The sequence below is a fragment of the Promicromonospora umidemergens genome (assembly GCF_024171995.1).
GTDB lineage: Bacteria > Actinomycetota > Actinomycetes > Actinomycetales > Cellulomonadaceae > Promicromonospora > Promicromonospora umidemergens.
This window is the reverse complement of record NZ_JAMTCT010000033.1, coordinates 1-49256: the sequence shown is the minus strand read 5'-3', so window position 1 is coordinate 49256 and position 49256 is coordinate 1. Positions and strand designations below refer to the sequence as shown.

Genomic DNA, 49256 nt, shown 5'->3' with positions numbered 1-49256 from the left:
ACATGCTCAGAAGCTGGGCATCACCCGGTCCGTGGGACGCACCGGGATCTGCTACGACAATGCGTGGGCCGAGTCGTTCAACGGCACCTTGAAGAACGAGCGTGTTTACCGCACTGAGTATCCAACTCGCGATCACGCGTGTTTTGACATTACCCGCTACATCGAACTACGCTACAACACCAGAAGGCTCCACTCCACGCTCGGTTACCGTACACCGAACGAAGTCGAAGAGGCCTGGCATACGGCGAATATCGCGGCGTAAGAATCATCGGAATCAACTGTCCGAAATTCTTAGGGCCCCTCAAGCTGAGGTTCTCGTACGGAGCCGGCCTCGCGCCCGCGCGGCGTGACGACCTGGTCGATGCCTTTTACGTCTCAGTCGTCTGCTTGTACATGACCTGCACCGCCGTCGCGCACGACGCCGTGGGGACCTTCCGGATGAACGACGCCACCGAAGGACGCTACGACGAGACCGGCCGTTACTCACCACGAAGAGCCCATCCCGAGACCATCACCCCGGGCCACGGCCCGCCGATAACGCAACACCGAGATGTGGCACGAGTCGGTATGACGTGTGCGGGTGTCACCACGGTTGAGGTCTGAAAAGCGTTGAGTTAGCCTCGAAATCCAGAGCGCGATCGATGATGAAGCGAGGTGGAACGACCGATGGCGGAAGCGAACGAGCCCGCAATGCTGGTAAAGCTCAGTGAAGCTGCGGAAACGGTGGCGAGCACGGATGAGGACATCAGGGGCTACCACGTCAAGGATCGGAACGGCGAAGACCTCGGCACGGTCGATGATTTGCTCATCGACCCGGACGCGAGGAAGGTCCGGTTCCTGGTGATTGCCTCGGGTGGATTCCTCGGCATAGGCAAGGACAAATCCTTCCTCCCCGTCGATGCGATCACCGGAATCGACGACGACGAAGTGCGCATCGACCAGACCCGCGAACACGTGGCCGGTGCACCCGCGTACGACCCCGACCTGGTCTACGACAACACCTACTACGGCGACGTCTACGGGTACTACGGATTCGGACCGTTCTGGGGATACGGATACTCCTACCCTCCATACCCGTACTATCGGTGAACCCGCTCCGGCTTGGTGACGATCGGCCATGAAAGGAAGGCCAATCATGGGCGCGATCGAACAGGTACATGAAGGTATGGACGGCCCTCTCCGCAGATGGTGAAAAACTGGGGACGGTCCAGTCATTCAAGATGGGTGACCCCCAGGCGGTCACGGCCGAAGATGGTCGGTCGGGAGCAGGGCCCGACCATCGAGATCTTCTCGGATCTGTTCGACTTTGGTCCGGGCGTGCCTCAGGAACGGGCCGAACGGCTGCTGCGTCTGGGCTACATCAGGATCGACCAGGTCCGGGTGTTCAGCCCCACCGGCGCCGGTCCATTGGATCGTCCTGGTCCTCTTTCGTCCGGGTGCGGCCCGAGGCGTGCCTGGAGGTTGGGCGTCGGCAGTGCGGGATGCGGCAAGCGTCATGAAAGACCTTCGTGGATGTCCGCCCTGATGGTGAAGTCCTCATCCAGAGTCACGCGCGGGGCCGCCGCGAACCAGGCAGCCAGTTTCCTGGCAGTGGCACTGAGATGATCGGCGCCCACATGACCGACAGAGGCACCCTCGGAGTGGCTGGGCGCCACCGCTCACCGCACACGGACCAGCCCTTGCTGATACGCGGCGACGATCAGTTGGGCGCGGTCACGCGCGCCGACCTTCATCATGGCCCGGTGAATGTGCGTTCGAACCGTCAGAGGACTCACGAACAGCCGCTCGGCGATCTCCTGGTTCGACAGGCCGTGAGCGGCGAGCGCGGTCAGCTCGCGTTCCCGGTCGGTCAGGCTCCCGAGCGATCCGGTGGGGGACTTGCCCGTGGTGCCGGTTCCGGAAAGGTACCGGTCGATCAGCGCGCGTGTGGCCGCCGGCGACAGGAGGGCCTCGCCGCCGACCACGGTACGGATTCCGGCGAGGAGCGCATCCGCCGTGACGTCCTTGCCGAGGAACCCGCTCGCCCCCGCTTCCAGGGCGCGGGCCACGTACTCGTCCGTCTCGAACGTCGTGAGGATCAGAACCCGCGTGTGGGCGAGCTCGGGCGTTGCGCAGATGCGCTGCGTCGCCACCAGCCCGTCCAGCAGCGGCATCCGGATGTCCATCAGGACCAGGTCGGGTCGGTGCGCCTGGGTGAGCTCGGCTGCTTCCTCGCCGTTGGCGGCCTCAGCCACGACAGTCATGTCGTCGCAGGAGTCGATGAGCATGCGGAAGGTCGAACGCAGCAGAGCCTGGTCGTCGGCGAGGAGAATGCGGATCATCAGGACACTGGGCCTTCCTGCCAGCGGGTCAGCGGGATCGAGAGCACGACCGCGTACTGGTCTCCGTCGCCGGGACCGGCAGCGACAGAGCCGCCTACGGCGAGCGCGCGTTCACGCATGCCGATCAGGCCGTACCCGCCCGGTTCGGCTCGAGCCGAACCGGTGGACGGGTTGACCACGTGCGCCGAGAAAGTGTCGTCGTCGTAGGTCAGGGTGACCGTGACCGCGGGGCGGTCGCCGTGTTTCGTCGCGTTGGTCAGGGCTTCCTGTATGACACGGAATGCGGTGAGCTCCACCAGCGCCGGCAGAGGCCGCGGCGTCCCGATCCTGACGACGCGGACATCCATTCCTGCCACCCGGCACGCCTCGATGAGATCGGGCAGCTGGTCGAGCCCGGGTGCCGGAAGTGCCGCCTCGGAGGAGTCGTCGCCAGGACGGCGCAGCAGCCCGACGGTCGCCTTGAGCTCCCGGAGAGCGGCCGACGTGGACTCGCTGAGCCCCGCCAGGAGCTCGGATACCTGCTCGGGTTGCTTCTTCCCCAGCAGGTGGGCGGCCGTCCCGGCCTGTGCGTTGGCCACGGCGAGATGATGTGCGACGACATCATGGAGGTCACGAGCGATGCGCAGGCGCTCCTCGTCCAACCGACGTCCCACCTCCTCGTCCCGGCTGCGTTCGGCGTCCTCGGCACGCGCCTGGACGATCTGCAGGTACGCCCGCTGCGCGTGGGCGAGCCGTCCGGCGAAGAACGCCGGCAGCAGCCACAGGGCTACGCCGACCGTGCGCAGGAGGACTGCCCCTGCCGTCGGCTGCACGTCGGCCACGACCGCGGCCAGGGACACGGCCACCACCGCGACTCCCGTCCACCAGCCGGCGGCAACGGCGGCGCGATGGACCGTGAGGCGATACAGGCATCCGATCAGCGGCGCCAGCAGCAACGGCGTCGGTAGGTACCCGAGCGCGCAGGCGGCGACCCCGCTGAAGATCGCAACGACGGTCGCCGCCCTCGGATAGCGTTCGGATACGAGCAGAGCCGCGCTCGCCACCAGGCTCAGCATTGCCCCCGGGAGCAGGGCGGCCGGCCGGAAGATGCCCTCGGTGCTCACGCTCGCACCGAGGGCAGCGAAGACGAACGCCACCAGCGCCGCCAACACGTTCATGCCGTGGACACTACCCGGATGGTCACCGTGTGATTGCCGCATCGGTGAGTTCCCGCTGCTCGTGCGGCGCGTCCGCCGGTTCCTGCAGCGACTCGCCCTCGACGTCGACCCGCGGCAGCACGCGATCGAGCCATCGGGGCAGCCACCAGGCCCGCTCGCCGAGCAGCTGCAGGATGGCGGGCACCAGCGTAAGGCGCACGACGAAGGCGTCGAAGAACACCGCGCACGCCAGCCCGAGTCCCACCATCTTGATCAACGGTTCGTGCGCGGTGGCGAATCCGCCGAACACCGCGATCATGATCACAGCTGCGGCGACGACCACCTTCGAGCTCCGCTCGAACCCGGTGACGATCGCCTCCCGCGCGGGCAGGCCGTGCACGTGCGCCTCGCGCATCCGCGACACCAGGAACACCTGGTAGTCCATCGCCAGCCCGAACACGATGCCCACGAGAAGGATCGGCATCAGGCTCATGACCGGGCCGGTCTGCTCGATGCCGAGCAGGTCGGCTGCCCAGCCCCACTGGAACACCGCGACGATCACGCCCAGTGCGGCGAAGAGGGAGAGCAGGAAGCCGAGTGCCGCTGTGATGGGAATCCAGAGGGAGCGGAACACGATCATCAGGAGCAGCACGGCGAGGCCGATCACGATCGCCACATAGGGCACGAGCGCGGACTGCGTCTTCTGTGCCATGTCGATGTTCAGCGCGGTGGTACCGGTGATCTCGTAGGTCACGTGTTCGGCGGCCTCGAGATCCGGCCGGGCGGCGCGCAGCTCATCGACGAGATCCTCGGTGCGCTCGTCGGTCGGGCTCGTCGAGGGCACCGCGCTGAGGATCGCCGTGTCGCCCCGTTCGTTGAAGCTGGCCTTGGAGACCGACACGATGCCGCCCGTCGAGCTGATGCTGTCGGCGACCTCTGCCACCGCGGCCTCCGGATCGGCTGCGTCCCGCGCGTCGACGACGACGGTCAGCGGACCGTTAAACCCGGGACCGAATGCCTCGGACCGGAGGTCGTACGCGCGGCGCTGGGTCTCCGTGATCGGCAACGACGCGTCTCCGGGGGTGCCGAGCTGGAGCGACAGCGCCGGAACGGCGACCGCGGCGACGAGGCTCACACCCGCCACGGTGATCAGGAGCGGACGACGCAGCACGGTCCGCATCCACGACCGCGCCACCGGATGGCGAGACGGCAGGTGGAAGTCGCCGCGACGCTGGGCACGTGACAGTACCCGGTTCGGTGCGAACGCCAGCAGCGCGGGAACAAGTGTCAGCGCCACCAGGACCGCGATCACCACCGCACCCGCGGCGGCCAGGCCCATCTTCATCAGTGACGGGATGCCCACCACCGACAGTCCGGCCAGGGCGATCACCACGGTCGCCCCGGCGAAGGCCACGGCCGAGCCCGCCGTTCCCACCGCGCGGCCCGCCGCCTCGAAGCCGTCGTCAGGTCCATGGCGTTCCTCCCGGAATCGCGACACGACGAACATCGCGTAGTCGATTCCAACCGCCAGCCCCAGCATGAGTGCGAGCATGCCGGTCGTGATGGCCATCCCCAGGGGGCCGGCCACGGCCCAGACGCCGAGGAAGGAGATGGCGACGCCGATGAGCGCCGTGAGGAGGGGAAGACCCGCTGCCAGCAGTGAGCCGAAGGTCATCATGAGCACGACGGCGGCGATCCCGACGCCGGCGAGCTCCATGACGCTCATCTTGGTGCCCGTCTTGAGCGCCGATCCTGACATCTCCGCCGTCAACCCGGCGTCGCGTGCCTCCTCGACCGCGTCGGCCAGTGCCGTGCGCGATGCGTCCGTCACCTCGGACGACGGCACCTCGTACGACACCGATGCAAATCCTGTCGTGCCGTCGGCGCTGATGCTTCCGCCTGCGGAGGGAGGGGTCACTCGCAAGACCTGCGGGTTGTCGGCCAACGAAGCCAGCGTCTCGTCCACGACCTGCGCGTTCTCCGCGGACGCGAGGTCCTCACCGGCGGGTGCGACGAACACGATCGTCGCCGACGCGCCGTCGGTCGCGGCGTCGGGGAAGCGCTCCTCGATGAGGTCGAACGCCTGCTGCGACTCGATCCCCGGGATCGTTGCCCGGGTGTTGACCGGGCCCTCCGAGGTGACGGCGAACGTCACCGCCCCGCCGAGCGCCAGCAGCCACGTCACCACGACCAGCCACCTGCGGCGATAAGAAAAACGACCAAGACGACTCAGCATGCCTGCCATGGGAGACCACTCCACCTTCTCGATTCGGATGATGCCCCAGCCTCTCGACGTCCTGCGTCTGGGTCGTCGTGCAGATGCAGGCCCCGGGTACGGAGATTGCCGTACGGCGGTGTCCCGCCGTGGCCGACGCGGAAGGGCGTGATCGACTGCGCCCCGGACACCCGGCAGCGCTTCCTGGGCTTCATGGAGTGGGTGGGAGCCTGGGCACCAACGCCGAGAGCGTCGTCGCATCCGTCCTTGACGCGTCTATGAGCGCCGTTCTAACGGTCGTCTCAGGTTCGCTCGGTAGGAAGTAGGCATCGCTGGGCGACGCGTCTCGGCCTCGCCGGCATGGCCGAACGCGCCCGCTCTACGGCGGCACGGTGAGCGCCGCCCCCGCACCGGACGGCGGCTGGACCGTCTACGCGACCATGAAAGGCAGCTGGGCGGCCACCACGAGCACTGAGATCATGAATGGCGGCCGGGGCCTCAACAACGGCGCAGCGCCGCCCAACCCGGGGGACCATTAGTGTTTAGGCCTTCAACGGCCTGCGTAGTCGGCGAGGTCGTCGGCCATGCGCTGCATCACGCGGGGCAGGACGAAGGGCATGGTCCAGCCGATACCGGGCCGCATCCGCCAGGTGCCGCGCCAGCCGATGGTGGTGCCGCCGGTGCTGGTCGGTCCCAGCTCGATGACTGCCTGGTAGTCCTTGAGCGCGAAGTTGAAGGCGTCCTCGTATCTCATGCGCTGGTGGGGGACCAGCTCTGTCAGCCGCTCACCGGTGACGACCCGGCCGGTGCGGAACGCGCGGATCGCCCCGACGTCATCGCGGCCGTGCGGGTCGAGCCCGCTGGAACGCTCCTCGACCAGCTCATCGAGTCCGGAGGACCAGCGAGGCCAGCTACGACCGTCGATCAGCAGACTCCACACGGTGTGAGGCGGAGCCGAGGTCGTCGCGCTTGCTTGGTAGTGCGGCACGCAGGTCCTCTTACAGTTTTCGGGAAGCGAGGCAATGGTCGTACGACGTTCCAGCCGCTTCAGCTACCCAGTGTGGCCGCAGCCGGGGCAGCGGCCGGGGTGGCGGGCGCTGCTTGCGCCGGAGCAGGGGCTGGAGGGTGCGCTGGACGATGAAGTACTCGGCCACCATGACGTTGACCACGATGGATGCCCACCCGCTGGCGTGGTAGACCTGCTCGAACTCCAGTGAGGGGAAGGCCGGCATCAGCACGCTGTGCCGGTGATCAGGAAGACGCGCGATGTCGGCGCGACTACGACGACTCGTCCTGACCGGACCGGTCTCGGCCGCCCGTCGCACCTCCATTCAACCGAGCTCGGCCGGTCCCGTGCTAACGGTCACCAGGCTCCCGAGCTCCCGGCGTCGGCGCGCTGCCGAACACCCTCTCTCCCTCGGTGGCGAAGCGCGGCAGCAGCAGCCCGAACATCGCTCGCTCTTCGCGCGTCCAGTCGGCGCAGATACGCCGGATCAACGCACGGTTGCGCAACCGCATGTCGTCGAGGAATTCCTGGGCCACGGTGGTCAGGCTCACCACCATGGCGCGCCGGTCTTGCGCGTCGGCCTGCCGGGCGACCAGACCGCGGGACTCCAGGTCGTCGAGATGACGCGTCACCGTCGTCCGGTCCAGGCCGAGCTCCCCGGCGAGCTGCGACACCCGCAGCGGTCCGGTCCGATGCAGTGCGAACAGCGCCGCGGCGGTGCCGCGGCGCAGCCCGGGCGAGATGTCGCTGGCGACTCGCTCGAAAAAGCCTTCCGTCGTCCGCGTAAGCGATGACATCGCGTCGAAGACCCGGTTCTCGAATGTCTGTCGCGCCATCTGACGTCACCGCGTCCAATCGTCGAGCTGATGAGTAAGGGGCATGCGGTCCACGTTCCGCCGTTCTGATGCGAACTTACGTGTACACCGCTTCCTAAGCAAGGTACGCAAGCCCTCTCTCCTGGCGCTCGGCCGACTTGGGTCGCGGCATCGGACCGCAGCAAATATACGTGTAGACGGCCTCATAGTTTATATGTACCGTGCCTCGTATCACGTCTGTGGGCGGAGCCCTTGACGACCGTGCCAGGGCACATCGCCACCCACACCACCACGAAGGGGAGCGCACATGGAACCGCACTATCCGCTACACCTGCCGGACTTTTACATCGGCGATCCCGCGCCGGCCTACCGGGACCTGCGCCACAACGCTCCGGTGCACTGGACCAGCGCCCACGGCGGATTTTGGGGCATCACGCGGTACGCGGACATCAAGTTCCATCGGCTCGCGGCCGCACCTGTTCTCGTCGGCGAAGGGGGTATTGATGCCCGACGGCAAGCCTCGGACGGTCAGCCCGCGCCCGATGCTGATCACGACCGATCCACCGCGGCACAAGGCACTGCGCCAGCTGATCTCGAAGGGCTTCACGCCGAAACACATCAGCGCGATGGAGCCCGACGTCCGCGCGATCGTGCGCAGTGTGCTGGACTCCGCGAAGCCGGGCATTGAGCTGGAGTACGCCGAGGGGATCGTCGCCAAGATCCCGGTCCGAATCATCGCGGACCTGCTCGGGGCACCGGCCGAGGACTGGGAACAGTTCCGCGCCTGGTCCGATGCCTCTGTCGGCTCGGCCGACCCCGACGTCAAGTTGTCCTCGCAGGAGGCGTTCGGGGCTCTGACCGCCTACTTCCGCCAGTTGATCGACCTGCGCGAGCAGAACCGCACCAACGACCTGATCTCGATCCTGATGGACGCCGAGGTCGAGGGCGAGAGCCTGTCGCACGACGAGCTCATGTCGTTCCTGCACCTGCTGCTCGTCGCCGGCAACGAGACCACACGCAACCTGATCGCGCTAGGCACCGTCGCCCTCATCAATCACCCTGAGCAGCTGCGGATGCTCGTTCACGACCCGAGCCTGATCCCCACCGCGATCGAGGAGATGCTGCGTTACGTCTCCCCGGTCACGCACATGACCCGCTGGGCCACCGAGGACGTCGACCTTCGCGGCAAGACCATCAAGAAGGGGCAAGCGGTCGTGCTGCTCTACGGCGCAGCCAACCGTGACGAGGAGGTCTTCGGCGACACCGCCGAGCAGTTCGACATCACCCGCCGGCCCAACCCGCACCTGGCGTTCGGTACCGGCGAGCACGCCTGCCTGGGCCTGTCGCTGGCCCGGCTCGAGGCTCGGGTGTTCTTCGAGGAGTTCCTCGCCCGCTTCGACCGTGTCGAGCTCACCGGCGAGGTGCTGCGGATGCGCTCGACCATGGTGCCCGGCGTCCGGACCATGCATGTCCGCCTGGGTTCCGCGAACGAGGGAGCCGCCGTCCGATGAAAATCGTCATGGACCGGGCCAAGTGCACGGGTATCGGAATCTGCGAGGCCCTCGCACCCACCATCTTCGAGGTGGACGACAACGGTGAGCTGGTCGTGCTGTCGGCCGAGGTACCCGAAGACGCCCAGAACGAAGTGACCGAGGCCGTCGAGGGCTGCCCCACCATGGCCCTGAGGCTGCAGTCGTGAGCGCAGCGACGGTCCGCACCGGGCCCAGCTCGCTCGTCGTCGTCGGCGCCTCACTTGCCGGTCTGCGGGCGGTCGAAGCCGCCCGCAAGGTCGGATTCGCAGGCCGTATCACCCTGATCGGCGACGAGCCCCACCTCCCCTACGACCGGCCGCCGCTGTCCAAGGATCTGCTGGCCCCTGGAGCGCCGACCGACCCGGTGACATTTCGCAGCCGCACCGAGCTCGTTGACGACCTAGGAGTGCAGCTCCTGCTCCACACCCCGGCCACCGGACTCGATCCGCACGCCCAGGTCGTGCACATCGGCGGTGAAGAGGTGGCCTACGACGCGCTGGTTGTCGCCACCGGCGCCGTGGCCCGCGGTCTGCCGGGCACCGAGGGCTTGGCGGGTGTGCACGTCCTGCGCACGCTCGACGATGCGCGCTCGGTTCGCCGCGCCCTGGACGAAGGCGCTCGCACCGTCGTTGTGGGGGCCGGGTTCATCGGGTCCGAGGTCGCCTCTGCCGCGCGCAAGCGCGGCTTGCCGACCACGGTCGTGGAGGCGCTGCCGACCCCCCTGACCCGATCCGTCGGGCCCGACCTCGGTACCGCGCTGGCGTTGCTGCACACCCGTAACGGCACTGCCCTGCGCTGCGGACAGACCGTAGCCGCCGTGCAGGGCACCGACCGGGTCGAGGGCGTCCGTCTCACCGACGGCACCGTGATCGACGCCGACCTGGTCGTCGTCGGGATCGGAGCAGTGCCCCGCACCGATTGGCTCGCCGACAGCGGACTGCCCGTCGACGACGGCGTGGTCTGCGACGCGTTCCTCCGTGCCGGTGCCCCCGGTATCTACGCCGCGGGGGACGTCGCCCGCTGGCACAACGTCCTGTTCGACCGCTCGATGCGGGTGGAGCACTGGTCCGCCGCTGCCGAGCAGGGGGCGCAGGCCGCGCGCAACGCAGTGTCACCAGCAGCTGCCCAGTTCTACGCGACGGTTCCGTACTTCTGGTCGGACTGGTACGGCTCGCGCATCCAGTTCGCCGGTGTCGCCGGCAACGACGGCTGCGAGATCGTCTCAGGCGACCCGGCCGATGACCATTTCGTCGCGCTGTATCGCGAGGGTGACCGGCTGACCGGGGTGCTGACCCTGAACGGGCAGCGCTACGTCATGAAGTACCGCCGACTCATCGCCCAACGCGCCCGCTTCGACGAAGCCATCGCGTTCGCCCGGACGTCGGCGCCCACGCGCTCCGCCGCCACCACTTCCTGACCTTCTGCCCTGCCAACGCCGGCACACCGCCGGAAAGGACGAATCGACCATGGCCAAGCTGCAGCAACAGGACCCGACGGGCGACGACCACATGACTGTCCCGGCGTCACCCTCTGACGCGGGTCCCGCCCGGGCCGATGCGATGGTCGCCCGCATGGGTGGGCGAAAGGGCTTCGTCTACTCCGCTGTCCCCGTCGTCGTGTTCGTCACCGCGAACCTCTTCCTCTCGTTGGCGATGACGATCACCGTTGCCCTGCTGGCGGGGGCGGTGTTGATGGTGTTCCGACTCCTGCGCGGTGAACGCTGGACCTCGGCTGTCGGCAGCCTGGTCGGCGTCGTGATTGCCGCGGGGATCGTGGCACTGACCGGGTCGGCGAAGAACTACTTCGCGCTGGGGATCGGTGCCTACCTGGCGGGCTTCGTGATCACCCTTGGCTCAGTGCTGGTCCGCCGGCCAGCCACCGGGGTCATCTGGAACTTCGTGCACGGCCGCAAGTACAGGTGGTGGACCGATCGTAGGGTCCTTCGTGCCCACGCCGTCGCCACCCTTGCCGCCGCTTGCGTGCTCGGCGCCCGGTTTGCCGTCCAGCTGTCGCTGTACATCGCCGACAACACCAGCGCACTCGGTGTCGCCCGCATCGCGATGGGTACACCGCTGTCGGCACTCGTCGTGCTCGTCATCGTGTGGGCCTTCCGGCGCAGCAGCAAGCAGCTTGCCCCGAAGGAGGCGGACACCGACGAGGGCATCGGGGACACCGGTCACAAGCCGGCGGAGTGACCCATGAACCAGCCGGAGCCTGTGACATCTCCCTCGAGGATGCTCATCGCCGTCCTCGCCCTCGCAGGGATCACGGTGTCGTTGCAACAGGCCTTCGTCATCCCCTTGCTGCCGCGTCTGCCGGCGCTGCTGCACACCACCCCTGGCAACGCGTCGTGGGCCGTGACGGCCACGTTGATCGCGGGGGCGGTGTCGATCCCGATCGTCGGTCGGCTCGCCGACCTGTGGGGCAAGCGGCGCCTTCTGCTGGCCTGTCTCGCGTTGCTGGTCGCGGGTTCCGCGGTGACGGCGCTCAGCGCCTCGCTGGGCTGGTTCGTCGCCGGTCGCGCCCTGCAGGGCACCGCCGCGGGTGTGGTGTCGCTGGGCATCAGCCTGCTTCGCGAACACCTGCCCCCGCACCGGCTGGCCTCCGCGACAGCGGTGATGAGCACGTCGCTCGGCCTCGGGGCCTCGCTGGGAATCCCGCTGTCGGCGTTGCTCGCGCAGTACACCGATTGGCGGGTTCTGTTCTGGACAGCCGGCGGGCTCGCCGCCGTGGCGGGTGTTCTCGTCCTGCTCGTCGTACCCGGTAGGTCGCGCCCACCGGGCGGGCGGTTCGATCCGCTGGGGGCGCTGCTGTTGTCCAGCGGGCTGGTCTGCCTGTTCTTCGCGGTCTCCATGGGCGGAACCTGGGGGTGGACCGGCGGCGTCACCCTCGGATCGTTCGCAGGCGCGGCCGCGCTGCTGGCGCTGTTCGGCGCGTGGGAACTGCGCACCGCGCAGCCGCTGATCGACCTGAGGGTGAGTCGTCGGCCGCAGGTTTTGCTCACTAACACCGCCTCGCTGTTCTTCGGCTTCTCCATGCTGATCAGCTCGTTGGTATTCACCTACCTCCTGCAGATGCCCACGGCGGCGGGGTACGGGTTCGGCGAGTCGATGCTCGTCGCCGGCCTCCTGCAAGCCCCGGGCGGAGTGTGCATGATCGCCATGTCGCCGGTGTCGGCCTTGATGACCGTCCGTTCCGGACCGCGGACGACGCTCATGGCTGGTGCCGCGGTTGTCGTGTGCAGCTACGTCTTCGCGACTCTGTGGCACACCGAACTCTGGCAGCTGCTCATCTGCTCCGCCCTCGTCGGATGCGGCATCGGGCTCGCCTACGGCGCGATGCCCTCGCTCATCATGAGCGCGGTCCCCGTCAGCCAGACCGCAGCGGCCAACAGCCTGAACAACCTCTGCCGGTCATTGGGCACATCAAGCGCCAGCGCGGTGACCGGGGTGCTCCTGTCCACCATGACCACGACGGTGAGCGGGCATGTCGTCCCAGACCGGACCGCATTCACCGTCATCCTGCTGATCGGCGCGTCGGCGGCGCTGCTCGCCCTGGTCATCGCCACTTTCATTCCTCGGCGTCGCCCGGCCACGACCCATCGGCGGCGCAGCGAGGCGAACAGCGAGGCAAATCTAGACGTCCAGCGACGTCTGGATACGGGAGTCGCGGAAATCCCCCCGAGGCTCTGACCACACGGGCTCGACCTGGCCGGACGGCCGTCACCACCATAAGTCACACGGAGAAGTACTTCGCATCCGGTTGGTGGAGCACGATCGCGTTGGTCAACTCTCCTCGAGGCAGCTGAGCTCTCGCATTGGCACGACTCGCCGGTCTGCTCGCAGCGGCTCTACCAGCCAGGGTCCGTCTCGGTTCTCGACATGCGAAACGCATCAGCGCTTACGCCGAGTTGCGGCCATCCTGCCTCAGTTGCGGTCGGGTAGCCGCTGAAGTGTCTGGCGAGCTTTTTTAAGGCGTGCATTGCCCCGTACGGTGCGCTCTGGGTCTGCTGAAACCTCCGGTGAGACTTCGACATCAAGCATTTTCGAGAGCTTGTCGTGCGTCCGTACCGACGGAAAGCGGCGCGCCTGGCCGGGAAAGCGCGAGCGCTACGGGGGCGCCGTGCGTCGACCTGGTGTTGCCGGGTCGCGGAACCACGCATGTACCGCGTGCCGGCTTTCGTCTCGCACGACTCCGTCGTGGCCACGGTCAGACGTCTCCGGCGGGATCCCCGCCCACAGATTGGATCCCGCTCACGAGCGAGTCCGGAAGCATCGGCACGGACATACCGGCCCCGCGCATTCCAGCCCGCGCATGACGCAGATCGCCGAGAGCGTTGTACCGGGCACGCGCGTACCGCGTGATGCTTACGACGGTGATGCCGAGCTGGGGGCCGGCCAGGAGCGCGGTCAGCTCGTTCGAGGAACGCAGTGCGGCACGGGCTGACCGGCTGCGCACCGCGGCAGCCGCCTTGAGGCGGGCTGCGAGCACGGCACCGGATGTGCCCTGCGTTTCACACGGCGTCGTCAAACCGGGGCGGGCGCGTTCGCGCGTGCCTTGCCGGCCGGGCCACAACACTGCCACCGTCGATATCTTGACTTGTTGTAGAGATATACGTGACCCTCGTAGAGGGCACAGCACGAGCCCGAGACCAGTCCGTTCCAGTCCAAGGAGACAGCTATGAGCGATAACCCTCAGCTACTTCATGTGGCGACGTTCTGCGGCCAGTGCGACTGCGGTTGCCCGGAACTGTTCGTCGACCCGACCGCGGAGCCCGAGAAGCAGATCGTGATCACTGACGACTTCGGGCAGCGGATCCAGATGAGCCACGACCAGCTCGCGGACCTCGTAGAGCAGGCCCGCAGCGGAGCGCTGGACGTGACGGCGCTCCAGCCGGCCTGACGACCGGGGCTGCTCCGTCCGGCATTCCGGACGACGGCGGAGGTGGCGGTCCATGAGCCAGTGGGCGGCCACCTCCGCGCTATGGTCCTGCCAGGAGGGCAACATGTCAGGCAGGACTCGCGCACGTGGACAGCTCGAGGCAGACGTCATGCGCATCCTCTGGGACCACGAGGACGCGACCGGAAGCGGACCTTCCTGGGGGTAGCGACCCGGTCTGCCGACGTGCTCGGACGGCGCTAGCACAGGCGCGGGGCGCGGACGGGTCGGCCGATCAGCCCGCGAGCATGGTGGCGCACATCGCGGCCATCCCGAGGCTCATGGCAGCGCCCGCCAGCAGGTCGGAGCCGACGCGGTCACAGACGAAGCCACGCACGCGCACGTGCCGTGAAAGGGCGAACAGGAAACTGATCCCGCCGGCGACGAGCGTCACGACCAGCAGAACGCCGCTGACCATGGCCCATAGTCCAGTCGGCGCGTGCGCGACGGCGTGAGGGCCCTGGTGTCCCACCGGTCCCAGGGCTGCGGCTGGGGAGGCAAGGGCAAGGCTCATGATCGCCACGGCCCACACCATCGCCAGCATCATCACCGCATGTACCGCCTGTGCCCATGCGCTCTCGTGATGGCCCGTGCGGGGGACGCTGGACGCGAGCCCGCGCGGTCGTGCGTCGGCCGCGCGCCACCCCGCGACGGCAGCGAAGAACGCCGCGGCCAGGACGAACAACGCAAGCTGCGGCAGTGTCGGCAGGTAGGCCCACCACGGCCACACCATGGCGACCATGATCGCGTTCATGCCCAGGTGCAGCAGATACCCCACCGCTGAGAAGATTCGCCGGGCGGTCGCGAGGCACCACAGGGAATGTGCGCTCAAGAGGCCGAAGAGGGTTGTCATCGCCCACTGGACCGCTGCGTCCGACGTCACCGGCGCCCCCGCGTTCTCGACAAGTTTTTGCCATATGCAGTGACAACACAGATCGAATCGCCGCCGACGCTACCACATCATGTAGAGATGCCGTACTGTTCTTGGGACGGAGGCGAGGTGGTCCGGTGGGCACGGTCGAGATCGATGTGAGCACCGGCGGTTGCGAGCACTGCCAGCGCGCGCTCTGTGCCGAGCTTTCCGCCGTACCGGGCGTCTGGCGGGTGCGACTCGACGCTCCGAGCGGGCGGGTCGCGTTCTGCGCCATAGCGCCGGTCGACCGCGTCCAGGTCGCCGAAGCCGTCGCCGTCGCCGGATACGTGTTGCGTGCCTGGCGCTGAGCCACGATCCAGCCAAGGTCGGCAGCTGGCACATCGCCCCGTGGAGGTCAACTGTGCCGGTCGGTGACCGCGCGGGTCTCGCGAACAAGAGCTGTACCGCCCTGCCGTGCTCGATCCGTTGGACGGTGATCCCATAGACCGGCTCGATGACCTGGGGCGCCAGCACGGAGGACGGCGGTCCGGTAACGGCGGCGTTCCCCGTGGTCGAGCAGCACGAGCCGGTCGCAGCAGCGCGCGGCGAGGTTCAGGTCGTGCAGCACGACGATCGCCGTCATCCCGAAGGCGTCGATGGATGCTGCTCTTCCGCCGGCGGTGGACGCGTTCTCGTCGCAGACGCACGCTGGCATAGAGAAAGGTCCGCAACGCAACCCCACGCCGCCTCAGGGCAGCCAGGTCGAGCTGCTGCACGACGCGCGTGACTTTCTACGCGCACTTCCCCTCCAACCAACGCCTTCTCGATGGGCCGACAAACGTCACATGCCCCGTCAGGCGGCTCGAAACGACTTGCTCCTCTACGTCGATTTCAGCTCGGTCCGGCCACGTCGACCTGCTCAGACCTGCACGCAGCACCGGCTAAGGATTCCACCCGTTTCTTTCGTTGTAGGCGATCCGGCCGGCCCGTACGGTCAAGGACGATCGCGAAAAAAGAGTCGTAGTGCGATTATCGTCGTAGTGCGATTATCCGGAATAGCGTGGGCCTTCCACGGTGGCGCAGCACGCCGTGCAGCGGGCGTCATCATGAAGCTCGGGCTGGCAACCGTGGGACTGAGCGGAGCCGCATCGGCCGCAGAGGGTGTCATCCTCGAGCCGCGCTCGGGTATTGCGCCGTCGGCCAGACAGGTGTCGTGCTCGTCCACGAGGCCGCCGAGGCAGGGCCCCCAAGTGCGACCTTGTACGCTACGAGTTTCACTTGGGCCAAGCAGAGGGAGGGCTTATCGTGCGTGCTACCACAACGGTTCCGACCCAACTGCGTGATCTGGTGGGTCTGAGCGACAGCGTCGAGCTGAAGGCGATTGTGCGAGGCAGGGACAGTCGCCGAACAGTGCAGGCTCTTGGTATCGACCTCGACGGCGCCCAACATGTCGAGGTGTACTACCTCGACACACCCGGTAGGGATCTCCAGAAGGCAGGGACGATCCTGCGCGTGCGCCGGAACCAGGGCGCCAGAGCAGACTCGGTGGTGAAGGTCCGCCCGGCTGTCCCGCGTGACTTAAGCGCGAGCATGCGCCGCCGCAAAGGGTTCAAGGTCGAGGTCGACGTCACACCGGCCGACTTTGTCTGCTCCGCGTCGTTCAAAGCACGGCCGGCCGACGCAGCGGTGAAGCGGGCGCTTGTCGGAAGCGTCCCGGTGAGCCAGGTGTTCACGGGGCGGCAGCGCCAGTTCTTCGCAGCGTACGCACCTGGTGGTGTCGCCCTGGACGACCTCATCATCCTCGGTCCGGTAACCGTGCTCAAGACCACTCCCAAGCCCACGGGGCGGGCAAAGGCCCAACTGATGCCGGCCGCGTTGATCGCGCAGCTGTGGACCTACCCCACGGGCCACAGCGCTCTGGAACTCTCAACCCGGGCCGCACCCGCTGACCTGGCCCAGGCGTTGGCCGATTGGCAGATTTTCCTCACCAGGCACCAGGTTCGTCTGCGCAAGCGACAACGGACCAAGACCGAGACAGCACTGGACCTGCTGTCCGCGTGCCCTTGACGCGTCCAACTTCTGCACGGCGGCGCACGGGACGCGGCCCGTCGGCCATAGCGTGGCAGCCATGGTCCTGATGTCGGCCGCCGCAGAGCTAGACCTCACGTCAGGGACACGAGCCTTCGGTGCGAACAAGGCAGCCGAGATCGCGGTCTACCCGCCGGACTGTGTGTGGCTGCTGCTCGTCTCGCTTGTGGTTCGTGATCGTGCCACGGCATAAGCTGCCGGATTCGGCAGACCCCGGTCGCTGACCGTGGAACATCCCAGGTGGAGGACCGGTTTTCACCCCTGGGGTGTCGGTAGAGCCGCTTCTCCGTTACGGTCGAAGTGAGTCAGGCCGCGGCTCATCAGCGCAGGTAGCGATGAGGGAGGCTGCACACGTGACCGCAGAACCGATGGAGATCGAGCGTGCTCTGACGCTCGGGTCTAATCATGTCGTTGGGCGTTATCGGTACGACATCGCCACGCAGCGGTGGTGGTGGTCGGACGAGACGTTCCAGATACACGGGTTCGAGCCCGGCGAGGTGGTGCCGACCACGACGCTTGTCCTGGCGCACAAGCACCCGGAGGACCGTGCCCGCATTTCACAGGTGCTGGAGGACGCGGCCGTGACGGGGGAGCCGTTCAGCAGTGTGCACCGCATCATGGACGCCCGGGGCCGCGAGCGGACACTGACCGTGGTCGGGCAAGGCCGACGAGATCCGAACACCCGGCAGGTCTGCGAGCTCGTGGGCTACTTCATCGACGTGACCTCCGCGGTCAAGGCCCGGGCAGGCGAGGCAGCGAACGCGTCGATCCGCGCGGCGGCCGTCTCGCGTGCCCCGATCGAGCAGGCCAAGGGCATCATCGCCTTCGTGATGGGCATCGACGCCGAGGCCGCGTTCGAGCGTCTGCGGAGCACCTCCAACGAGACGAATGTCGCCGTGCGCGACGTTGCCCGACAAGTCGTCGAGATGACAACGACCGGGAATTGCTCGGCGGCGGACGTGATCGCTGTCCTGGCCCCTTCGGTGCCGAGCGCAGCGCACTGATCTGGTCCAACGGTCGGGTCGCACCTCGCCGGGTGCGACCTGGCCGGGCGCGGCGGAGCGCTTGCTCAGCCGGAGACGTAATTGATGGTCTGGGCGCTGATACGCCCCTGGGTGACGACGAACGAGTCGACGCCACGTAGCCGTTCGTCGTGCGGCCCGGTGCCCAACCAGCGCAACAGACCATAGGCGTCGGCAACGATCAGGTCGTCATACTTGTAGTTGCCCTCGGGCAGGTAGGTCCGCAGCACGCCAGCGAGTAGACGCACCCCGTCCCGTCCGCGGTGCACACCTTCGCCCCAGGAGAGCAAGACCACGTCGTCTGCGTAGTTCTGGTGCAGGTCGCTCTCCAGGTCCAGGGCGCGACGACACTCGAGATGCTTGCGCAGGACCTCGTCAGTGGAGCGCATACTTCGTCTTCCCTTCTTGCTTGGCTGTCGTCCACCTCGGTTCCGGCACGCTGGGCGTCTTGCTGCTGGCGTCGGCTCGGCTTCGCTGGCGCTGCTGCCTGCGGGGCCGCATCAAACTTGCCGGTATTGGCACACTTCGTCTCGTCCGGGTGGTGCGGCGGTGACCGCGACGCGTTCGCGCTGCCGCAGGTCGACGCTATGGCGGCTGCGCCCTGCTCGCATTCAGAGGGCAGGTCCGCGCCGCTTGACGTCACCCGATCAGTGGACAGTTCGACGACCAGCTGGCGATCTCGGGGGAGACGGCCCAGCGGGCCTACTCGTGCGCGAACACCTGAGCTCGACATGTTCCAGGCAATGGCGACGGGTTAGGCGTGGAAGAGGTCGGTTCGATGGGCAACGCCGACGGCGGCCCGCCCCGCCTGGCCGCCAGCCTCGGGGTGCCCGTGGTGTTCTTTGGCGCCGGTCTGGTCGACGGCGACTGGCGCGACAGCGACGAGTGTGCGGGTCGACCTGCTGACCGCCGGTGCCGCCACCTTGGCATACCTCATGGTCGGGCTGGGCTGCGACGTGACGCGGTGGCGGCTGACCTGCGGATCTGGCGCGCTCCGAAGCGCGGGCGAGAGTGCCGCCGTCCTGCGAGTGCGGTCCTGCGGGCCAAAGATGGGGCCAACGGGGGAGGCGTTGCCGTGCGTACGTTCGGGGTGGAAGAAGAGCTGCTGGTGGTGGACGCCGACACATGGCGACCGCTCGCGTCAGGCGAGGGCGTGGTGGAGCAGGCCGCGTCGACAGGGCCGCACCGGCTGACGGTGGAGATGCAGCAGGAGCAGGTCGAGGTGATCGGACCGCCCTGCGCGACGCTGCCCGAGCAGCTGGCCACCATCCACCAAGGGCGGCTTCTGGCGGACGAGGCGGCTCGTGCGGTCGGTGGTAGAGCGGTCGCGTTGGCCACTCCGGTGTGGCCGGGTTCGCCCAGCCTCGTGCCGGACGAGCGCTACCGGCGGATCCGCCAGCATGTCGGCCTGCTCGCCGACGAGCAGCTCACGTGCGGCTTCCACGTGCACGTCCAGATCGAGGACCGCGAGGAAGGCGTCGCAGTGCTCGACCGTATCCGCGTGTGGCTGCCGGTGCTGCTCGCCCTCAGCGCCAACTCGCCGTCCTGGTACGGCGTCGATTCTGGTTTCGCAAGCTACCGCTACCAGGCCTGGAGCCGCTGGCCCACCGTCGGGCCGTGCGAGATCTTCGGCTCGCTCCAGGCCTACGAGCAGCAGTCGAACGCATTGCTGCGCTCGGGGGCGCCGTTGGACGATGCGATGCTGTACTTCGACGCACGCCTGTCGGCGACCTTCCCCACCGTAGAGGTCCGCGTCGCCGACGTCTGTATGGACCCCGTGCACGCCGCTGTACTCGCGGCGCTGGTGCGCGCTCTCGTGGAAACGGCCGCACGACAGTGGGGAGAGGGCAAGCCGCCTCGGCCGGTGAGCGTCGCAGAGTTGCGGGCGTGGACCTGGCAGGCAAGCAGGTTCGGTGTCGACGGGCTGCTTGTCAGCCCGACCAGGGGGAACCCCGTGCCGTCCGGGCTCGTCGTCGCAGAGCTGCTCCACCTGCTCCAGCCCGTCCTCGACGAGTACGGCGAGTTCGACCTCGTCCGGACCGTGACGGCCGCGATCGTCGAGCACGGCTCGGGCGCGCGCCACCAGCGCCAGGCCTACGCACGCAGCGAGGACCCCGCCGACGTGGTGGACATCGCCCTCAGCATCGGCACCCCACGCCTTCCCCAAGAGGTCCGCGCCAGGACGGGGACCGATCCGGCGGGGGCGCACGAGCAAGCCCAAGCAGGCTGAACAACATCAGCACCGACGGCAACGCACTCTGTCTCGCGCCAGGTTCGTGGAGCCTCAGACCTGGTGTTCCGACGGGATTCCGGCGCAGGGCCGCATCGTGGAGCTGACTCGTACCCATGGTTCGGCCGAGGACGTGGGCGCTGCACTGACGCCACCAGGCCACGGCTCAGATGGTCTTCATCCGGCCAGGCCAGGCGAGGCCGCGCCCCGACGGGCGGACTTGGTCGCAGGAGCGCTGAACCGCAATGTCGAGAACGGGGCCGGTGCGCCGTCGGGAACGAAGCCGGTGCGCCAGGCTCGATGTGCTGGTCGGGCAGCGTGCTCGCACCGGTTGATTATCAGGTGTTGCGGCCTTCTGCGGGCGGGGTCGCGTCACTGGCGACCAGGGCGCGCAGGACGGTCTCGGCCACCTCGCGTCGGCTCACGTTGCGGTGGTGCGAGGCAGACTCGAGGATCTGCCTCGCCTCGCGCTCGGTACCATCGTTGTTATTCATGATGGCCCCGACAGCGCGTTCGGTCGCGACCGTGTCGGCCATGGTGGGGTTGGAGCCGGCCGTCTCGCCCTCGGTGTCGGCGAGTTCGAGGTGCAGGCGCACCATGGCGGCGGCGAGCTGGGTGTAGCCGTCCGCTGCGGTGATCAGCTCGGGCGTCCAGCGGTCCGGCGAGCACGAGTAGAGGGTCAGCGCTACGTCGACGTCGACGTCCACGACCGCAGGGACGACCAGTGCGGAGACGAAACCTTCGCGGGTTGCCTGCTGGCGCCAAGCCTCCCATTCCTGCCCGTCGGTGTTCAGCAGCACGACCTGGACCGACTGCTGGTCGATGGCGTCGATGCAGGGTCCGCTGCCGGCGAGCGACTCGGCCTGCTCACAGCGTCTCGCGGCGTCGTTGCTGCTGGCCGCTACGGCAAGCCCGTACTGGCGCAGGATGATGGTCGCTTCGAGCTTGGAGCCAAGCACGGCGGCGGCCCGGCGAGCGAATTCGTACGGGAACCTCTGGATGCTCATCGCACCGGTCCCATCTGGTGGACGATGCGTAGCGCTCGACTACTCCCGGGCGCCGGCATGGCCGACCATGGTCGGGTCCGGCGGCCACACGACCGCCGAATCTCAATCTGCCAGCCTACGCCTACAAACGACGCCGCCCGGCGGCGGCCTCGTCGGAGCCTGTCTTTACTGGCCACCGCTCGAACGTCCGTCTGCTTGCGCGCCGCGTGCGACTACGTCACCGGCGGGCCGGGCCGTTGCGTCCCACCGAGCACCGGCGCAGACTCGAAAGCGAGTCCCGCGACCCCTGCCGGTCGCGGGACTCGCCACCAGAACGGAACTGGGGCTCATGTCCCGGGCCCCCTACCGCGTGCCCCGTCGAAGGGCCACGTCCGCAGCTGCTCCTCACCCGAGGTACTCCGGGATGCCCGCGAGCACGTGCACGCGTGCACGAACTGTTGCGAGCGGGCGAAGCCGTCGCGAGCCTGGGGCAAGGCCCAGCCTCGGGTCCTATCCGCGAGTGGACGATGAGACGGAGAACGATATGGCGACCTGCGACAGGTGCGGTAACGACTACGCCCACACGTTTACGATCACGAAGGACGACGGCGCGAGCGGTGTCTACGACTCCTTCGAGTGCGCGGCTCAGGACATGGCTCCGCGGTGCAAGCACTGCGGCTGCACCATTCTCGGGCACGGTATCGAGGCGAACGACGAGACCTTCTGTTGCAGCCACTGCGCAAGAACCGAGACTGGCGTCCAGACCACCGACAGCGTCAACGCCTGACCGGCCTCACGCCGCCGGACCGCGATCGGCTCACTTCGGCCGTCGGACTGGCTACACCTCCAGAATGGATCCGGCCCCGCTCACGGGTTGCTGGCCTTGGTGGAGAACGACGGCAGCATCGATGCCTCCTGAAGGACGACGGGGTTACGGCGGCACTGGTCGAGAACGGGCCGCGGTACTGCCAGGTGGAGGTATCCCATGAAGGCCCTGTTCGTCAGCTGCACGCTCAAGTCCTCACCCGAGCCGTCCAACACCGAGGCCCTCGCCACGATCGTCGCTGACGGCCTCGAGGAGCGCGGCGTGATCGTGGATCACGGCGACAGCGGGCTGCTTCGCTGGCCTGCACACGATGCCGCGCTGGACCCTCACTCGCACGCCGCCCGCCAGAACCCCGGCGTGCTGCAGGAACCGCCACAGGTGCTGCGCGCGGCAACACCCAACCGGCGGCCTGGCGCCTCCAGCGAGTACGGGGGACGCTCACTCCAGTCCTCGCCCCGAGGTGGGTGTTCAACCGTTCCTTCGCTAGTCATCTACGACGCGGGTGCGGCAGTAGACCACAGGGTCGGCCATGAGGTACCTCGACGTCGCGCCCCGAATGCTGCGCACCGACTCCCCGCCGTCCGGCGAACACCATGGGGCCGGCGAGGAGGACCTCTCACCGGTGGAAGGGGTTCGCGCGGGGGTCCGCAATCGGTGGTTCACGGATGTACCGCAGGTGTGTGTCCAGCAGGTCGGCGAACGGCGACGGTGCCCGAACGGAAGGTCCGGGCGCCGCCGCCGAGGGTCTCCGATGCGCCGTCAGCGGGTCCCGAATGCGGCCAGGAAGTGGCGTGCGGCTTCCTGCTGGGCCTGCTCCGCCTTGTCGAGCACGGCCGACGCCCCGAAGAACTCGTGCATCACCCCGGGGTAGTAGGAGGCGGTCGTCGGCACGCCGGCGGCCTCGAGGTCGGCGGCGAACTGCTGGCCCTGGCTTCGCAAGACATCGCGCTCGTCGGTGATCACCAGCGTCGGGGGCATGAGCGCCAGCTGGTCGGTGGACCACCCCAGCAGGTCCACGCGCGGGTCCTTGGCGCCGTCGGGGACGCCCTCGAACGCGTGCATCGCCATCCAGGACAGCAGCGGCCGGTTGAGCGGTCGCGCGTCCGCGGCGTCCTCCATGGACTCGCCGAACTGCTCGGTGGTCGTCAGCGGGTAGACGCATACCTGGGCGACCGGCGTCGGCTCGCCCGCCTGAGCGAGCTGCAGGCACGTCGCGGGGGCCATGTTGCCTCCGACCGACTCCCCTCCGATGCCGATGCGCGAGGCGTCCACACCGAGGGCGTCCACGTTGGCGAGGATCCAGCGGTAGGTGGCCAGGACGTCATCGTGCGACGCGGGGAACACGGCCTCCGGCGCCCGGCGGTAGTCGGGGGAGACGACGACGGCGCCGGTCTTGTTCACCAGGCCGCGGCAGGAAGCGTCGTAGGTGTCGATGTCGAACAGCACCCACCCGCCGCCGTGGATCCACAGGATCACCGGCAGCGTGCCCGGGCCCGCATCCGCAGGGCGGTAGATCCGCACCCGCTGCCGGCCGCCGGCAGCGTCCGGAATCTGCACGTCCTCCACCGACCCTACCGGCTCCGGACCCTCCAGGTCGCCGTCGGCCATGACCTTCTTCACGGCGTCGTCCGGCCCGGGCTGCGTGCGGGCCTGCTCGGGAGTGAGGATCTCGAAGGGCTGGGGGCCGAACGACGAGAACGCGTCCACGATCGCCTGCGCCTGCGGGTCCAGCAGACCGGACGCGTCGGTCGCGAGCTCGGTCTTCTTGCCCGTCACCGCGGCCTTGACCTGGTCCACCGGCGCGGCGAGAGCGCCGGCGAGCTTCTCGCCCAGGCCACCGCCGTCGGGCGCGTGCGGGTGCGGCTCCGTGGGCGCCCTGCGCTTGGCGGCGAGGAACTCCTTGCCGAGCTGGCCCATGCGCTCGGCGCCGACACGGGAGCGGAACTCCGGCAGCTCCTCGGCCTCCTCGTCGTCGACGTGGTGCCGGACCTCGCCGATCAGCCGCGTCAACGTCTGCTCGAACTCTGGCTCGCCGGGCTGCGTGCGCCCGAGGACGACCAGCATGTCCTTGATCGCCTGGTGCTCGGAGACCGCGTCCTCGTTCTCCTTCATCATCCCGATCTCGTCCCAGATCGGGTACAGCACGACCTCCTCGGCGAAGGCGTGGATCGCCAGCTCGAAGCTGACCTGGTCGACCAGCACGCGGCGGTTGCCACGACCGGCCTCCAGGTGCTCGAACATCCGGTCGACGACCGCGTGGTCGTCGGCGATCAGGTGGTCGATGTCGCCGGGCAGCGTCTCGTAGGACAGCGCCATGTCATCTCTCCTCATCAGCGAGACGCACCATAGCCAACGGCGTGCACCGGGCACGCCGACCAGCCGACAAGCGTCACGCGACACGGACCGCGAAGCCTCGCGCGAAGTAGGTCTCAACGGTCCTGCATGGTCGCGGCCGACGGATGTCGACCGCGGATCAACTCGACGCGCTGACTTGCGCGCCTCCGCCAATCCTTGAATGCCCGCGCGAAGATCGCACCCGCAGGCCGTCCGACGCGGCAGAGCCCACCGGTGTCGAACCGGACCTGGTGCGGGACTTCGCCGAGCACCTCGGTGCCGAGGTGGGCTGGGGAGCGCGGCGGAGAGGAGACCCTCGCCGGCTCGCCGCCGAGGAGCTCGACCTCGTCATCGGGGGCCTGACGTCCATAAGCCCGTGGGCGACCGCGCCGCCCTGACGGCGATCTACACGCGGTTCACCGCGGCGGACGGCACCGACGTGGGACACATCATGGCGACCGTGATCGGGGAGAACGCGTTCCTCGTCGAGCTCGAGCACTTCCTGCGTCGCAGGACGTGCGGTCGTGAGGCAGGATGCCCGGCCGTCCGGCGAGCAGCAGTTACCCGGGACCGGCCGACCGGATCGGGCGGTGGCGCACCGACGTGCGGCTCGGCTCGAGTGGGCGACGCTCGTCTTCACGGTCACCTCGGTGACGTTCACTACTTCGTCCTCGGCAGCTCGCAGGCCATGCAGACCGCATGGGTCGAGGACATGCTGTCCTCGATCCCGCCACTGGCATTCTCGTCGGCCGACGGGTCGCGCGACGACAGCCGAACGAGCACTTCCCGTACGGGTATCCCCGGGCGTCCGCCGTCGGCCACCTCGTCGCCGCCACTGCCTTGACCGTCGTCGGGGCGTACCTCGTGTTCGACGGCGCCACCGTGCTCCTTGCCCAGGAGCACCCGCCGACCGGGACGGTCGTCCTGCTCGGTCGTGCGAAGCTCGAGCTCGCACCCGTCCTGCACGACAAGGTCCTCCACACGGACGCCGAGATGAACAAGGCCGACTGGTTAACTGCGACGGCCGCCATCCTCGGGATCCTCGGCATCGGCGTGGGTCTGTGGTGGGCGGACGCCGTCGCTGCGCTGGCCATCTCCGGCAGCGTGCTGATGGACGGGTGGAAGAGCCTGCGCGGTGCCGTGCACGATCTCATGGACGTCCAGGTCACGACCGTCGACAACTCCGAGCCGCTACCGCTGCTGGACCGAATCGAGGAGACGGTCACGGCCGCTTCGGGTGTCGGCGACTTCTCGATACGTGTCCGCGACATGGGTCATCTCTTCCACGTCGAGCTCCGGGTCGTCCCCGAGCCGGCGCGGGACCTCGCCGTCGACGACATCGAGGCGTTGTGCCGGCGCGTGGCTGCCCTTGATGAGCAAATCGAGGACGTCCTCATCATGCCCGTACGACGGATCCCGCACCGGGTAGACACGTAGAGGCGCGACGGATGGTCCGAGCAGCCGGGCAACCCGCGCCCGCGCCTGCGGATCTCCGCGCGACGCGCGGCTCGTGACGGCAGCAGCACGACGTGGTCCGTGCCGGCATCGGGCTCGCGCTGCCGCGCGCGAACGCCTGTCGTACGGTCGCCGCGGGACCGGCTGGGAGCAGCCGGAGCGAGGAGTGGGCGATGTCGGGCACGCCGTGGTGGCGCAGTGCCGTGGTCTACCAGATCTACCCTCGGTCGTTCGCGGACGCCGACGGGGACGGCGTGGGTGACCTGGAGGGGATCCGCCGTCACCTGGACCATGTGCGCGAGCTCGGCGCCGATGCGATCTGGCTGTCGCCGGTGTACCGCTCGCCGATGGCGGGCGCGGGCTACGATATCAGCGAACACTGCGACAAAGACCCGATGTTCGGCACGCTCGCGGACATGGACGCGCTCATCGCCGAGGCGCACGCCCACCACTTGCACCTGGTGCTCGACACCTCGGACCAGCACCCGTGGTTCGCCGAGTCCCGCTGGTCCCGGTTGAGCGCGAAGCGCGACTGGTACATCTGGCGGGACGAGCCGAACAATTGGCGCCGTGCGGTCGACGGCGGCAGCGCGTGGACATGGGACGAGGAGACCGGGCAGTGCTACCTCCACCTCTTCCTCCCCCAGCAGCCCGACCTCAACTGGCGCAACCCCGAGGTGGTGGAGGCGATGCACGGCGTCTTGCGCTTCTGGCTCGACCGGGGCGTGGACGGGTTTCGCATCGATGTCGCGCACTGCACGGGGAAGGACCCGGACTTCGCCGGCCACCCGCGTTGTGCCGCCGGTGAGGCGCTCATCGCCGTCAACGACCAGCCCCACAGCCACGAGGTGATGTTGGTACGTCGACTTGCGCGGCGAGGAGGCTCCGCGCGCACACTTGTGGTCCGTCGCCGACAAATCGACCTGACCGATCAGTCCGGACGTCACGTGGTTACTCGGCGTCGACTTCAGCCGCACCCTGCCGACGGACCGCTCGGTCAGCCATGCGTCATCTTCTCACCACAATGGCGACGACCTGCCCGGAGCCCCGATCTCGCGGGAGCCACGCAGCGCTGAGAAGAAGCGATCGAGGGGGGCGCCAGCCGCGCAGATGGAAGCGGAAAGTGCGCGGCTGCCGATTGCGTGAGCGGCTACCACCGTCAAGCAGGCCACCTGTCCGGCAGATCGACCGTCCTGCCTGACGCGCCACGCACGTGGCCGCCGGAGCGTCCCCCGGATGCGGACGACGGCGCGCGCGCGCAGGCTGGCCATGTCCGACAGAACGACGGAAGGTGAGGGATGACGATGGCGACGACTGTGGCAGACGTGGTGACTCCGGACCCGCTGACGATCGAGGCGACAGGGACGGTGCGGGACGCGGCCGAGCTGATGCGCGCCGGGAACATCGACGACGTCATCGTGGTCGAGGACGGCGTCGGCATCGTGACCGATCGCGATCTCGTCGTGCGGGTGCTCGCCATCGGCGGCGGCTCGAAGGTCCCGCTCCGGCAGGCGTGCAGAGGCCCTGTCACCGTCGGTCCGACGGAGAGCATCGAGCGCGCGGCCCAGCTCATGAGCGAGAACGCCGTGCGGCGGCTGCCGGTGATTGTCGACGACGTCGTGGTGGGCGTCGTCTCGATCGGCGACCTCGCCGTCGAGCGCGATGCCGACTCCGCGCTCGCCGACATCTCCGCCGCTGAGCCCAACACCTGACCCACCGGGTCCACCCTGCACCGACGCACGAGACCTGGAGGACGAGATGGCGGCACACGCGGGAGAGCGCGCGGAGAAGACCGGTGACTTCTATTGCGCGTCGTGCGACGAGAAGGTCCACGTCACGGCGGGCGACAAGATTCCGACGTGCCCGAACGGCCACAAGCAGTTCGAGACCCGGCGCAATGAGCCGGGCAACAAATAATAGGGCGCCACCGTGAGCATGACGGAACGCGCACTGCGACACGATGGGACTAAACCATGGCACATTCCACACCGACCGACACGATCAGCGCCTGGCCGGACGAGTCACGAGAAGCGGCGCAGCTGGTAATCGACACGTACGGGGAGCCGCACGAGGTGGCTGCGTCCCACCTCACCTGGTACGGCGTCGGCCCGTGGAAGCGGGTCGTGGCCTCTCGGGTGTTCTACGAGCACCGGTTTCCGGCGCCGCACATCGACTCGGTCGAGTCCGTGATCGACTACCGGGTGCCCCCGGAGAAGGCCACCGCTCTGGCGCAGTTCGACGGCAGCGTCGTCGTGGAGCGGACGGCCGGAGAGGTGTCGGCCCGCTGCCACGACGAGCAGGCCAACTTCCTCGCACTCAATCTCATGCACGACGTCGTCACGGGCGAGAAGAGCGTCGCGGAAGCGCGGGACCACTACGCCCAGGAGTTCCTGGACTATCGGCGCAAGAAGCCGACGCCGTACATGGACGGTCTGAGGGTCCCGCAGGCGGAGGGAGCACCCGATCCGGACGAGCGGATGCTCTCGGACGAGGACCTGGAGAGGGCCGTCCATGAAGGCGAGCAGTCCGGCGGATGACCCGCCGCAGCGGCGCGTGCCGACCACACCTGGAGGACGTGGCCGGCCACGAGGGGAGTCGGGCAGCCGGAGATTTTCAACCCAGGGGAAACGGGGCACGTGACTGCTGAAGGAGTGATCGCATGTCGGCCACCATGAGGTGGTACGCCCGGTCGCGACCGTGTCGGCCATGGCGCGGTTGAAGCGGACCGCCTCGCCCTCGACGTCAGCGAGTTCGAGGTGCAGGCGCACTGTGGCGGCGGCGAGCTGCGCGTAGCCGTCCGCTGCGGTGATCAGCTCGGGCGTCCAGCGGTCCGGCGAGCACGAGTAGAGGGTCAGCGCTACGCCGATGTCCACGTCCACGACCGCTGGGACGACCAGTGCGGAGACGAAGCCTTCGCGGGTTGCCTGCTGGCGCCAAGCATCCCACCCCTGCTCGTCGGCGTTCAGCCGCACGACCTGGACCGACTACGTCGTCCGACGGCACCCCGGTCGCCTACAACCGGGTAGCGGGAATGGTGGTGACCGGCAACGAGGACGGTGCGCACCACGTGATCTCCGAGATCAGCGGAGGGCTGGTCGAGATCGGATACACGATTCCCGGCCAGGCGTGGACCTATTGGAACCGTGGCCCGGGTCCGGGTGTCGAGTACTCCGAGACCGAGGACGGTCATGAGTGGTCGCACGGCACGGCTCGTCTCATGGCGCACAACTTGTACGCCGTCGCGTCGGCGTTGGCCGCGAATCCAGTCCTGCCGCACAGGGAATGAGCCGCTCCGTACCGAGCATGCGAGTGGGGGACCCGCGAGACAGGGTGGAGTGCTGGCGAAACTGTCGGCGCAAACCCAATCTAGAAAGGAACCCGACATGGTTGAGCAAACTGTCGCCGATGTCATGACGCCGTCGCCGACCACGATCGATGTGACCGAGACACTCCAGGCCGCCGCACGAGCGATGGCCGCGCACGACGTCGGAGCGCTGGTGGTCCGGGAGGGCCCCACGGCTGTCGGCATCGTCACCGACCGGGACCTCGTGATACGCGGCCTCGCCGAGGGACTCGGCCAGGACGCGACCGTGCAGCAGGTCACGAGCGAGAACGTCCTCACTGTCGAGCACAACGATCCCGTCGAGACCGCCGTCGAAACGATGCGTACCGCCGCCGTCCGACGGGCACCCGTGCTGGACGGAGACAAGCTTGTCGGGATCGTCTCGATCGGCGATCTCGCCGTCGAACGCGATCCGACGTCCGCCCTCGCGGACATCTCCAAGGCAGATCCCAACCACTGAGCGAGACGCCGGGGACGACGAATGCGACTTCGCGCAACGCCGACCGAGGGCCGGTGCCCTTCCCGAGGTCAGTTTCCTTGCCCAGGCCGGAACCTCATCCTGCCGATCACCTCGTACCCGCTCACGAGCCTGGCAGCCCAGGATCTACGCGTTTGCGCGTGACTGCCTTGCGCCACCTGCTGCCCGCCACGGTGGATCACCTGGCACTGCGCTTCGGGCTCCCGGTGGCGGCTGTGCTCGACCGGCCACCGGACAGGGGTCGTCGGTTCGCCGACCACGCTCAATCGGACTCGTGATGTCGTGCACCCGGACATCGATCCCACCCGGACATCGATCCTTTGGTGAGAGCGCGCGCGTGCGAAGCTTGTGGCGCCTCCTAGCTGCGGCGGTGGCACGGAGGCACGCCCCGCGCACCGGCCAGCCGTTGCGCGCGTTCCGGCTTCCGAGGCCGACCGTCATACCGTCGCGGGGTTGCACACGCTACGACAGCCCCTCTGACCGGTGTCGTCAGCCCGAGTCCCGGAGCCTGGCAGGTCAGGCGGCGCACTCCGTGCAGATCATCTGGCCGGTCTTCTCGTGGGCGAGCTGGCTGCGGTGGTGCACGAGGAAGCAGCTGGAACAGGTGAACTCGTCAGCCTGTCGCGGCAGCACACGGACCGCGAGCTCCTCGCCGGACAGATCGGCACCGGGCAACTCGAGGCTCTCGGCCGCTTCGGTCTCATCGATGTCGACAACGCCCGAGGACTTGTCGGATCGGCGGGCCTGCAGCTCCTGGATCGAATCCTGCTCGACGTCCTCGTCGGTTGTCCGTGGGGTGTCGTAGTCAGTTGCCATAGTGTTCTCCCGCGCGGTAGGCGACAGCGGGCTGCTTCGCTGGCCTCCACACGATGCCGCGCTGGATCCTCACTCGCACGCCGTCTTGATCGCCACGGCGCGGCGTGATCGGGAGAAGCATCACTATTCCAGGGCGCACCGATCCATGCGGTAGCTGACCGGTGGATCGGTCACGTGGTGGCCGCGGTGCTGAGGTGTGGGTGGAAGGCTGGGTAGAGCCAGCCAAGGAGCAACCCAAGGGCGACGTGCCCGCCGGGGAACGTGAGGAGTCCCGTCGGCCGTAGCGGAGGTAGGCGAAGCCGACGCGACGTAGGCTAGCCGCTCTCGCGGAGGGGTCGACGACGGGGAACACGGCGGTGATGATGCGCCCACCGATCGTGAAGTGCACGAGTCCGGCCCGCGTTGCCCATCAGGAGATGATCCTCAGCGCTGATGAGCCGGAAGAGCGACGCGTACAGCAGCGCGATGATCACGGACAGTGTGAAGTGGCCGAGAAAGCCGACAACCCAGGACCCGCGAGGGGACGTCGGGGTCGGCGAGCACCTGTGCGAGCCGCCGGGTCTTCCACGGTTCGAGCGGCGCGGTGTGCACCTCGCGGAGCTGCGTGTACGAGTCGAGCAGACGCAGCCGCTTGACGGGGTGGTGCACCAGGGCGAACGCGGCGTCGTCAGGGTCGGCGGCGTCGTCGGGCAGCCAGCACTCGTCGCGGAGCGAGGGCAGCAGGACGAACTCCTCCGCCGGGGCGCCGATCCGGTCCTTGTACCGAAGCCGTTGTCTGTGCCCACGCACGCCGAGAATTGCGCCACTCTCGGCGAAGACCTCTTGGCGCAGCTGGAAGCCGAGCCGCCGTTAAAGGTAGGCCGGGATCTCCATGACAGGCCCGGCAATGAGCTCAACTGCGGCAGCTGCAGCGAAGTCAAGCTCGACCGGCGACACTCAGCGACCTTTCCGCAGCCACGAGGGGCTGGCGTCGCTCCAATCTGAAAGAAGCCGTCTATAGCGCCTCCGATCGCCCAATGCACATCCGTTACGTCGTGGTCTCGGCGAGGAACTCCATCGCTTCGAACGGGTACTCCACGTTTGTTCTCCACCGCGATGGTCGAGGCAGCCCGCCTGGTCCTGTCCGGCCGGCCGGTGCTCGCCATCACGCACTCGGTCGTCATGGTCGTGGCGAGCTTGGTCGCTGCCGCTGGTGGTTTCGCGCTAGGAGTCCAGTAAGCGCGCAGAGACGGCCCCTCGACGGGCGGCTCTGCGCTGGTCACGTTCGTCGGCAGCCGCCCAGCGGGCCGCGATCAGGAGGGCTAGCCCCAGGGCCGGTACCTCGCCCAGCGCCCACACGAGTGCTCCGGCAGCCTGCTGGTCGGTGATCGGGTCGGTGAGCCAGTCCGGTCGTGACTGCGCCAGCACTGAGGCGGCGAGCAGCATCTTGGAGCTGGTGACCAGGGTGAGCCCGAGCACGGTGTGGAACACCATGGCCGGTGCGAGCATGAGCAGCCGCAGCGGGTATGGCGGCCGGAGCGGCACGGGATCGGTTCCGACGAGGATCGTGGTGAACGCATATCCGGCCAGGCTGAAGTGCAGCACCGCCCACAGGTGCACGACGCCGTTGGTCAGGCTCAGCTCGAACAGCGGCGTCGCATAGAAGAGGGCCATGCTGACCACCACGTTGGCCGTCGCGACCACCGGGTGCAGCAGGACGTGGGCGGCTCTGCTGCCGAGCACCGCGAGCAGCCACTCACGTGGCCCGCGAGGGCCGTCCGTCGTGGTCGGCAGCGAGCGTAGCGCGAGGGTCACTGGCGAAGCCATGGCTGCGAGCACCGGTAGGGCGGTGACGAGCACCATGTGCTGCACCATGTGGGCGCTGACCAGCACGTGGCCGTACGCCGCAGGCCCACCGCTGGTGACCCAGAGCAGCAGCACCATCGCGCCTACCCAGGCGAGCACCCGGCCGGCCGGCCACCGGTCTCCGCGCCGCGCCAGCCGTGCGACCCAGCGCAGGTAGGTCACCAGCCCGGCGATCGCCACGAGCACCAGCACCGGCTCCGGGCGCCACTGGGTCAGGGCGGTGGACACCGTGAGCGGCGGTAGTGCGCCGTCGCCGGCGGACGTGGGCGGCGGCGCCGAGGACCCGAGTGCTACGCCAAGCCCGACGGTTGCTGCGAGCACCACCACCTCACCGAGCGCGAGCCGGGCGAGGGGCCGTGCGCCGCTCAGGGCGGCCCGCGTGATCACTACTCGGCGGTGGGCCCACCCGGCGGCGCCGAGCCCGGCGAAGAGCGCAGTCTTCGTCAGGAGCAGGGCGCCCCAGCCGGTTGTCAGGAGGTCCGCGGGGGACAGGGACAGCTGCAGCACGATGAGCACGCCTGACGAGGCCACGACGACGTAGCACCAGCCCGCGACCCGGGAGAACCGTCGGACAGCAGCCAGCGAGGCAGCGCCGGAGGCGGGTCCCGTCCCGGGCCCGTACGCGAGCGCGACCAGCATTAAGAGCCCGCCGGTCCAGACCGTGACGGCAGCCAGGTGAAGCCACAGCGCGGAGGCGGCGCCGTGACCCGGCCCGTGCCCGTGCCCCGACGCGGCGACCGGAATCAGCGCGAGCAGCGCCGTCCCGAGCGCGAGGGGCACGCGGGCGGGTCCGGACGCGACGAGCAGCACGACCGCCACCGCCACTGCGAGCGCCGCGGCCCAGAGCAGGGACGTGCCGAGGATCGTGCCGAGGAGCACGGTGACGGCGGGCGTGCCGTCGTCGGCGGTCGCGGAACCGACGACGGTGCGCGCGGTCAGAGGCAGGCAGACCGCCTGAGCGACCGCCCACACCACAGCGGCGACCACGGCCGCTCGCACGGCTGGGCCGGCCGCCGTCGGCGCCAGGACGACGGCGGCAAGGGCCAGCCCGCCGATCGTCACCGTCGCGGCCAGCCGGGCGACCACCTCGGCGAGAGGCAGGCCCCACCGGGTGAGGACGCCGGGGTCGCGGAGCAGGGGATCGGTCACGCCGCTGACCACGAGCCCCCAGGCGGCGGCGAGCGCCGCGACGGCCAGCGCGACGCCGGCCACCGTGGTCAGGGCGCGGCCGGGTGTCCGGCGGGTCACGGGTCCTCCACGACGTCGAGCTCGGAGCTCATGCCCGCGGCATGGTGGCCGGAGACGCTGCAGATCAGTTCGAGCGTCTCGCCCGCCACGGCGGTGACCGTGAGCTCGTGCTGCTCGCCCGGGTCGAGCACCGGTGTCTGCCAGGTGCCGCGCTCGCCCTCGACGACGAGGTCGTGACCCATGGCGCCGGCGTTCGTGACCAGCACGGTGAGCTCGCCGGACGCGGGTACGGCGCCGCCTGTCTCGATGCTCCACTCGGTGAGGCCGACGCGCAGCGTGGAGGTCACGGCCCCGGACATCCCGGGCTCTGGCACGCCGTCGTGGGTCGCGGTGCAGCCGGTGGCCAGGGTGGCAGTCAGCAGCGCGGTCACGACGGCTCCGGTGGCGCGTCGCGGCACGGCGTTGCCCCGTCGTCTCACGGCTGCTCCTCTGGGTCCTCGGCACGCGTCGCCCGGTACCGCACCAGGAGCGCTGCCGAGCGCTCCGGGTCGGACTCCTCGATCGACGACCCGAGGAGCAGGAGGGTCGGCGCGTGGTGGGCGTCGATCGCGAGCGTCTCCTCCAGCACGGGGACCGCCTGACCGGGCGATCCCGTGCGCGTCAGGGCGAAGGCGTAGCGGTAGCGCAGGTCCGAATCCATCGGCCGGAGCCGTACGGCGGCGGCCCAGTGGGGGACCGCGGCGTCCGTGCGCCCTGCCTCGTCGAGCTGGTGGGCGAGCGCGGCCCGCAGCTCCACCCGGCCGGGCTGGTCTGCCACGGCGTCCTGGAGCACGGACACCGCGGTTCCCGTCCGTTCGGTGGTGGTGCCGGTCGGGGAAGCGCTGGTCGGGGAGCTGCCGGCCGCTGAGGCGCCGGTCGAGGCGGGCAGCAGGCCCGGCGCCAGCCACCAGGCCCCGAGCAGCGCGACGCCGATGGCGGTCGCTGTGGTCCCGAGGGCGCGGCGGCTCCGGCGCCGGGCGAACCACACGGCGGCCGCGCCGACCACGACGAGCGGGACCACCCAGAGCGTCCAGCCTGCGCCGCGCCGCGGCGGCTCGAGCAGCACCTCGTCGCCGTACGCGTCCGCGAACCAGGCCCGTACCTGGTCCGGTGAGCGACCGGCCGCGAGTTGCTCGGCCACCACCAGGCGCATCGACTCCGCGACGGGGGACGTCGAGTCGGCCACGTGCTCCCCGAGGCACGACGGGCAGCGCAGCGTGCTCGCAACGGCGCGGGTCTGCTCCGTCGCGGTCGGCGGCTCGCGGCCCGTGAGGGCGACGACCGTGCCGGTCACCGCGACAAGCGCGAGGACAACGGTCAGCACCGCAACGGACCAGGATCGACGGCGCCGGCTCATCCGCGCACCTCCGGCTCCACCACCGTGTCGATCCACTCCTGGGTCACGGGTCCGGGATGCTGCTCGACGAGGCGGCCCTCACGGTCCACGAGGTACGTGGCCGGGACACCCCGCAGGCCCCAGGCAACCGACATCGTGCCCTGCTGGTCCATGATGCTGGGGAACGACAGGTCGTGCTCGGCGACGAACCGGCGTGCGGGATCGGGAAGGTCACGAACATTGATACCGAGCACCTCAAGCCCGGCGTCAGCGAGCTCTTCCTGGGCGTCCACGAGCACCGGCATCTCGTCGCGGCACGGAGCGCACCACGACGCCCAGGCCGCGACCAGCACGACCGACCCGCGCAGGTCGGCGACGTCGTACTCGTGGCCGTCCAGGCCTTCGCCGGCCAGGGGCGGTGCGGGGCCCGGCGCGTCCTCGGCCGGCGCGCACCCGACGAGCCCCAGGACGAGCACGGGCAGCACACCGGCCATCGTGTGCATGGGCAGGCGCCGCCGCATCCGCGCCGTCGGGACCTTCGTCGGCCTGCGCCAGGGTGCTGACGCCACCAGACCGCCCGCTACCGCGAGCGCTACACCGGCCCAGAGCCATCCGACCAGCGGGGTCACGGCGAGCCGCAGGGTGGCGGAACCCGCGGCCGGGTCGGCGTCGAGCAGCGTGACGTACACGTCGTCGAAGAAGCCGCTGCGGATGTCCGGCCCGGCGAGCATCGCGGCGTCGTCGGGGTACCAGCGCAGCTGCGGGCGGGCGGTGCCTACGTGCTGCCCGTCCCGGCCGACGAGGAACTCGGCCTCGGCCACCTGCCGACCGGCGTCGTCGTGCCGGTCGATCCGCACCAGCGTCACGGTGGTGTCCCCGGCGGCGAGCGTCTCACCGACGGGCAGCACCGCCTCCCGTACCGTCCCGTGGCTACCGGCCACGACGGCCACCGCCCCCAGTGCCACCCCGGCGTGCGCGAGCCAGGAGCCGACGGCGTGCCGGTCCGGTCTGCGTCCGGCTCGCCGATGGCGCACGGGCACGCCCGCCGTGACGGTGAACGCCGCCAGCCCCGCGACGACGGCGAGCTCCGGGTCGCGGACGATGATCCCGACGACGCAGCACACCACGGCGCCGGCGGCCCCCGGGAGGAGCGGGTGGGGTGGCTGCCGGGCTCGGGCGAGCCACGGGGCCGCGGCGAGCAGCACGAGGAGCAGGAGCGCGAACGGCGCCAGCGTGCGCTGGTACCAGGGCGGGCCCACGGAGACCCGGTCGCCGGTGAGCAGCAGGAGCGCCGTGGGCAGCAGCGTGCCGACCGCCACCACCACTAGCACGACGGTCAGCAGCGTGCGCTGGCCGTCCAGGGCGACGCCTCGGACCCCACCGCGGCGCACGGAGCCGGCTCGGTGCACGGACCCGGCCGGGTACGGGGCACCGATGGGGGAGCCGGCACGCATGAGGAGGGCCACCCACGGCACGACCACCCCGCCGAGCACGGCTGCCAGGACGGGGCCGAGCGCCGACGTCGTGAAGGCATGGACGGACTCCACGACACCGGACCGCGTGATGAGCTGGGCCAGCACCACGAGCACGAACCCCAACCCCGCCAGGACGATCGCCCAGGCGCGCCACTGTCCGCTCCGCGTGCGCGGGCCGACGGCGTGCAGCAGCGCGGTGGACGCCAGCCACGGCAGCAGCGACGCGTTCTCCACGGGGTCCCAGGCCCAGTACCCGCCCCAGCCGAGCACGGCGTAGGACCACCACGCGCCGAGGCCGACACCGGCGGTCAGCAGCGTCCACGCCACCACGTTCCACACCCGGGTGGTCGCCGCCCAGCCGAGCGGCAGCCGGCGTCGAACGAGCGCAGTCGCGGACAGCGCGTAGGGCACGGCCAGCGCCGCGAACCCGGCGTAGAGCAGGGGCGGGTGCACGCCCATCGCCACGTGGTCGCGCAACAACGGGCTCGGCGACCCGCCGGAACCGCTCGACGCCGTGAACGGCGACGCCACCAAGGACACCACGCCGAACAGGGCGAGGACGGCGGCGAGCACGCACAGCACCACCGCACGATCCTGCGGCACCAGCCGGCGCGTCGTGGCGACAGCGACCACAGCCACGGTAGCGAGCGCCGCCAGCCACAGCAGCAGCGACCCCTCGAGCGCTGACCACATCGCCGTGACGCGGTAGTACGCCGGCATACCGATGTCCGTCACGCGCTCCACGTACGGCCACGTGGCGTCCCGCCGGAGCAGCGCAACCTGGAGGAGCGCGACGGCGCCCGCGATCGCCACGGCGCTCGCGACGAGGGTCTGCGTGCCGAACCGGGCGGCCCGGCTCGTGGTGCGGGCCGGGATCCGCGTGGCGGCCTGACCGGTCGGTGCTTGCGCGGCGCAACCCCAGGCGACGGCGGCGACCACCGCCGTCGCGAGGGAGATGCCCAGCAGCACGGTGCCGGTCACCATCGGTCCGGTGGTCATGGCGCGCCCTCCGGCGGCCGGTACTCGTTCGAGTGCCGCAGCAGTACGGACCGTGCGTGCAGCACCTGCCCGTCGAGCACGCCCTCGACGACCGCACCTTCACCTTCGCGGACGGCGGCGGGCAGTGCACCGGCGTAGTGCACGGTCACGTCGGTGGCGCCGTCGGTCAGGACGAACGAGGCACCCGTCGCGTCTTGCGCCACGCTGCCGGACACCACCAGGCCGCCGAGCCGCACGTCGCGGTCCATGGCCCCCTGTGCCAGGAGCTCGCTGGGTGTGCCCCAGTAGGTGAGTCCGTCCTGCGCCGCGGAGGCCAGGAGGCCGGCGAGGCCGAGCGCGGCGATGACCAGGACGGCCCAGGCTCGCCCGCGGCCGCGGGGCAGGGCCACCCTCATGGCGCCACCGGAAGCCGCTGGCGCGCCTCGTCGGGGTCGGCGACAGCGAGCGGTGAGTCGTGCCCGGCACCGTGCCGGGCACGGTCGAGCACCACGACCGTGGTCAGCAGCGTGCACGCCAGGACCGACACGGCCAGCGTCCAGGCCATGACCGGGGCGATCGGCGCGTCGGTACCGGGCGCGAGCACCGTGGGTGGCTGATGGAGCGTGCGCCACCACACCACCGAGAGATGGACCACGGGAACCATGAGGAACCCGAGCACTCCGGCGGTGCCGGCGGTGCGCCGCCCCCTGGGGCCCGTCGCGAGGGTGAGCGCGGCGAGGAAGGCGACGTAGACCAGGCCCATCGCCACCGTCGTCGTGACCCGGGCGTCCCATACCCACCAGGAGCCCCAGGTCTGCGCACCCCAGACGCTTCCCGTGGCCAGGGTCACGGCCGTGAGCACCACTCCGGCCTCGGCGGCGGCACGCGCCACCGCGAGCGGCCGGCCGGCATCGTGCAGCGCCACCGGGAGGCACGCCACCAGCACGACGGCGAAGCACAGGTAGGCCGACCACGCGGCCGGTACGTGCAGGTACATCCAGCGCTGTGCGTCGCCCTGCACCGCGTCGGGCGGCGCGACGAGGACCAGGGCCAGGGCAAGGGCGGTGCTGAGCGCGGCAGCGAGCACGAGTGCCCGGCGCCCGCGCGGGGCAGCGACATGGCCGCGGTTGTCTCTCATGCGCAGACCTCCAGGACGAGCGGGTTGACGGCGATCATGACGATCCCGGCCGCGAACCCGAGGGACAGGAACAGGCCGAGGCGGCCGAGGAAGCCGAAGAGCGGGGAGCCGCCGCCGGCCGTGGCACGCCGGCTCGTGCGCCATGCCACGACGCCGGCGGCGAGGGTCAGGACCAGCAGCACCACGTCGAGCGTCACGACGGCCGTGCCGATCAGCGCCGTGGGCGGGTTCCGGCCGGCGCTGGCGTAGGCGGTGCAGGCGAAGTCCTGTACCACGTAGGACAGCCCGAGGGCACAGACCCAGGCGACGGGCGGGACGAGGACGGCGGCGACGGCGAGGCGCGTCGAGCGCGGTCGCGTGGCCTCCGGTGCTGCCACGTCAGACCACCGCCAACGGCATGAGGTCGGTGGCGGCCCAGGCCACGGCCCAGACGACGAGCACTCCGGTCCACAGGACCGCGGCGTTCTGCAGCATGATCCGGGGACGGATGTCGCGGGTGTGCGTCAGACGCGCCAGGAGAGCGCAGATCGTGAGTCCGAGGCCGAGCAGGATGGCCAGCGCCAGCGTGCTGACGAGCATCAGGACACCGGAGTCGTAGGAGTGCGCCGTGTGGTCCAGTCCACCGGCCGGCCACTGGGCGACCGCCAGGACGAGCGCCACCGCTCCGGCGAACGTGCTCGTCACGGCGGCGGCCAGGTGAGCGCCGCGCGCTGTCGGCGGAGCGTCGTGGCTGAGCGGGCCCTGGCGTGAGCCCCACCAGGACGCCGAGATCGCCAGCACCAGGGCCAGGCCGGTGCCCGCCGACAGCCACGGCAGGCCGAGCGACTCTCCCTGCGGCCATACGGGTGCGTTGACCTGGAGGAAGAGCAGGCTGAACGCGACGGTCGTGACGGCGACGACGAGCACCACCGCCGCGCCGGCTGCTCCCCACCAGCCGGGCGACAGCGGGCCCGGCGCCTCGACCAGGTATTCGCCGCCCACCGGCTCGGTGGACTCGCCCGCGCCCAGCTCGCGCTCGTTCTGGAGCTCCCACGCCACGAACGCCCCGACGATAACGAGCACGCTGGCGCCCAGCACCCAGCCGCTCTCCAGGAGCAGGCCGGCAGCCGCCAGCGCGAGCCCGCCGGCGGCCAGGAACGGCCAGAACGTCGGACCGGCCTGGACCGCCGCGGTGTTCGGCAGCGCGCTCAGCACGGTCGTGAAGGGCGTGGCACGCACGTTCTGCGGAGCGTGGTCGAAGGCGGCGGACATCCGTTCCAGCTTCGGGTCGTGCGACGGCCGGTCCCACAGCGGTGCCCGGCCGGTCACCACGGGGATCCGGCCGAAGTTGGCTGACGCCGGCGGAGAGTCGGCCACCCACTCCAGCGTGTCCGCGCCCCACGGGTCGGGCCCGGAGCGTTCCCCGCGCCGCAGCGCGCCGAGCAGGGTGATCGCCGTGAGCACGAGCCCGGCGGCGAAGATGAACGCACCGATGGTCGAGAGCAGGTTCAGCACACCGACGCCCAGCCCGGCGTCGTAGGTGTACACCCGCCGGGGCATGCCCCACAGGCCCGACAGGTGCATCGGGAAGAACGTGAGGTGAAAGCCGACGAACGCCAGCCAGAAGCTCACCGTGCCGAGCCTGGCCGATGGCATGCGACCCGTGAACTTGGGCCACCAGTGGAACAGGCCTGCCAGGACGGGAAACAGCATGCCGCCGATCAGCACGTAGTGGAAGTGCGCCACGACGAAATACGTGTCGTGCGCCTGCGCGTCGAACGGGGCGGACGCAACCATGACCCCCGTGATGCCGCCGGCCACGAACGTGAACAGGAAGCCGAGCGAGAACAGCATCGGGACCGTCAGCCGGGGCCGCCCGGACCAGAGGGTCGCGATCCACGCGACCACCTGCACACCGGACGCCACGCTGATCGACATGCTCGCGGCCGTGAAGAACGACAGCGTCACGGGCGGGAGCCCGGTCGTGTACATGTGGTGCACCCACAGGCCGAGGCTCATGATCGCGGTGACCACGATGGCGGCGACGACGAAGGGATAGCCCACGAGCCGGTGCCGGGAGTGCACCGGCACGACGTGGCTGATGATGGCGGCGCCCGGCAGGAACATCACGTAGACCTCGGGGTGCCCGAAGATCCAGAACAGGTGCTGCCACAGCAGCGGGTCCCCGCCCCGCTCCGTGTCGAAGAACGCCGTGCTGATGTTGCGGTCGAGCTCGAGGAGCAGGGAGCCGACCAGCAGGGGGACGAAGGCCAGGATGATCATCGCCGCGACGCACAGCATGGTCCACGCGAAGATGGGCATCCGGTCCAGCGACATCCCGGGCGCGCGCATCGCGAGGACGACGACGATCATCTCGATCGCCGCGCCGATCGCGGCGAGCTCGGCGAGCGCCAGCCCGAACAGCCAGATGTCCATGGCCTTGTCGGCGAACTCGGGACCGGATAGCGGGACGTAGGCGAACCAGCCGGCGTCGGGCACCATGCCGACGACGAAGCTGCTGTACAGGATGATCCCGCCCAGCAGGTAGCACCAGTAGTTGAAGGTGTTGTACCGCGCGAACGGCATGTCGCGGGCGCCGAGCATCAGCGGTAGCAGGTAGGCCGCCAGCCCTTCCAGGAACGGCACGGCGAAGAGGAACATCATCGTCGTGCCGTGCATGGTGAACAGCTCGTTGTAGGTCTGTGGCGAGAGCACGTCCTGTTCGGGCTGGGCGAGCTGGACGCGCATGAGCAGCGCCTGCAGGCCCCCGACGAAGAAGAAGACGAACGCGGTGACCATGTAGCGCGTGCCGACGGACTTGTGCTGCACGGGCATGAGGATCCGGCGCAAGCCGCGCGGCCGGGCCCAGGCCTGCGCGAAGCGCGCCCTTTGCTCGGCGCTCGGCCCGGTCTCCTGGTCCGTGGTCACGTGCTACTCCAAGCTCTGCAGGTAGGTGATCAGGGCGTCGAGCTCGTCGTCGTCCAGGTCGGTGCCCGGCATGACGTTGCCCGGCTTGACCTTCTGGGGGTGCTCGATCCAGCGGGCGAGGCTCTTGCGGTCGTTGGGCAGCACGCCGGCGCCGATCATCTGCCGGCTCGCCAGGTGCGTCAGGTCGGGCCCGAGCGTGCCCTGCGCCTCCGTGCCGGCGACGGTGTGGCAGTAGACACAGGACGACGACATGAAGATCTCCCGACCAGCGGCCACCTCAGAGACGGGCCCGACGTCGGCGGCCGGCCCGTCGGCGTCGGCGTCGCCGTCGGTCTGATCGGCGGACGCGGCGGGGCGTGCCTGTGCGTCGAGCCAGCCGGCGTACTCCTGGGGTTCGTGGGCGACCACGACGAACCGCATCCAGGCGTGCTGGACGCCGCAGTACTCGGCGCACTGGCCCCAGTAGGTGCCCGGCTTGTCGGCGGCGAGCGTCAGCACGTTGGTCTGTCCGGGTACGAGGTCCACCTTGCCGCTGAGCTGCGGGACCCAGAAGCTGTGGATGACGTCCGAGCTGGTCAGCTCGACGCGCACGTCCTGGTTCGTGGGAATGTGGATCTCGTTGGCGGTCTCCACGTCGTGCCCGGGATACCGCACCTCCCACCAGAACTGGTTCCCGTCGACCTCGACGACGGTTGCTGCGTCGGCGGCGTCGCCCGTCCCCGCAGTGTCGCGGAGCACCAGCACGGAGTCGGTCATGACCCCGATGATGATCAGCGCAGGCACCACCGCCCCCAGGAAGCCAACGGCGAGGTGCCCGTTGCCGCTCGTCGCCTCGGGGACGTCGCCGGCAGGGTGCTCGGTGCTTCGCCGTCGGCGGACTACGGCGACCAGTGCCACCGTCACGACGACCACCCAGACCGCGGACCCGGCGATCAGCAGCAGCTGCCAGTGGCTGTCGACCCGGCTGGCGTCGGGGCTGGCGGGCGGAAACATCGCTGGGATCCGGGCAGCGATCATGGGGACTCCTTCACCTGGATCGTGACGACCGACCGGGTGCGCGTCCCGTCGAGGAGCGCCTCGACCACGTACTCGCCCGGTATGTCGAGCCGCTCCGCGTAGGTGGCGCCCGCCAGCAGGCGGCCCGAGTCGAGGGGACCGGCTCCCGTCGGCACGGCCGCAGTGCCGTCGTCGAGCCCCAGGGACGCGACCCGCTGGGGACGCTCCGAGCGGTTGACGAACCGGACCTCGGTGCCTGCGACCGTCTCGAGGAGCACGGGCTCGAACCCGGCGGTGGTCAGGCGTACCTCCGCGGGCGGCGGCGCGGCGCTCGCCACACACGCTGACAACCCGGCGACGACGGCGACCAGCGTCGCCGCTGCGCCGACCCGCACCCGGGCCGGCGCCCCTGCGCGGGTCACAGCAGCTCCCCCGGACGGGCGAAGTACCGGTCCCGGATGGCTTCGGCCGTGCGCAGCGCCAGCGCGCCCACCGTGCCGCTCGGGTTGGCCCCGGGATTCTGGGGGTACAGGGCGGCACCGGTCACGAACACGTTGGGTGTGTCCCACACCTGCCCGTAGCTGTTGGTCACGCTGTCGCCCGGGTCTTGGCCCATGATGGCCCCGCCCGTGGGGTGCGTGCTCTGGTACTGGTCGATGCGGTACGGGGGAAGCTCGGAGGAGACACTGACCCGGTCAGGGTTCATCGCGCGGAGGATCTCCTCGCAGCGGCCGGCGAGGAAGCGGTACATGTTCCGCTCGTTCTCCCGCCAGTCGAAGGTGATGCGCAGCATCGGCAGACCCCACTCGTCCCGGTAGGTCGGGTCGAGGTCCAGGAAGTTCCCGGCATAGGCGGGGCTGTCCCCCTCGATGCCGACACTGCCCACCCGGTCCCAGGACCGGCCGAGCATCGACTTCCAGTCCGCACCCCACTGCCGGCTCACAAAGCCGTCCAGGAGCGAGTCGGACGAGCTGATCGGCTCGCGCTGACCGGCTTCGGCAGAGATGGCCGCACCGCCAAGGAACCCGAGATCCGAGTGGTCGAAGTTGTCGGCGTTGTAGTCGTAGATCTGCGCGTTGGTACAGCCGTTGCCCATGAAGAAGTTGAACTTCTCGTCCTCCCACAGCCCCTTCGCCGGCGACTGGACGAGCTGGTAGCTGTAGTTGCGCCCCACCTGCCCGCGGTCGTTGCCGATGCCGTCCGGGTGCGCGCCGCCCTTGGACAGGAGCAGCATCCGGACGTTCTCCAGCGTGAACGCCGAGCAGACCACCACCTCGGCCGGCTGCACGTGCTCCTCACCACGGGAGTCGACGTACCGCACGCCCGTGGCCCGACCGTCGTCAGCGGTCTCGATCCACAGCACCCGGCAGCCCGTGCGTACTTCGTACCGCCCCGTGTCCAGTGCGGGTGGGAGCCAGGTGGTCAGCGGGCTAGTCTTGGCACCGACCTCGCAGCCGTAGCGGGTGCAGAAGCCGCAGTACAGGCAGGCGGCGCGGGTGTTGCCGTACGGGTCGGTGTAACCCTGCGACAGGATGCCCGACGGCGTCGGGAAGGGATGCAGGTCCAAGCCCTCGCAGGCGTCCGTGAACCGCTGGCCGAACTTGCTCCGGGCGAGCGGAGGGTTGGGGTACGGGCTCGTGCGTTCCCCTTCGAAGGGATTCCCGCCGGGCAGGATCTGGCCACCCAGGTTGCCAGCCGTGCCTGAGACGCCCATGTCGTACTCGAGCTGGTCATAGAAGGGTTCGAGGTCGTCGTAGCCGATCGGCCAGTCCTGCGAGGTCATCTCCGTCGGGATCCGGTCGCTCCCGTACTTCTCCTCGTTGAGGCTGCGGTAGCGAAAGTCGTCCGGCAAGAACCGCCACGTCAGTGCCGTCCAGTGCACCATCGAACCCCCGAGACCCTCGCCGGGATGGAAGCTGCCGAACTGGCGGTAGGGGAGGGAGGGCGAACGAGCATCGGGGCGCCACGTCCAGGTGGTGCGCGAGATGTCCTGCATCATCGCGTAGCGGTTACGAAAGCGCAGGGAGTCGTGGTTGTGCGCGAAGTCGGGGTAGGTCCACTGGGCCGGCCCCTGTTCCAGCGACACCATCTGGAACGATGTCGGCGGCAGGATCTGCGACGCGAGGATCGAGGCGGACATGCCCCCACCGATCGTCACGATCTCCACCGGGTCGTGTCGCCGCATTCTCAGCCCTCTCCGACGACGCCGTGATGGGGCCGTTCTAGCGCGGTCCGGCCGCCGCCGGGACGGTCCGGGTTCATGACGGGCAGCCCGTGCATCGGTCGTGGCTGCCGGTCGGTGCCCTGGAGCATCTCCTCCGGGGAGTAGGAACGCTGCGCCGCGGGCCACCCCACGAGCCGCCAGCCGGCCAGATCCTTGTTACCGCCGTAGGCGGGGTCGGCGAACATGCCCTCGATCGTGTCCGCGCGTACCATCGCGAAGAAGCTGCCTGGGGCCACCGCGCCGAACACCTCCTCGGCCTGGTCCAGCACGTCGTCACTGGTGGAGACCGCTTCCGTGCCGTCCTCGCCGGTGACCTGGCCGGCGCCCTCACCGGTGAGCCGGTCGGCGGCCGCGCTGCGCTGCTGGTGGTCGTCCAGGACGACGATGATCCCGTCCTGGCGTTCCGGGTCCAGGTCGGCGAAGAAGCGGCCGAACCGGGTCTGCGCGTACCGGTCGAGCGCAGCGAGGCCGAGCCGGTAGGAATCCTGCGGCGGCCGGCGGCTCTGGTACCCGTACCGGTAGAGCTGGTCCTGGGCGACGGGCACCCGTCCTTCCTCCACCTCGCTCGGAGCCTCCTCGTAGCCACCGGCGAAAGGGCCGTGCGTGTAGGTCGGCTCGGCGTAGGGCGTGGAGCCGGCGAGCTTGCCGTCGATGTACCTGGCCACGCCCATCTGGACCGCTCCCGGGTCCTTGCCGTCGCCGGGCACGAGGCGGGCGAGCATCGCCTCGAGCAGGCGTGCCTCCTGGTCGGTGAAGAAGCGGAGGCTGTCCGGCACCTCGTCGGGCGGCAACGGGGAGCGCTCGGGCTGGTGGACACCTTCCTCTGTACCGATGGCGCCACCCGCTGTGGAAGGACCCGCGGCGTCCGGCGTGCACGCGGCCAGCGTGGCTCCGCCGACAAGACCCGCGCCACCGAGCACCGACAGGGACTTGAGCACCGAGCGCCGCGTCAGCGCCGGTCCCGGCTGCCTGCCCGCCTCGCGCTCGGGACTGTCGGTCCTGGTCTCCTCAGTGCTCACTGGATCACCTCACGGCAGGTCGCGGCGGTCGGCCATCGTCGGCCCCTCGACGTTAACAACGCCGCGGTCACTCGCAAGCCCGTCCGGCGGTCGCCTTCTCGATATCTCCCGATCCGGCTCTGGCGGGTGCGAGTGGACCGGCTGAGAAGAATGATCGGGACACACGTAGTGGCACGGACGGGAGAGTCACCATGGCGCACAGGATGCCGCACAGCCAAACCCTGGCGCTTTACCAGTGGCTAGCCTTCGTGACCGCCGTGGTCTATCTAGCAGTTGGTGTCGCTGGATTCTTCGTCACCGGTCCAGAGGGCTTCGCACAGCCCGACAACGGCCAGAGACTATTCGGCCTCACCATCGACAACTTGCACAATGTCGTGCATCTGTCGACCGGATTCTTAGGAGTTATCATGTGGTCCGGCGCTGGCCGCGCAAGGGCATTCGGATGGTCGATCGTGGTCGGGCATGGCACCTTGTTCGTCCACGGACTGATCGCAGTGAACAACCCGGAGATCGATTCCTTCCATATCAATGTGGCGGGCCGCTGGCTGCACATCCTGAGTGTTGTAGCGGGGCTGACGATAGCGCTCTGGCCGGACCGGGGTGCCGACGCCACCTCACCCAGATCACGGCCCGCGATGTAGGTCACCGCAGGGGCGAGGACAGCCCGCTGACGGAGGCAGACGCCACCGCATTTTCTTGTGCGAGGCGCTGGCCACTGCGACGGCCTTGCCCTTCGAGCACTCCGAGCCCGCTATAGCCGCTCCTTGTTGGCCGGCCGCACGCCGTCCAGCTTCCGGCGGATCCTCTCGCCGGTCGTGACCAGCGGCGCCTTCGGGATGCGTCTCGGTCGTACGTGGGGTGTCGTAGCCAGTGGCCATGTGGTGTTCTCCGTCGGCGGTGGGCGCGCCGTTCACGGTGAGCGCTGGGATGGACTCCGGCGATGTGATTCCCTCGACGGTGTGATCCGTCGCCGGGTGGGCGACAGGTAACTGAGCCGACAGCCGGACCGCATCGCTGAACCCAGACCAACCCGTCGAAGGCGCAGCGCCAGGGCCCCTAGTACTACAGCCGTAGATCGGGCCGGTGAGCTGCAGTGATGCTGCCTTCGCGTCGTTGGTAATGGGCTCGTCGGGCGCGGTGTTGGCGGCGTCGTCGCCATCGGGACCAGGCCAGGACCCGTTCGATGGTGGTCGAGACGGTAGCGACGAGGGCAGCGAACAGGCGTCGGCCCTCGCCCACGGTGACCGCGATCAGGCCTGCTGCATCGTCGATCGGCTCTACGTCGTTCATCGTGACGGCAAGGACGGTCAGCAAGGCGTGGCCGAGCATCGCCAGGGTGGTCCACCGGTGCCAGGAGTCCCAGCGGCGGACCTGGTGCTCGTCCAGGCCGGCGTGGCTCTTGGCGGCCTGGAAGTTCTCCTCCACGGTCCACCGTCGGCCCGCCACGTGCACCAGGTCGCCGATCGCGACGTGTCGTGGGGTCCAGCAGCGGTACCAAGCCAGCTCTCCCGTGGTGTCGTTGCGGCGCACGAGCAGGGCGTGGTGACCGGACCCGAGATCAGGGCCGTCGGGTTCTGGCTCCAGCTCGAGGACCGCCCAGGAGTACCAGCGGCGCCCTTTGGAACCGTCGCCGCACGACATCCGCGCCCACGCGTCGGTCGGGACCAGGCTGGTGGCCTTATCGGCGCGTAGCGGCCCGGCGCCGGTCGCCACCGCGCGGTTGCAGCCGATCGCCAGCACGTAGCCCAGCCCCAGGCGTCGGCAAGTGGACCGCAGGTGCGGGTCGGCGCCGTAGACCTCGTCCCCGGCGACCCACCGGGCGGGCGTCCCGGCGGCCAGCGCGTCGGTGATCATCTGCGCGGCCAGGTGCGGCTTGGTCGCGAACCCGGCCTCGTCCGGGACGCCCGCCTCGTGGCGGCGGTCCGGATCGCTCGCCCAGGACTCGGGCAGGTAGAGGCGCCGGTCGATGAACGTGTGCCCGCGCTGCGCGGCGTAGGTCAGGAACACCGCAACCTGCGCGTTCTCGACCCTGCCTGCCGTGCCGGTGTACTGCCGCTGCACCCCGACCGACTTGGTGCCCTTCTTCAGGTCGCCGGTCTCGTCAACCACCAGGACCGCCTCGGAGTCGGCAAGCCGGGCCCGGACGTAGTCGCGCACGTCGTCCCGGACCGCGTTGGCGTCCCAGACCGCGCGCCCGAGCAGGTGTTGCAGCCGGTGCGGGCTCTCGTGGCCGGCGTGCTCGGCGATCGTCCAGCAGTTCTTCCGCTCCAACGGAGCGACCAGCCCAGCCAGCAGATCCCGCGCCGCGCCGCGGGCGTCCCGGCGGGCGAACCGGGCCGCGACCTGCTCGAACGCCACCTCGAACTCGGCCAGCCACGCTTGAGGGCCTACGCTATAGGCCGCGGCCACCGCCACGGTCTTCTTGTTCCACACAAGCAACGAAGCATCCCGGCAGTGGCCGCCCCACGTCCAGCATCACCCCAGGTCAGCGACCCGTTGTACCAGCCCCAGAACCTGCGAAGCAGCTCGAACGCCAGCTCCGGCTCGCCCCCGGGCCCGTGGGGCACCCAAGTCAGGAACCCGGGTTCGTGAACCGGCTCTTTCTGTTGGGCTCCCTCACGGACGTCACGCGACCCCGCTGGAAGGTGACATCCATCCGGGTCTCGTTCGGCCCGTCCGGAAAGATCCACGTCTCAGTGCGGAGATGCCGGGGCACCCGCCGCACGACTGTCCGGCTCCGGCTGCCGCCCCAGAAAACAGTGATCTCCTTCTTGTGAACGTCCCGACGTGCAGGCCGGCCAAGGATCCTCTTGACCTCGCGCTTCGTCATCCCCTTCTTGACCTTCATCCTCACGACCGCTCCCGTCCTCGACTCCCTGATGCTTGCACCACAGCGCCGGGACCGGTCCCAGCACAGCCGATGGACCGCAGCTGTCCGCAATGTTGGCGCGGGACAACTGCGCGCAGACCGGACCACCGGCCTGCTCCCGCCAGGGGCCTGGGCGCGGATGTCGTGCGGCGGCGCACCACGACCACCGCTCAGCGCGTCCCGATGGCGACGACACCAACACCGCGCCCACGAGCCCACTACCAACGACGCGAAGGCGGCATCACCGCAGCCCACAGACCTGATCTACGGCTGTAGTACTAGGCGCTGTCGCCGACAGGCCTGCGGGCCAGGCCCGGCTTAACCACAGACTCGGGTGCTGACTGAACCAGTGCAAGTTCGGCGAACTCCATAAGGAGTGCAGCGGCACAGACATATCAACCTTCCTTACACATGCCGCCGACTGTGCCGGGCGGTATCGCCTTCATGATCCCCGTCCGATGGACCAGCCCGGGCTCCGCCGGTCGTCGGCTCTTCCTCGCTCGCGACGGTGCCCGCTACTAGGGCGTGTTTCGGAATGGGTCAGCGGCGGCTGGCCCATTCCAGGACATCAGTAGCGATAGTGCTCGGGTCAGCGGCGGTGGTCGTGGTGTGTTCGCCGGTGCCAGGGTCCTCGCGTTCGATCTCGTAGCCGCCCAGGAGCCCGCGGCGGGTGTGGACGGAGATCGCCCACTCGAGTTCTTCGTTGTCGGGGAACACGACGAAGAACGTGTTGTCGCTGGAGTTCAGCTCGCGGACGAGTCCGACGAGGTCGGCGTGGTCAGGAGCAGCGACGTATCGGCCGCCCTCGGCGTCGGCGTAGTAGTCCACGAGCCCCAGGATGCCAGCCC

50 protein-coding genes are annotated in these 49256 nt (G+C 69.4%); 22 read left to right on the top strand and 28 right to left on the bottom strand.

Features of this window, described 5'->3' with window-relative positions; all coding sequences use genetic code 11:
- A partial coding sequence (locus APR04_RS28490; RefSeq protein WP_253877622.1) for an integrase core domain-containing protein occupies positions 1-262 on the top strand: 262 nt, incomplete at its 5' end.
- A 404-nt stretch (positions 263-666) separates the two neighbouring features.
- Entirely contained in the window at positions 667-1089 is a 423-nt protein-coding gene (locus APR04_RS28485) for a PRC-barrel domain-containing protein (RefSeq protein ID WP_253877620.1), read from the top strand.
- A 569-nt stretch (positions 1090-1658) separates the two neighbouring features.
- On the opposite strand, the gene APR04_RS28480 is transcribed toward APR04_RS28485, so the two are convergent.
- The 5 genes from APR04_RS28480 to APR04_RS28460 all read right to left on the bottom strand — a co-directional run bounded on the left by APR04_RS28480 (position 1659) and on the right by APR04_RS28460 (position 7514).
- On the bottom strand, positions 1659-2321 hold the full coding sequence (locus APR04_RS28480; RefSeq protein ID WP_253877618.1) for a response regulator transcription factor: 663 nt from the start codon (positions 2319-2321) through the stop codon (positions 1659-1661).
- The gene (locus APR04_RS28475) at positions 2321-3478 is read right to left on the bottom strand and encodes a sensor histidine kinase (protein WP_253877616.1); all 1158 of its coding nucleotides are present in this window, start codon (positions 3476-3478) and stop codon (positions 2321-2323) included. Before APR04_RS28475 ends, APR04_RS28480 begins: the two co-directional genes overlap by 1 nt.
- A gap of 22 nt (positions 3479-3500) precedes the next feature.
- A complete protein-coding gene (locus APR04_RS28470) occupies positions 3501-5645 on the bottom strand; it encodes an MMPL family transporter (RefSeq protein ID WP_253877614.1) in 2145 nt (714 codons plus the stop codon).
- 577 nt (positions 5646-6222) lie between these two features.
- Entirely contained in the window at positions 6223-6660 is a 438-nt protein-coding gene (locus APR04_RS28465; RefSeq protein ID WP_308292405.1) for an SRPBCC family protein, read from the bottom strand.
- A gap of 368 nt (positions 6661-7028) precedes the next feature.
- Positions 7029-7514: a MarR family winged helix-turn-helix transcriptional regulator gene (locus tag APR04_RS28460; protein ID WP_253877603.1), complete on the bottom strand. Its 486-nt coding sequence runs from the start codon at positions 7512-7514 to the stop codon at positions 7029-7031.
- Positions 7515-7996: 482 nt separating this feature from the next.
- Here APR04_RS28460 and APR04_RS28455 point away from each other — a divergent pair, with 482 nt between their 5' ends.
- Genes APR04_RS28455 through APR04_RS28435 form a run of 5 tightly spaced genes read left to right on the top strand, consistent with a single transcriptional unit; the run spans position 7997 to position 12717 of the window.
- Positions 7997-9004 (top strand): cytochrome P450, encoded by a 1008-nt coding sequence (locus tag APR04_RS28455; protein WP_253877601.1) that lies wholly within the window; start codon positions 7997-7999, stop codon positions 9002-9004.
- Positions 9001-9192 (top strand): ferredoxin, encoded by a 192-nt coding sequence (locus tag APR04_RS28450; protein ID WP_253877592.1) that lies wholly within the window; start codon positions 9001-9003, stop codon positions 9190-9192. Before APR04_RS28455 ends, APR04_RS28450 begins: the two co-directional genes overlap by 4 nt.
- Positions 9189-10442, top strand: coding sequence for an NAD(P)/FAD-dependent oxidoreductase (locus tag APR04_RS28445; RefSeq protein WP_253877590.1), 1254 nt, complete (start codon positions 9189-9191; stop codon positions 10440-10442). The genes APR04_RS28450 and APR04_RS28445 overlap by 4 nt, the downstream gene beginning before the upstream one ends.
- Before the next feature lie 49 nt (positions 10443-10491).
- Positions 10492-11220, top strand: a complete 729-nt coding sequence (locus APR04_RS28440) for a DUF3159 domain-containing protein (protein ID WP_253877588.1) — start codon at positions 10492-10494, stop codon at positions 11218-11220.
- A gap of 3 nt (positions 11221-11223) precedes the next feature.
- A complete protein-coding gene (locus tag APR04_RS28435) occupies positions 11224-12717 on the top strand; it encodes an MFS transporter (RefSeq protein ID WP_253877586.1) in 1494 nt (497 codons plus the stop codon).
- 517 nt (positions 12718-13234) lie between these two features.
- On the opposite strand, the gene APR04_RS28430 is transcribed toward APR04_RS28435, so the two are convergent.
- Positions 13235-13516, bottom strand: coding sequence for a hypothetical protein (locus APR04_RS28430; RefSeq protein WP_253877630.1), 282 nt, complete (start codon positions 13514-13516; stop codon positions 13235-13237).
- Positions 13517-13705: 189 nt separating this feature from the next.
- Between APR04_RS28430 and APR04_RS28425 the strand changes: the two genes are divergently transcribed.
- Entirely contained in the window at positions 13706-13927 is a 222-nt protein-coding gene (locus tag APR04_RS28425) for a hypothetical protein (protein WP_253877584.1), read from the top strand.
- A 271-nt stretch (positions 13928-14198) separates the two neighbouring features.
- Here the strand turns inward: APR04_RS28425 and APR04_RS28420 are convergent, their stop codons facing one another.
- Complete coding sequence (locus APR04_RS28420; RefSeq protein WP_253877582.1) at positions 14199-14795, bottom strand: DUF5134 domain-containing protein; 597 nt, start codon at positions 14793-14795, stop codon at positions 14199-14201.
- 176 nt (positions 14796-14971) lie between these two features.
- Between APR04_RS28420 and APR04_RS28415 the strand changes: the two genes are divergently transcribed.
- The 3 genes from APR04_RS28415 (at position 14972) to APR04_RS28405 (ending at position 17908) form a co-directional block, all read left to right on the top strand.
- On the top strand, positions 14972-15184 hold the full coding sequence (locus APR04_RS28415; RefSeq protein WP_253877580.1) for a hypothetical protein: 213 nt from the start codon (positions 14972-14974) through the stop codon (positions 15182-15184).
- Between the two features lie 937 nt (positions 15185-16121).
- Positions 16122-16883, top strand: a complete 762-nt coding sequence (locus APR04_RS28410; RefSeq protein WP_253877578.1) for a CYTH domain-containing protein — start codon at positions 16122-16124, stop codon at positions 16881-16883.
- 374 nt (positions 16884-17257) lie between these two features.
- A complete protein-coding gene (locus APR04_RS28405) occupies positions 17258-17908 on the top strand; it encodes a PAS and ANTAR domain-containing protein (RefSeq protein ID WP_253877576.1) in 651 nt (216 codons plus the stop codon).
- 65 nt (positions 17909-17973) lie between these two features.
- On the opposite strand, the gene APR04_RS28400 is transcribed toward APR04_RS28405, so the two are convergent.
- Entirely contained in the window at positions 17974-18315 is a 342-nt protein-coding gene (locus APR04_RS28400) for a nuclear transport factor 2 family protein (RefSeq protein ID WP_253877574.1), read from the bottom strand.
- 686 nt (positions 18316-19001) lie between these two features.
- Here APR04_RS28400 and APR04_RS28395 point away from each other — a divergent pair.
- Positions 19002-20156 carry a carboxylate-amine ligase gene (locus tag APR04_RS28395; RefSeq protein WP_253877572.1) on the top strand — a complete coding sequence of 385 codons (1155 nt, stop codon included), beginning with the start codon at positions 19002-19004 and terminating at the stop codon, positions 20154-20156.
- Positions 20157-20494: 338 nt separating this feature from the next.
- Here the strand turns inward: APR04_RS28395 and APR04_RS28390 are convergent, their stop codons facing one another.
- A complete protein-coding gene (locus APR04_RS28390) occupies positions 20495-21163 on the bottom strand; it encodes an ANTAR domain-containing protein (protein WP_253877565.1) in 669 nt (222 codons plus the stop codon).
- A 499-nt stretch (positions 21164-21662) separates the two neighbouring features.
- Between APR04_RS28390 and APR04_RS28385 the strand changes: the two genes are divergently transcribed.
- Positions 21663-21929, top strand: a complete 267-nt coding sequence (locus tag APR04_RS28385; protein WP_308292404.1) for a metallothionein — start codon at positions 21663-21665, stop codon at positions 21927-21929.
- A gap of 80 nt (positions 21930-22009) precedes the next feature.
- On the opposite strand, the gene APR04_RS28380 is transcribed toward APR04_RS28385, so the two are convergent.
- Together APR04_RS28380 and APR04_RS28375 are read right to left on the bottom strand one after the other, a co-directional pair.
- Positions 22010-22153, bottom strand: coding sequence for a hypothetical protein (locus APR04_RS28380; RefSeq protein ID WP_253877563.1), 144 nt, complete (start codon positions 22151-22153; stop codon positions 22010-22012).
- 574 nt (positions 22154-22727) lie between these two features.
- On the bottom strand, positions 22728-24284 hold the full coding sequence (locus APR04_RS28375) for an alpha/beta hydrolase fold domain-containing protein (RefSeq protein WP_253877561.1): 1557 nt from the start codon (positions 24282-24284) through the stop codon (positions 22728-22730).
- 717 nt (positions 24285-25001) lie between these two features.
- On the opposite strand from APR04_RS28375, the gene APR04_RS28370 reads away from it, so the two are divergent.
- The 7 genes from APR04_RS28370 (at position 25002) to APR04_RS28340 (ending at position 29560) form a co-directional block, all read left to right on the top strand.
- A complete protein-coding gene (locus APR04_RS28370; protein WP_253877559.1) occupies positions 25002-25739 on the top strand; it encodes a cation diffusion facilitator family transporter in 738 nt (245 codons plus the stop codon).
- A 191-nt stretch (positions 25740-25930) separates the two neighbouring features.
- Positions 25931-26833, top strand: coding sequence for an alpha-amylase family glycosyl hydrolase (locus tag APR04_RS30820; protein ID WP_301313096.1), 903 nt, complete (start codon positions 25931-25933; stop codon positions 26831-26833).
- A gap of 228 nt (positions 26834-27061) precedes the next feature.
- Positions 27062-27469 (top strand): CBS domain-containing protein, encoded by a 408-nt coding sequence (locus APR04_RS28360; RefSeq protein ID WP_253877557.1) that lies wholly within the window; start codon positions 27062-27064, stop codon positions 27467-27469.
- On the top strand, positions 27420-27674 hold the full coding sequence (locus APR04_RS30815) for a zinc ribbon-containing protein (RefSeq protein WP_301313095.1): 255 nt from the start codon (positions 27420-27422) through the stop codon (positions 27672-27674). The genes APR04_RS28360 and APR04_RS30815 overlap by 50 nt, the downstream gene beginning before the upstream one ends.
- A 56-nt stretch (positions 27675-27730) precedes the next feature.
- Positions 27731-28294: a hypothetical protein gene (locus APR04_RS28350; protein WP_253877547.1), complete on the top strand. Its 564-nt coding sequence runs from the start codon at positions 27731-27733 to the stop codon at positions 28292-28294.
- Between the two features lie 500 nt (positions 28295-28794).
- On the top strand, positions 28795-29043 hold the full coding sequence (locus tag APR04_RS28345) for a hypothetical protein (protein ID WP_253877545.1): 249 nt from the start codon (positions 28795-28797) through the stop codon (positions 29041-29043).
- A 97-nt stretch (positions 29044-29140) separates the two neighbouring features.
- The gene (locus tag APR04_RS28340; RefSeq protein ID WP_253877543.1) at positions 29141-29560 is read left to right on the top strand and encodes a CBS domain-containing protein; all 420 of its coding nucleotides are present in this window, start codon (positions 29141-29143) and stop codon (positions 29558-29560) included.
- Positions 29561-30094: 534 nt separating this feature from the next.
- On the opposite strand, the gene APR04_RS28335 is transcribed toward APR04_RS28340, so the two are convergent.
- Complete coding sequence (locus APR04_RS28335; RefSeq protein WP_253877534.1) at positions 30095-30394, bottom strand: DUF4193 domain-containing protein; 300 nt, start codon at positions 30392-30394, stop codon at positions 30095-30097.
- 423 nt (positions 30395-30817) lie between these two features.
- On the bottom strand, positions 30818-31183 hold the full coding sequence (locus APR04_RS28330) for a hypothetical protein (RefSeq protein WP_253877532.1): 366 nt from the start codon (positions 31181-31183) through the stop codon (positions 30818-30820).
- A gap of 291 nt (positions 31184-31474) precedes the next feature.
- On the opposite strand from APR04_RS28330, the gene APR04_RS28325 reads away from it, so the two are divergent.
- Positions 31475-31612, top strand: a complete 138-nt coding sequence (locus APR04_RS28325) for a hypothetical protein (protein WP_253877530.1) — start codon at positions 31475-31477, stop codon at positions 31610-31612.
- Here APR04_RS28325 and APR04_RS28320 read toward each other — a convergent pair.
- From APR04_RS28320 to APR04_RS28265, 12 genes are read right to left on the bottom strand one after another with little or no spacing between them, the layout of a single operon-like run.
- Positions 31598-33487 (bottom strand): bifunctional copper resistance protein CopD/cytochrome c oxidase assembly protein, encoded by a 1890-nt coding sequence (locus APR04_RS28320; RefSeq protein WP_253877528.1) that lies wholly within the window; start codon positions 33485-33487, stop codon positions 31598-31600. The genes APR04_RS28325 and APR04_RS28320 overlap by 15 nt on opposite strands.
- Complete coding sequence (locus tag APR04_RS28315; RefSeq protein WP_253877526.1) at positions 33484-33906, bottom strand: cupredoxin domain-containing protein; 423 nt, start codon at positions 33904-33906, stop codon at positions 33484-33486. The genes APR04_RS28320 and APR04_RS28315 overlap by 4 nt, the downstream gene beginning before the upstream one ends.
- Positions 33903-34823: a cytochrome c-type biogenesis protein CcmH gene (locus tag APR04_RS28310; RefSeq protein WP_253877523.1), complete on the bottom strand. Its 921-nt coding sequence runs from the start codon at positions 34821-34823 to the stop codon at positions 33903-33905. The genes APR04_RS28315 and APR04_RS28310 overlap by 4 nt, the downstream gene beginning before the upstream one ends.
- A complete protein-coding gene (ccsA, locus tag APR04_RS28305) occupies positions 34820-37276 on the bottom strand; it encodes a cytochrome c biogenesis protein CcsA (RefSeq protein WP_253877521.1) in 2457 nt (818 codons plus the stop codon). Before ccsA (APR04_RS28305) ends, APR04_RS28310 begins: the two co-directional genes overlap by 4 nt.
- Entirely contained in the window at positions 37273-37671 is a 399-nt protein-coding gene (locus APR04_RS28300; protein WP_253877513.1) for a cytochrome c maturation protein CcmE, read from the bottom strand. Before APR04_RS28300 ends, ccsA (APR04_RS28305) begins: the two co-directional genes overlap by 4 nt.
- The gene (gene ccsA / locus APR04_RS28295) at positions 37668-38393 is read right to left on the bottom strand and encodes a cytochrome c biogenesis protein CcsA (protein WP_253877511.1); all 726 of its coding nucleotides are present in this window, start codon (positions 38391-38393) and stop codon (positions 37668-37670) included. Before ccsA (APR04_RS28295) ends, APR04_RS28300 begins: the two co-directional genes overlap by 4 nt.
- The gene (locus APR04_RS28290; protein ID WP_253877502.1) at positions 38390-38770 is read right to left on the bottom strand and encodes a hypothetical protein; all 381 of its coding nucleotides are present in this window, start codon (positions 38768-38770) and stop codon (positions 38390-38392) included. The genes ccsA (APR04_RS28295) and APR04_RS28290 overlap by 4 nt, the downstream gene beginning before the upstream one ends.
- Before the next feature lies 1 nt (position 38771).
- The gene (gene ctaD / locus APR04_RS28285) at positions 38772-41300 is read right to left on the bottom strand and encodes a cytochrome c oxidase subunit I (RefSeq protein ID WP_253877501.1); all 2529 of its coding nucleotides are present in this window, start codon (positions 41298-41300) and stop codon (positions 38772-38774) included.
- Between the two features lie 3 nt (positions 41301-41303).
- Positions 41304-42317 carry a cytochrome c oxidase subunit II gene (gene coxB, locus APR04_RS28280; RefSeq protein WP_253877498.1) on the bottom strand — a complete coding sequence of 338 codons (1014 nt, stop codon included), beginning with the start codon at positions 42315-42317 and terminating at the stop codon, positions 41304-41306.
- Positions 42314-42718: a cupredoxin domain-containing protein gene (locus APR04_RS28275; protein ID WP_253877496.1), complete on the bottom strand. Its 405-nt coding sequence runs from the start codon at positions 42716-42718 to the stop codon at positions 42314-42316. Before APR04_RS28275 ends, coxB begins: the two co-directional genes overlap by 4 nt.
- Positions 42715-44481, bottom strand: a complete 1767-nt coding sequence (locus APR04_RS28270) for a GMC family oxidoreductase (protein ID WP_253877494.1) — start codon at positions 44479-44481, stop codon at positions 42715-42717. The genes APR04_RS28275 and APR04_RS28270 overlap by 4 nt, the downstream gene beginning before the upstream one ends.
- A 2-nt stretch (positions 44482-44483) precedes the next feature.
- The gene (locus APR04_RS28265) at positions 44484-45539 is read right to left on the bottom strand and encodes a gluconate 2-dehydrogenase subunit 3 family protein (protein ID WP_253877492.1); all 1056 of its coding nucleotides are present in this window, start codon (positions 45537-45539) and stop codon (positions 44484-44486) included.
- Positions 45540-45730: 191 nt separating this feature from the next.
- Between APR04_RS28265 and APR04_RS28260 the strand changes: the two genes are divergently transcribed.
- Positions 45731-46180, top strand: coding sequence for a DUF4383 domain-containing protein (locus APR04_RS28260; RefSeq protein WP_253877490.1), 450 nt, complete (start codon positions 45731-45733; stop codon positions 46178-46180).
- 421 nt (positions 46181-46601) lie between these two features.
- Here the strand turns inward: APR04_RS28260 and APR04_RS28255 are convergent, their stop codons facing one another.
- The 3 genes from APR04_RS28255 to APR04_RS28245 form a co-directional block, all read right to left on the bottom strand.
- The gene (locus tag APR04_RS28255) at positions 46602-47948 is read right to left on the bottom strand and encodes an IS701 family transposase (RefSeq protein ID WP_425569990.1); all 1347 of its coding nucleotides are present in this window, start codon (positions 47946-47948) and stop codon (positions 46602-46604) included.
- Positions 47949-48111: 163 nt separating this feature from the next.
- Entirely contained in the window at positions 48112-48387 is a 276-nt protein-coding gene (locus APR04_RS28250) for a DUF2845 domain-containing protein (RefSeq protein WP_253877624.1), read from the bottom strand.
- 561 nt (positions 48388-48948) lie between these two features.
- On the bottom strand, positions 48949-49256 hold a 308-nt coding region (locus APR04_RS28245), incomplete at its 5' end, for a hypothetical protein (protein ID WP_253877488.1).

What these genes read in the sequence shown, in the direction of transcription:
- APR04_RS28400 (WP_253877574.1), bottom strand. Translation starts at nt 18,315, where the DNA reads ATGCGCTCCACTGACGAGGTCCTGCGCAAGCATCTCGAGTGTCGTCGC.
- APR04_RS28485 (WP_253877620.1), top strand. Translation starts at nt 667, where the DNA reads ATGGCGGAAGCGAACGAGCCCGCAATGCTGGTAAAGCTCAGTGAAGCT.
- APR04_RS28390 (WP_253877565.1), bottom strand. Translation starts at nt 21,163, where the DNA reads ATGAGCATCCAGAGGTTCCCGTACGAATTCGCTCGCCGGGCCGCCGCC.
- APR04_RS28350 (WP_253877547.1), top strand. Translation starts at nt 27,731, where the DNA reads ATGGCACATTCCACACCGACCGACACGATCAGCGCCTGGCCGGACGAG.
- APR04_RS28270 (WP_253877494.1), bottom strand. Translation starts at nt 44,481, where the DNA reads ATGCGGCGACACGACCCGGTGGAGATCGTGACGATCGGTGGGGGCATG.
- APR04_RS30820 (WP_301313096.1), top strand. Translation starts at nt 25,931, where the DNA reads ATGTCGGGCACGCCGTGGTGGCGCAGTGCCGTGGTCTACCAGATCTAC.
- APR04_RS28250 (WP_253877624.1), bottom strand. Translation starts at nt 48,387, where the DNA reads ATGAAGGTCAAGAAGGGGATGACGAAGCGCGAGGTCAAGAGGATCCTT.
- APR04_RS28475 (WP_253877616.1), bottom strand. Translation starts at nt 3,478, where the DNA reads ATGAACGTGTTGGCGGCGCTGGTGGCGTTCGTCTTCGCTGCCCTCGGT.
- APR04_RS28260 (WP_253877490.1), top strand. Translation starts at nt 45,731, where the DNA reads ATGGCGCACAGGATGCCGCACAGCCAAACCCTGGCGCTTTACCAGTGG.
- APR04_RS28370 (WP_253877559.1), top strand. Translation starts at nt 25,002, where the DNA reads ATGGGTCGAGGACATGCTGTCCTCGATCCCGCCACTGGCATTCTCGTC.
- APR04_RS28340 (WP_253877543.1), top strand. Translation starts at nt 29,141, where the DNA reads ATGGTTGAGCAAACTGTCGCCGATGTCATGACGCCGTCGCCGACCACG.
- APR04_RS28480 (WP_253877618.1), bottom strand. Translation starts at nt 2,321, where the DNA reads ATGATCCGCATTCTCCTCGCCGACGACCAGGCTCTGCTGCGTTCGACC.
- APR04_RS28455 (WP_253877601.1), top strand. Translation starts at nt 7,997, where the DNA reads ATGCCCGACGGCAAGCCTCGGACGGTCAGCCCGCGCCCGATGCTGATC.
- APR04_RS28335 (WP_253877534.1), bottom strand. Translation starts at nt 30,394, where the DNA reads ATGGCAACTGACTACGACACCCCACGGACAACCGACGAGGACGTCGAG.
- coxB (WP_253877498.1), bottom strand. Translation starts at nt 42,317, where the DNA reads ATGATCGCTGCCCGGATCCCAGCGATGTTTCCGCCCGCCAGCCCCGAC.
- APR04_RS28440 (WP_253877588.1), top strand. Translation starts at nt 10,492, where the DNA reads ATGGCCAAGCTGCAGCAACAGGACCCGACGGGCGACGACCACATGACT.
- APR04_RS28310 (WP_253877523.1), bottom strand. Translation starts at nt 34,823, where the DNA reads ATGAGCCGGCGCCGTCGATCCTGGTCCGTTGCGGTGCTGACCGTTGTC.
- APR04_RS28360 (WP_253877557.1), top strand. Translation starts at nt 27,062, where the DNA reads ATGGCGACGACTGTGGCAGACGTGGTGACTCCGGACCCGCTGACGATC.
- APR04_RS28375 (WP_253877561.1), bottom strand. Translation starts at nt 24,284, where the DNA reads ATGGCGCTGTCCTACGAGACGCTGCCCGGCGACATCGACCACCTGATC.
- APR04_RS28300 (WP_253877513.1), bottom strand. Translation starts at nt 37,671, where the DNA reads ATGAGGGTGGCCCTGCCCCGCGGCCGCGGGCGAGCCTGGGCCGTCCTG.
- APR04_RS28435 (WP_253877586.1), top strand. Translation starts at nt 11,224, where the DNA reads ATGAACCAGCCGGAGCCTGTGACATCTCCCTCGAGGATGCTCATCGCC.
- ccsA (WP_253877511.1), bottom strand. Translation starts at nt 38,393, where the DNA reads ATGAGAGACAACCGCGGCCATGTCGCTGCCCCGCGCGGGCGCCGGGCA.
- APR04_RS28450 (WP_253877592.1), top strand. Translation starts at nt 9,001, where the DNA reads ATGAAAATCGTCATGGACCGGGCCAAGTGCACGGGTATCGGAATCTGC.
- APR04_RS28425 (WP_253877584.1), top strand. Translation starts at nt 13,706, where the DNA reads ATGAGCGATAACCCTCAGCTACTTCATGTGGCGACGTTCTGCGGCCAG.
- ccsA (WP_253877521.1), bottom strand. Translation starts at nt 37,276, where the DNA reads ATGACCACCGGACCGATGGTGACCGGCACCGTGCTGCTGGGCATCTCC.
- APR04_RS30815 (WP_301313095.1), top strand. Translation starts at nt 27,420, where the DNA reads ATGCCGACTCCGCGCTCGCCGACATCTCCGCCGCTGAGCCCAACACCT.
- APR04_RS28460 (WP_253877603.1), bottom strand. Translation starts at nt 7,514, where the DNA reads ATGGCGCGACAGACATTCGAGAACCGGGTCTTCGACGCGATGTCATCG.